The organism is Collinsella aerofaciens (assembly GCF_020709435.1).
Taxonomy (GTDB): domain Bacteria; phylum Actinomycetota; class Coriobacteriia; order Coriobacteriales; family Coriobacteriaceae; genus Collinsella; species Collinsella aerofaciens_AU.
Genome location: NZ_JAJFDP010000009.1, coordinates 1 through 56,759, shown reverse-complemented (window position 1 = coordinate 56,759; position 56,759 = coordinate 1). Strand labels below are relative to the sequence as shown.

The following is a 56,759-nucleotide window of genomic DNA, read 5'->3' as shown; positions in this document are numbered from 1 at the left end:
GCGTCCATCGAGGAAGTCTTCGCGCAGACGGTCGAGCGGGTTCGCGCCTACGGCCTCGACATTTCCCAGGACGCCGTCACCGCTGCGCTTGCCCAGGAGGCCGAGTAGCATGGCCCCCGCTCAGGCAAGTCTGCTGGCCAAGCTCGACACCCAAGAGCGCGTGCGCGACTTTTTGACCAATGCCGTCGCCAGCGGTCGCGCATCGCACGCCTACCTGTTTTTGGGCGCGCCCGGCGCGGGCAAGCTCGACGCCGCGTGGGCGCTCGCCCAGGCCTTCCTGTGCGAGCAGGACGGCTGCGGCGCATGCGACAGCTGCGTGCGCGTTGCGCGGCACACGCACCCCGACGTGCACTATTACACGCCCGAGAGCGCCACGGGTTACCTCATCGCCCAGACGCGCGAGCTACTCGACGACGTGCCCCTGGCGCCCATCCGTGCCAAGGCCAAGGTCTACATCATCGACCGTGCCGAGCAGCTGCGCGCCAACACCGCCAACGCGCTGCTCAAAACGCTCGAGGAGCCGCCCGAGGGCGTCATGTTCATCCTGCTGGGCACCTCGGCAGACGTGATGCTGCCCACCATCGTGAGCCGCTGCCAGTGTGTGCCGTTTCGGCTGGTGTCGCCCACCGCGGCCGCGCAGGCCGTGAGCCGCGCCACCGGTCAGGACATCGCGCGTTGTCGCATGGCCGTCGCCGTGGCGGGCAGCCCCACACGCGGTATCGAGTTCCTTAAGAGTGCCGAGCGCCAGGACGCCCGCCGTCAGATGGTTCGTGCCATCGACTCACTCATTGCCGCCGACGAGGCCGACGTGCTCAGCCGCGCCAAGTCGCTTATCGTCACCGTCAAGGCGCCGCTCGCCGAGGTCAAGTCCACGCAGGAAAAGGTGCTCGAGCAAAATGCCGACTACCTGTCGCGTGGAGCATTGAAGCAGCTTGAGGACCGCAACAAGCGCGAACTCAACGCGCGCGAGCGTTCGGGTATCATGGAAGTGCTGGCGAGCGCGCGGACGCTCATGCGCGACGTGCTGCTGACGCTTCAGGATGAGGCGGCCGACGTCGTGAACGAGGATGTGCGCGACACGATCGGTCGGCTTGCCGCCGCGACCAATGTTGCGGGTGCCACTCAGGCGCTCGAAGCGGTCGCGACCGCCGAGCGCAACATCGCCAGAAACGTTACTCCCCAGCTGGCCATCGAGGTCATGCTGTTCGATATCAGGAAGGCACTGAAATGCCGTTAGTCGTACCCGTTAAGTTTACCTACGCCTCGCGCGACCTGTGGTTCGACCCGCAGGATCTGGATATCCTCGAGGCCGATTATGCTATCTGCTCCACCGAGCGCGGAACCGAGATTGGCCTGGTCACGGCAGACCCCTTCGAGGTGCCGCAGGACGAGATCGGCCAGCCGCTCAAGCCCGTGCTGCGCGTGGCGAGCGACATCGACCTGCAGCTTGCCGATGATCTGGCCATCCAGGGTGACGAGGCCATGGTCGATTTCCGTCGCCTGGTCAAGGAGCTCGACCTCGAGATGAAGCCGGTCGGCGTCGAGTACCTGTTTGGCGGCGAGAAGGCCGTGTTCTATTTTGCGGCCGAGGAGCGCGTCGATTTTCGTCAGCTCGTCAAGGACCTTTCCTCGGCGCTGCACATTCGCGTCGACATGCGCCAGATCGGCGTGCGCGACGAGACCCGTTTGGTGGGCGGCTATGCCCAGTGCGGCCAGGAGCTCTGCTGCACGCGCTTTGGCGGACAGTTTGAGCCTGTCTCGATCCGCATGGCAAAAGAGCAGGACCTGCCGCTTAACTCGTCCAAGATCAGCGGTGTATGCGGCCGTCTGATGTGCTGCCTGCGCTACGAGTTCGAGGCGTATAAGGACTTTAAGAGCCGCGCGCCCAAAAAGAAGACGCTTATCGATACGCCGCTTGGCAAGGCGCGTATCCAAGAATATGACACGCCGCGCGAGCAGCTGGTGCTGCGCCTGGAGAACGGCAAGGTCTTTAAGGTCAACCTGGCCGATATGACCTGCTCGGAGGGCTGCAAAAAGAAGGCAGCCGAGCAGGGTTGCAACTGCCGTCCCGACTGCGTGACGCGCGACGTGCTCGAGCGCATCGAGTCGCCCGAGATGCGCCTGGCGCTCATGGAGCTCGACCGCGAGAACGGCGTCGACGTGGGCGATGGCCTGTCGAACGCCGATCGCCTGGCGGGCATATCGATGCCCAAGCGCCGTCGTCGCGATGCCGAATCCGATGCTCGCGCCGGTCAGGGCCAGGGCGAGGGCCGTGGCCGCGGAAAAGGCCGCGGTAAGGCCGAGACACCTGAGGCCGAGGGGGCGGCCGATGGCCGTCGCCGTCGCAAGCGCGCGGGCTCGGGCGATGCTACCGAGGTTGCAGCCGCGGGCAAGAGCGCCTCTCGCGAGCGCGAGGTTCAGCAGCCCCAGCAGCAGAATCGCGGCGGCGGCATGAACCCCACACGTCGCCGCCGCCGTCATCTGTCGAGCGAGGAGCGCGAGGACGCCTTCCGCGCCGCAGCTGCTCGCGAGGCCGGTGCCGCTTCCAAGGGCGCCTCGGCCTCCGATGCGCCTGTCGACAAGAGCGGCAAGTCACGTGGCGAGGAGGAGCGCGCGCCGCGTCCGCGCCGTCGCCATTCCTCGGGCGCGCAACAGAAGCCCTCAGTGCCCTCCGTGGCCGATCAGGTCTCGGATGGCGAGGTCAAGGTCACGCGCCGTCGTCCCGGGGATGGCGGGGGAGCGGCTGCCAAGGCTTCGCGTGGCGCCGCTCGCGACGAGCGCGAGCCGCGCGAGAATCGCGGTGGCGAGGGCTCGGCCGACCAGGGTCAAAAGCGCCGTCGCCGTCGTCGTTCCCGCAAGCCGCGCCAGGATGGTGGCGAGGGCTCGACCCCGTCTTCGTCCGCACCACAACCGCCCGCCGGCGAATAACGCCCGCGAGCGGATTTAACCCGCCTTGCCCCGAGCGCATCGGGGTATCATAGCGCCGAATCAACAACCCTCCCTGCGATCGAGCGTAGGGAGGGTTGTGTCTTGAAGAGCCATCTGAACATATTGAGCCGTCTGCAGAGTGCCGGTGCCCTACCGTTTGCGGACGAATTGCTACCGTTTGCCGAGCGCGCGACGTACGAGGCACTCGAGGCATTGTCGCCAACACGATGTACCGGCTGCGAGCGCGCCGGTGCGCTTATTTGCCAAGACTGCCTGGCCGCGCTCACGCTCATCGACCCACGTCATAGCTGCACCCGATGTGGCGCCCCGTTTGGGGATTTGCTGTGCACTGAGTGTTCGGTCGAGGGCACGTCTTCGGCAATGGCGGAGGCGCTCGACCGCTGCCTGGCGTGCGCCGTCTATGCGCATCCGCTGCCGCGCATCATTAAAGCGTACAAGGATGCGGGCGAGCGACGTCTGGCTCCGTATCTGGCGGAGCTGCTCTACGACACCGCCCTGCATGCCCAGGTCGTAGCTCCCGATCGCTACGGAGGCGTGCTTTCCGGTGCGGATGCGGTGGTGTTTGTGCCTGCGACGGCGGCAGCGTTTCGGCGGCGTGGTTTTGATCATATGGAGGCTATTGCGCGCCCATTTTGCGAGCTGTCGGGCGTTCCTCTGCTCGATGCTCTCGTCAAGTACGGGCATGGCGACCAGCGCGAACTCGGTCGTGAGGAGCGCCGCGAGCGTGCCCGAGGTATGTACGAGACGGTTGAGGACGTGCACGGCCGCCGCCTGCTGCTTATCGACGACGTTATCACCACGGGTGCGACGATGGCAGCGGCTTCGGCGGAACTCAAGCGCGCCGGTGCCACGGCCGTTGATGGCCTCGCTATCGCACGCGTTTGGTAGGGGTGGTTCAGATGGCAATAAAGATCGGGCAGCGTGGCAAGCCTGCAAGCGAGCAGCTGGCTGCTTCCGTAATTCTGACGGGCGCCTCGGCGCTACGCATGATGCGCGCCGAGCGCCGACAAATGGGTTACATCAGCTGGAGGGACCTCGATCCCGATGAAGAGTGCCGTGTGCTGCGCGCGTCGTCGCCCTCGATCGAGGACATCTATCTTCCCGACTTGGTGCGGATTGGGGCCGCAAGCGGCGAGGTGCAAGAAGATCTTTGCTTGCTGGTGGGATCTGCGGCGCAGCGCCGCCGCATGCCTGGCGTGGGCTGGTCCGTATGCTCTGGGTTGCCCGCCGGCTCGATTCTAGAGGTGGAACCAGGGGTGTACAGTCTATCTCCCGAGGCCCTTTGTGTTGCCGTCGCCCGCGAGGTCGGCTGTATCCAGGCATTTGCCCTGGCCCAGGAGCTGTGCTCTAAGATTTCGCTGAGTGACCGCGGGCAGTATCTACCTCCCTACACATCGCCTGTCGTGAACAAATTGGCAAAGGACAAAGACCAGCCGCCAGATGTCGGTTACTTTGAGGTCGAGTCCGTGCTGACACCCGATTGCCTGGTAGATTACCTCGCGGCATGCAAGGGGAATGTGGCCAAACAGCTGCTGCGCCTGTGTCCCTACCTGTCAGAAAATCTGCGCTCGCCCATGGAGTGCATCATGCTCGCTCTGTTTTCGCTTCCGTTTTCCTATGGCGGATTTGCCTGCGGTCCCTTTAAGACCGACTACAAGATCGAGTTCGATGACCGTGCGCAGGCAATCTCGGGGATGCCGCATGCAGTTTGCGATGCGTATCAGGAAGCAGCCCAGTTTGACCTGGAATACAACGGTGAGCTGGGCCATTCCTCCCGGAGGGGACGTATCCATGATGAAAAACGCAACACGGGCTTGATTACTATGGGAATCGAGGTCGCGACGGTTAACAACGAAATGCTCTGCGACATGGAAGCGATGGAAGCGCTCGCATGGCGCATCCACCAGCGCATGAGTAAGCGATATCGCAACCGTGTTGACGCTCGCAGAAAGAAACAAGAGGCGCTATTTAACACGTTGCGGGCGTGTTTTGGGCTTAAACCCGCCTAACAATGCTCTGAAACAGGGGGTTGGATATATGCTTTGGCCAAAATATAGCAAATATGAGTACTGCTACAAATTCAGTAACAGCAAAATCAGGGATTTTGGGACTGGAAGATGGCGTAAATTAGAAAATTATTAAACAAATGTGGAATATCCTGGCATCAATCTGACGTTATAGAGCGTGAAAACAGCTTGCAGAGCCAAAAACTCCTGCTACTAAATTGGTAACAGTACTCATATTTGCTATTTTTTGGCCACGGCGCCCTAAGACGGGTGTGTTGGGGCTTTCCATAGGGGAGCGACGGGCTTAATCAGAGCGCGTGCGGCCCGTCCTGACCTGCGAAATCTGTACTCGCGATGCGAATAACGCCCCTAACCTTAAACTTTAGCTTGAACTTAGCTATAATGCGCTTCGTTCCTACCAGGCTGTGGTTGCGGACGGACGAAATGCCCGTCCTAGTCCAAGACAGACGCGGTCAAAGGGATCCACGTAAGCGACCGCGTGCGCGCGGCGCGATCATGGCGCGTCCTAGATGTAAGCCGCACCGTCCGTTCTACTTTCTTTGGGGCAATACCGCCTCGCGGGCGAGCGGGTCAGTCGTGAAGGTGGCTGCGGCCTCCCGAGCAAACACCCCGGTGCGCAAGTGTGGGGTCAAATACCAGGTCAGCTGGTGGGAACAACCTGATATTCCGCGCAACGCACGGATTGTATACGACACAGAAGGCGGGGTAGTGGACATGGTGAGGGGCAGCTTGATGCACGCGGCTCGGTTGGGTGCTGGGACCGCAGCGGTCATTGCCGTTTTGGGCCTGAGCGGATGCGCGTTCAACCCGCTGTCTACGTTCACGACTCCCACGATCGACCAGATCGAGTACGAGACCGTCACGCCGGCGGTGTCGGACGATGCCTTGGTCACTCCCGGAACCCTGACGGTCGCCCTCGATACTTCCGATGCGCCGCAGGCCATGCAGGACGCCGACGGCGAGCTCACGGGGTATGCGGTTGACGCCGCCCGCGCTCTCGCAAGCCGCATGGGCCTTAAGGTCGCCTTTGTCGATGCGTCTTCGGCAGATTCCGCGCTCGGCGACAAAAAGGCCGATATCTTTATCGGCGAGATTAACTCCACGGACGGGGACATTAGCTCGCTCGGCACCTGCCTGTACGATGCCACTTCCGTGTTCGGTAAAACTAGCGATGGTGGGTCGCTAAGCGTTTCCACCGATACCCTTAACACGTCCACCCTGGGCGTTCAGACGTCCTCGGCCTCGCAGGAGGCGCTTGCTAAGCAGAGCATCACCGCCAACCAAAAGACCTACTCCAACATCAACGAGTGCTTTGAGGCGCTCGAGTCCGGCGAGGTCGACTATGTGATCTGCGACTCCACGGCCGGCGGCTACCTTGCACGCCTGATGAGCGAGGTCTCCTATGCCGGTGCGCTCGAGGCGCCCTCGACGCTTGGTGTTGCGGGCCTCTCGTCCAATGACGAACTGTGCCGTGCCGTGAGCGATGTCCTCGACGGTATTACGGCCGACGGCACGCTCGAGGCGGTTCACTCTGTCTGGTATGGCACGATGCCCTACGACCTCACCACTAAGACGGTTTCGGGCGCTAACGTGCAGCCGGGCGACTCTGAGTCCAGTGAGACCACGTCCTCCGGCAGCGAGTCCTCCGATTCCGACAATGAGACCGCATCCTCCGAGGACAAATCGTCCAGCCAGGAAGGCGCCATCACCGACGACGACATTAACAAACTCAATAGCTAGTTATTGCTAGGGGTGGTGTCTCCTATACGTTGGAAAGGACACCTCTTCACGGTTTCAACACGCACTGCCGGGTTTCCCCAATAGGGGAGCCCGGCTTTTTCATCCCTATAAAACCAGCAGGTCAAAGCCAATTTTCGAGACCAAATACAAATCTGTGGGCTCCCTCCTATAGCGCACTTTGCCATGGAAAAGTACGAGACTTCGGTATGCGGTATCAAGCAATCGTTATTCGGGTCTTTAGGAATCCGCGTGATTAAATGCACGGCAATGGGTACATAGCCAGTACAGTAAGTCCCCGAGGCAGATTGGAGCCACGTATGGATATCAAGGTTTCTGGACGCAAGACGACGGTAACCGATGCTCTGCGTGCGCATGTGGATGAGAAGATCGGCGAGGCGCTCAAGGTTTTCGATATCGAGCCCATGACGGTCGACGTTGTACTTCGCTATGAGAAGAACCCCTCGAACCCCAACCCGGCAATCGTCGAGGTTACGGTTCGTGCCCGCGGTTCGGTGATTCGCGTTGCCGAGCACGGTGCAGATATGTACGCCGCCATCGACCTCTCCGCCGATAAGGTCACCCGCCAGCTGCGCAAGTTCAAGACCAAGGTTGTGGACAACCGCCAGGGCGGTGCCAGCGCCGCGGATGTCGCACCGGTCGAGCGCGTTGAGGATCTGGCCGACCTGCTGCTGCCCGAGGAGGAGGACGACCTGCTCGTCCGTGAGAAGGTCATTGATGTCACCCCGATGACTGAGGAGCAGGCGCTGGTGCAGACCGATCTGCTCGGCCACGACTTCTACGTGTTCGAGAACGCGACGACTGGCCTCATCAATGTGGTGTATCACCGTAAGAATGGTGGATATGGCATCATCAAGCCCCGCATCGAAACACTTGACGAGTAAAATACGTTAACTTGCATGAGTTAACGGCCGGCGGTCATCCCATGCGGATGGCCGCCTTTTTTACGTAAGGAGTCGCTTTGATGGACAAGGCTGCATCTACCGGCCATTCTGACCGCTGCCGCATCGTCGTCGATACCTGCTGCGACTTTAGCCCCGAGGTCGCCGCGAACCTCGATGTCGATATCTTGGGCTTCCCCTTCATTATCGATGGCGAGGAGCGCACGGACGATATCTGGTCGAGCATGAGCCCTAAGGAGTTCTACGACCGCATGCGCGCCGGTGCCCGCGTGTCCACCTCGGCTGTGTCGCTCGGTCGCTATATCGAGTTCTTTACCGAGTGCGCCAAAGAAGGCACGCCCACGGTCTACCTGTGCTTTACCTCGGCGCTGTCGTCGAGCTACAACTCCGCGTGCCAGGCGGCAGATGCCGTGCGCGCCGAGTATCCCGATTTTGAGCTGTACGTGGTCGACAACGCTTTGCCTTGCGCGACCGGCGCGCTCTTGGCGCTCGAGGCTGTCCGTCAACGCTCGGCGGGACTCACCGCCAAGCAGCTGGTCGACTGGGCAAACGAGGCAAAGACCTACGTCCACGGCTACTTTACGCTCGAGAGCTTCGACGCACTGGCTGCCGGCGGCCGCATTCCGCCCGCGGCGGCACAGCTCACGGCAAAGCTCGATGTCAAACCCGAGCTGTCCTACGACCTGGCCGGCTCGCTGTCGCTGATCGGCGTCAACCGCGGCCGCAAGAAGGCGCTCAAGTCCATCCTCAAGTCGTTCCGCGAGAACTACGTGCCCGACCGCACCATGCCCATCGCCATCATGACGGCCGATGCCGAAAAGGACGGCGACTGGCTCGAGGCCGCCATCCGCAAGGAGGAAGGCTGCGCCGACGTCACGATTATTCGCAGCTCTGTGGGTCCCACCATTGGCTCGCACGTGGGCCCCGGCATGGTGGCCTGCGCGTTTTGGGGCAAGAATCGTGCCGAGAAAGCCTCGCTTTCCGACCGCATCGCGCGCCGTGTGCGAGGCGAGTAGGTAGGCGCTGCGGCTGCAAGTGCCCTCAACTCACAGCCCAAACGCTGGCACCGAGTATTTTAACCTGGTAACAACACCCAACCCAAAAGGAAAGGTTTCATGGCAAACAAGCTCTCCGTCGCATTCATCGGCACCGGAATCATGGGTGCCCCCATCGCCGGCCACATCTTGGACGCCGGCTATCCCGTCACGGTCAACAGCCGCACCAAGTCCAAGGCCGCAGCGCTTATCGGGCGCGGCGCCGTCTGGGCAGATACGCCGGCCGATGCCGCGGCGAACGCCGATGTCGTCTTTACCATGGTGGGCTATCCCTCCGAGGTCGAGGAGCTCTACCTGGCGGGCGACGGCCTGCTCGCGTGCACCAAGCCGGGCGCGGTCTTGATCGACCTCACCACGAGCTCGCCCGAGCTCGCCCGTGACATTGCCGAGGCCGCCCAGGTCTCCGGTCGCATGGCGTTTGACTGCCCCGTCACCGGCGGCGAGTCGGGTGCTATCGCCGGCACGCTCACGGCTATCGTGGGCGCTACCGAGAACGACATCGCCCCGGTCCGCGATATCCTTTCCACCTTTGCGGCAACCATCTGCTGCTTTGACGGCGCCGGCAAGGGCCAGGCTGCCAAGCTCGCCAACCAGGTGTCGCTGGGCGCCTGCATGGTTGGCATGGCAGACGCCATGGCATTTGCCGAGCTGAGCGGCCTTGACCTGGAGAAGACCCGCCAGATGATCCTGGGCGGCACCGGCAAGTCCGGCGCCATGGAGAGCCTGGCCCCCAAAGCGCTCGACGGCGACTACAAGCCCGGCTTTATGGTCGAGCACTTCATCAAGGACCTGCGCTTGGCGCTCGCCTATGCCGACGATCGCGAGCTTGCGCTGCCCGGCGCCGACGTGGCCTTTACGCTCTACGACATGCTCGACGCCATTGGCGGCGCCAAGCTGGGCACCCAGGCCATCACGGTACTCTACAAGGAGGAGGCCGACGCCATCGCCGCCGGTCTGGACTGGTCGCAGTATCGTCCCGAGGAGCACGGTGCTCACGAGGAAGGCTGCGGTTGCGGCGAGCACGGCGACGACCACGAGTGCGGTTGCGGCCACCATCACGGCGAGGACCACGAGTGCTGCGGCGGCCACGGCCATGACGACGGCCACGAGTGCTGCTGCGGCCACCATCACGAGGAGTAGCGACCATGAGCTGGACGTTCGTGGTGCTTGCGCTGGTGCTCTTTCTCTTTGCGATCTACATCGGCTTTTTGTGCGGCCAGTGGGCGTGCGAAAAGCGCGTCATCACCAAACGCGACTACTGGATCGCCAATTTTGTAGGCGCGGCGGCAGTCGTCCTGCTAACCTGGGTGTTTTCGCTGTTCCCGCTGGTGCAGTTTGCGCCGATCGGCTGGCTCGGCGGCTTTATCGCCGGCCTTAAGATGAGCTTTGGCGAGTCCGTCGGTCCGTGGCGCAAGCACGACGAGGTCTTTAACGTCAACAAGGCTCACCGCGCCGCCGCCGACGCGGGCGACGCCGAGGAACGCCGCCGTGCGCGTCGCAATGGCGCGGCCGACCGACAGCTCATCTCGGTCACCGATGACAGCAAGGGTGCTGGCAAGCACGCTAAGAAATAGTAAGAAGAGGTAACTATGGCAGAAAACAAGGAAGAACAGCTCACCGACGAGGAGCTGGCACAGCTTCAGCTGGCAGAGGAGAACGAGAACGCCGTCGACCGCCTGGTCAAGGAGCTCGGCTGCCCCACGCGCCGCATTCGTCAGTTTGCCGCCCGCGTGCTGCACCTGCTTGCCGAGCGCGATCCGCAGCGCGTCGTGCCCTGCGTGCCCGCGCTGATCGAGGCGCTCGACCGCCCCGAGGCTCAGACCCGCTGGGAGGCCCTCGATGCCCTGGCGGCGCTCGCCACCACCTGCCCCGAGCAGCTGGGCGATGCCTTTGAGGGCGCCGAGACCGCGCTGTTCGACGAGATTTCGTCCACGCTGCGCTATGCCGCCTTCCGCCTGCTGTGCGTGTGGGGTGCCACGAGCGTCGAGCGTTCGCGCGAGGCTTGGCCCATCCTGGACGAGGCCATCCAGTGCTATCACGGCGACCTCGAGTATCGCGACATGCTCGGTTGCCTGTACGAGTTTGGCCAGGGCGAGATCGACGCCGAGGTCGCCGAGAAGCTCGCGCTGCGCCTTAAGTTCGATGCCGAGAACGGCAAGGGCAGCTATCTCAAGGCCCGTTCGAGTGAGATTTGCGAAATGCTTGTTAAACGTTTTGGCCTGGATCTCTCCAAAAAGAAGAAGCGTGCTAGCGTTAAAAAATCTGACGACGCCGAAGACGAGGAGTAACAGATTATGGCGCACGATGTAGTCCTGATCCCCGGTGACGGTATCGGTCCCGAGATTACGCAGGCCATGCGCCGCGTGGTCGAGGCCACCGGTGTCCAGATCAACTGGAACGTCCAGGAGGCCGGTGCCGGCGTCATGGACGAGTTTGGCACGCCACTGCCCCAGCACGTGCTCGATGCGGTCGCCGAGACCAAGGTTGCCATCAAGGGCCCCATCACCACGCCGGTCGGTACGGGTTTCCGCAGCGTCAACGTGGCCCTGCGCAAGCACTTCGACCTGTATGCCTGCGTGCGCCCCTGCCTGTCGCAGCCGGGCGACGGCTCGCGCTTCCGCGACGTCGACCTGGTCATCGTGCGCGAGAACACCGAGGACCTCTACGCCGGCATCGAGTTCGATGAGGGCGCTGCCGAGGTCGAGGAGCTCTCGCAGCTCGTCGAGCGCTCGGGCCAGAGGACCTTCGCCGCGGATTCCGCCATCTCAATTAAGCCGATTTCCATCGCCAAGAGCCGCCGCATTGTGGAGTACGCCTTTGAGTACGCCCGCCGCTGCGGCCGCAAAAAGGTGACGGCCGTGCACAAGGCCAACATCATGAAGGCGACCGATGGCCTGTTCCTGCGCGTTGCGCGCGAGGTGGCCGCCAACTATCCCGATATCGAGTTCAACGATAAGATTGTCGACGCCACCTGCATGGGCCTGGTCCAGAACCCCAACGACTTCGATGTCCTGGTGCTGCCCAACCTGTACGGTGACATCGTGAGCGACCTGTGCGCCGGCCTGGTAGGTGGACTGGGTATGGCTCCGGGTTCCAACATCGGTGCCGACTGCGCCATCTTCGAGGCGACGCACGGCTCCGCGCCCGATATCGCTGGCCAGGATATCGCTAACCCCACGGCCGAGATTCTGTCTGCGGCCATGATGCTCGATCACCTGGGCGAGAACGACGCGGCCAATCGCATTCGCGCCGCCGTTTCTGCCACGCTCGACGAGGGTGAGCAGGTTACCGGCGACGTTCGTCGTGCCCAGACCGGCTCCGTTGAGGGCGCTGTGGGCACGCAGGCCTTTGCCGATGCCGTTATCGCGCACCTGGCCTAAGGTATGCACGCTGCAAACGCCTAAATAGTACTTAAGTGTTTGCGTATAACCTGAGAATCAATACGCCCGGCGCTCTGTCGGGCGTATTCTATTGCGGACTATGTTTCCTAACAAGGAGTAACTGATATGGGTCTGATTCAAAAGAAGGACGAGAAGGACGAGATCGACGGCATCCAGATCATCGAGCGCGGCGAAGGCCCCGACGGTGACGAGGACGAGAAGATCGATCTGGTCGCCGGTACGTCTGCCGAGCACATTGCTGCCGGTACGACGGCCGAGGAGGAGGACGCTCGCCTGGAGGCTCAGATTGCCGCAGATGCCGCCGACGAGAACCTCATGCCCGAGGAACAGGACGAGGACGACGACTCCGACGCGGACGACCATGCATCCAAGCACAAGAAGACGATGATTGCTGCCTTTGTGGTCGCTATCGTGATCGCTGCTGTGGTCGGCTTCTTTATCGGCAACGGTGGTTTTGGCGGCAAGGGTGTCGGCTCGGCGACCCTCACCGAGGACCAGCTCGATTCGACCGTGGCAAGCTACAGCTACAACGGCAAGAAGAGTGACATCACCGCGCGCGAGGCCATCGAGAGCCAGTACAGCCTCGATACCGTCAAGGATGGCGATGGCAACTACACCGCTCCCTCTGCCGACGTCATCCTGTCCTACGTGCGCAACAAGATCCTGCTGGACGCTGCCGAGGACGAGGGCATTACCGTCTCTTCCAAGGAAATGAAGCAGTATGCCGAGGATTCCATCGGCACCTCCGACTACAAGACCATGGCCACGCAGTACGGCGTGTCCAAGGACCAGGCCAAGCAGATCGTCCGCCAGTCCGCGACGCTGCAGAAGCTCTACAAGAAGAAGGTGGGCGATAGCTCCGCAAGCATGCCGACCGCCCCGACCGAGCCTGCTGACGGCAACGAGGAGACCGCGAGCAAGGACTACGCCGATTACATCATCAACCTTGCCGGTGACGAGTGGGATAGCGAGAAGGGCACCTGGAAGGATGCCGACAGCACCTATGCCAAGGCCTTCGCTGACGATGCCTTTACGGCCGATAGCGCTACCTATAAGCAAGCCATGACCGCCTATTACACCGCCTACCAGCAGTATTCCTCGCAGGCTTCGAGCGCCAGCTCCAAGTGGACCGAGTATGCGAACGGCCTCTACGCCAAGGCCAACATCAGCATCTACGGCCTGTTTGCGTAAGGTTTGCCTGCACTACTGCGCGCTAACCGATCTACCTGATTGAGCCCGCTAGAACGGACAACGTTCTAGCGGGCTTTTTGTTGCCGAAATCAATAGGATAGGCCTCGCGCCCGCACAAGCGCTCCATCGGGTTCCCCTAATTCATCTGGGAAAACAACTGCAAACGATTGCAAGTAACCGGTGAACGGTCGAAAACTACCGTTCACCGATAATCTCAAAACTGGTTCTAACTGGTATTAAGTCAAAAAGACCAATTCACATATCTTCACAATGACCTGCAATTTTTCTTCACGCTATTTTTAGCCGCCCTGCGTTGTTTAGACACAGGAAAAGATCCGATTTTTTGCCAAAGCATTTCGAAACGGTTTCAAAACCGCAGGTAGAAGTGTTAACGACCGGTAAACGGTCGATTTATCACCGTGAGCGGTGCAAAAACGTTTTACCGTATGAATCAACGAAAGCGACCTCTTCTGGGGTGATATAGTGACAACAACACGTCACGTGGTTACTACCAGTTTAGAAACCACTGGTCTTCAAAGAACGCTTTCTAAGAAGCTTTAAGGGCGAGCGCCCGCTGGCTTCCGAAAATCATCGGACTCAGATCGTACACACCTTCGGAAGGGAAATTTGAATGGTTGGCTTTATTCTTACCGGTCATGGACAGTTCGCACCCGGCCTTGCAAGCGCTATCGCTATGGTTGCCGGCGACCAGCCTGCTTTTACCGTCGTTCCTTTTGAGGGCGACCAGGCCGCATCCTACGGTGAAGATCTCCGCGCCGCTATTACCGCCATGCGCGAGGAGTGCGATGGCGTGCTCGTCTTTACCGACTTGCTCGGTGGTACCCCGTTCAACCAGTCGATGATGATTGCCCAGGATGTCGACAACGTCGAGGTTCTGACTGGCACCAACCTTCCCATGGTTATTGAGCTTCTGTTCCTCCGCGGCAATGCCACGCTCGCCGAGCTTGGCGAGCAGGCCGTGACCGTTGGCCAGACGGGCATCACCGCCCAGACGGTCGCATCCGTTGCCGGCTCCGAGGAAGAGGATATCTTCGGCGACGAGGACGGCATCTAATGGCCGATTTCGGAGCCAACGTCCTGAGCTCCTCAGTCGCCCTTTTAGGCCTGCTTGTCATCATGGGCTTGATTTACACCATCTGGTCGCAAATCAACATGAAGAAGAAGCAGAAGTACTTCAAGGAGCTGCACACCGAGCTCAAGCCGGGTCAGGAGGTTCTTTTCGCCGGCGGTATCTACGGAACCGTCAAAGGCATCGAAGGCGAGAAGGTCCAGATCAAAGTCCGATCCGGAGCCGTCGTAGATGTTTCGCGTTACGCGATTCAGGAGATCAAGTAACTGTCGTCAGCAAATATCGAAAGGAAGCTGATCAACATGGCAGAACCCAACATTCTTCTTACCCGCATCGATAACCGACTGGTTCATGGTCAGGTTGCCACCCAGTGGAACTCCACTCTGGGCTCCAACCTCATCCTCGTCGCCAACGACGACGTGGCGTCCAACACCATGCGCCAGAACCTCATGAAGATGGCCGCTCCCGCCGGCGTCGCTACGCGTTTCTTCTCCCTGCAGAAGACCATCGACGTCATTGGCAAGGCGAGCCCGCGCCAGAAGATCTTCATCGTGGCCGAAACACCGGAAGACGTGCTTACGCTCGTCAAGGGCGGTGTGCCTATAAAGAAGGTAAACATCGGCAACATGCACATGTCGGAAGGAAAGCGCCAAGTCGCCACCTCCGTCGCAGTTAACGACGAGGATGTCGCTGCGTTTAAAGAGCTGCAGGAATTGGGGGTGGAGTTGGAGATCAGGCGCGTTCCGAGCACGCCTGTTGAGGACACGAGCAAGCTCTTCTCGTAATCCTCGTGATCCACGTTGTCAGGAGTGAAACCCTGACGTTCTGTACGTGATATCCAAAGTGCGTACATACATTTTGAAAGGAGGAGCAAGATGGAATACTCGATCATCCAGATCGCTCTGGTCTTCGTTGTTACGTTCATCGCGGCAATCGACCAGTTTGACTTCCTCGAGTCTCTCTATCAGCCCATCGTCACCGGCGCCGTCATCGGTCTTATCCTTGGCGACCTCAACACCGGTCTTCTCGTGGGTGGTACCTATCAGCTCATGACGATCGGCAACATGCCGATCGGAGGCGCTCAGCCGCCTAACGCCGTCATCGGCGGCATCATGGCAGCCATTCTCGCTATCGCCACGGGCCTCGAGCCCAACGCGGCAGTCGGCCTCGCCATTCCGTTCGCTCTGCTTGGCCAGCTTGGCGTTACCCTGGTCTTCACGCTTATGTCCCCGCTTATGTCCACGGCCGATAACATGGCTCACAACGCGGACACCAAGGGCATCGAGCGCCTGAACTACTTCGCCATGGCTCTGCTCGGCCTGATCTTCGCTGTCGTCGTCACCCTGTTCTTCATCGCTGGCGCTACCATCGGTCAGACCATCGCTTCCGCCATCCCGACTTGGCTGCAGACCGGTCTGTCCGCTGCAGGCGGCATGATGCGCTTCGTCGGCTTCGCCGTCCTGCTCAAGGTAATGATGAACCGCGATATGTGGGGCTTCTTCCTCATGGGCTTTGGCCTCGCGCTCATCACCGTTGCCAACGATTCGCTGGCAACCCCTGCTCTGCTCATCCTCGCTCTCATCGGCTTCGGCATCGCTTTCTGGGACTTCCAGCAGCAGACCGAGCTGAAGGGTGCAGCTGTTTCTGACGGAGGTGACTTCGAAGATGGCATCTAATGAGTATGTGATCCCGGAGCACTACGAGGATCTCACTCCTGCTCCGCAGCTCGACCAGAAGACCCTCAACAAGATGGCTTGGCGCTCCTGCTTCCTGCAGGCATCGTTCAACTACGAGCGCATGCAGGCCGCTGGCTGGCTTTACTCCATCATCCCCGGTCTGGAGAAGATCCACACCAACAAGAACGACCTCGCGGCTTCCATGAGCCATAACCTGGAGTTCTTCAACACCCATCCGTTCCTCGTCACCTTTGTTATGGGCATCGTGCTTTCGCTCGAGCAGAACAAGGTTGACATCCCCACGATCCGCGCCGTCCGCGTCGCCGCAATGGGCCCGCTCGGTGGTATCGGTGACGCCCTGTTCTGGCTGACGCTCGTGCCTATCACGGCCGGCATCACCTCCAACATGGCCATCAACGGCAACGCCGCTGCGCCGATCATCTTCCTGGTGATCTTCAACGCCGTCCAGTTCGCTCTGCGCTTCTGGCTCATGAACTGGTCCTACAAGCTTGGCACCAGCGCTATTGACGCTCTGACCGCCAACATGCAGGCCTTCACGCGTGCCGCTTCCATCATGGGCGTCTTCGTCGTCGGTTGCCTGGTCGTCACCATGGGTGGCACCCAGATCAACCTCCAGATCCCCAACGGCACCACCCGTGGCCTCTCCGCCACTACCGTGATCGTCTCCGAGAAGGAGGCCGAGAACTTCACCGGTATGGAGGGCATCGATACCGAGACCGCTGAGGCCGGTACCATCGCCATGACCGATGAGGACGGCAACGCCCTCACCGCTTCCGATGCCGACGGCAACGCTGTCGAGTGCGGCGTCACCGATCTGGGCAACGGCATGGAGTCCGTTACCTACGGCACCGTTACCGAGGATCCGGTCAACTTCTCTGTTGCCGACACCCTCAACACCATCGTCCCGAAGCTCGTCCCGCTTATGCTTACGCTTCTGCTTTACTACATGTTCGCTAAGCACAGCTGGACCCCGACCAAGGGCATTCTGCTGCTCTTCGTCCTCGGCATCCTGGGCGCTGGCCCGCTTGGTCTCTGGCCGAGCATCTGGTAAGGCTCTAGCTTGAGGGGTGTGTCCCTACGCGGCTCACACCCCGACCCCTTAAGCCATGTGTATGTTAAAAGCCGCGTGCTCGAAAGAGCGCGCGGCTTTTGTTTTCTTGTTGATTCGGGTGTGGCAGACAGATAATGCTAAACACCCAAGGTAGTAGCCGAGTTTGAGAAAATGGGAGGATAGGATGGCGATCGGAGCGCGTAAGCAACCGCTGTACGATCAGCTGGTCGATATTCTGACCGAAAAGATCGACCATGAATATCGCGCCGGTGACATGATTCCTTCCGAGCGCGAACTATCGGAGCGCTATGGTCTCTCGCGCACTACGGTACGCCTGGCTCTGCAGGAACTGGAGCGTTTAGGATTGGTGGTTCGGCAGCACGGTCGCGGTACCTTTGTGACCGACCGTTCGGCAAAGGCAACCAATCTTATGCAGTCCTACAGCTTTACCGAGCAGATGCGCGCGATGGGTCGCGACCCCGAGACCACGATTCTCGAGTTTTGCGAGATGGAGGCCGATAAGAATCTGGCCGAGCATATGGGATTGCGTATCGGCGATCGCATTTTTAAGCTCAAGCGCCTTCGTTCTGCCGACAACATGCCCATGATGGTCGAACGCAGCTATCTACCAGTTCGTCAATTTTTGTCCCTAAAGCGACCGCTGCTGGAGCGTAAGCCGCTTTACGATGTGATTGAGCAAGACTTTCAGCAAAAGATACGCGTGGCCGAAGAGGAGTTCTATGCGAGCATAGCCCGTCCCACCGACGCTCACCTTTTGGGAATTGTCGAGGGCTCGCCTGTGCTCGATTTGGTCAGGACTACGTATAACGAGTCAAACGAGGTTGTGGAGTATACACTCTCGGTTGCTCGTGCCGATCAGTTTAAATACAAGGTTTACCACCAGCGTAGCGACTAGTGTTCGCATCGTTTCCATATGATGATTCTTTGCATTTAACTGGTTACTACCAGATAACCAACTGAAGTGTATAATTGCACGTCAGAGGATTACTTCTAGAGAGAGGTATTAGAAATGTTCGAGAAGAGTGTCGAGGAGCTCACCGAGCTCGGCGCCCAGATCACCACGGCCGAGATTGCTCAGCAGCCCGAGCTTTGGCGTGATACGCTCAACATCTATCGCGAGAACAAGGAGGCCATCGAGGCCTTCCTGGCCGAGGCTCGCGCTATGGGCGAGGGCCGTCTGTCCGTTGTCTTCACTGGTGCCGGTACGTCCGACTACGTTGGCGATACCTGCGCCCCGTACCTGCGTCACGCTGGCAACACTGATCTCTACGACTTTAAGCCCATCGCCACGACCGACATCGTGAGCGCCCCGCGCGACTTCCTACGCGCCGAGGATCCCACGCTCGTGGTTTCCTTTGCCCGCTCTGGCAACAGCCCCGAGAGCCTTGCCGCCGTTGCCGTTGCCAAGGAGCTCGTCCACAACGTCAAGTTCCTCAACATCACTTGCGCTCCCGAGGGCAAGCTCGCCGTCGAGTCTGCCGATGATCCCAACGCGCTGACGCTGCTCATTCCGCGCGCCAACGACAAGGGCTTCGCCATGACCGGTTCTTATTCCTGCATGACCCTGCTCTCCACCCTTATTTTCGACACTGCCTCTGACGAGCAGAAGGCCGAGTGGGTCGAGACCATCGCCAAGATGGGCGAGGAGGTTATCGCTCGTGAGCCCGAGATCGCCGATTACCTGGCTGGCGACTTCAACCGCGTGACCTACTTGGGTTCTGGCTCCTTCGGTGGCCTTGCCCAGGAGAGCCAGCTCAAGATCCTCGAGCTCGCTCACGGTCTGGTCGCTACTTCCTACGACACTTCCATGGGCTATCGTCACGGACCCAAGTCCTTCGTCGACGATAAGACGCTCGTCTTCGTGTTCGTCAATAACGACGCCTACACCCGTCAGTACGACATCGACATCCTTAACGAGATCGGTGGCGACGATATTGCACGGCACACCGTCGCCGTTCAGCAGGAAGGTGCCACCGTCTATGAGGGTGAGTCCTTCACCTTTAAGGGCTACGAGGCGCTTCCCGAGGGCTACCTTGCTCTGCCGTTCGTGATGTTTGCCCAGGCCATCAGCCTGCTCAACTCCGTGCGCGTGGGCAACACGCCCGATACGCCGAGCCCCACCGGCACGGTCAACCGCGTGGTCAAGGGCGTGACGATTCACCCCTTCACCGCTTAATCGCGTCCCCCTGTAAGGGCGCCCGTCCGCTCATAACGGCGGGCGGGCGCTTTTTGTTTTACGTGAGCTGGGTATAAGCATCACCACAGTCAACTGCTTTAGAAGCAAGGAGTGCATATGAGCACGTACGCAATTAAGGCTGACAAGTTCTTCTTGCCGGCAGGCCCGCAGCTGGGCGGCTATCTCATGGTCGAGGATGGCGTTTTTGGCGCCTGGCAGGCCGACGAGCCCTCTTGCGAGATTAAGGACTACACGGGATCGTGGATCGCACCGGGTATGGTCGATACTCACATCCATGGCTTCTATAACCACTCAACTACCGATAACGATCCCGAGGGAATCGATATCAGCTCGACCGAGCTCGCCCGTCGCGGTACCACCAGCTGGTTGCCCACGACGTTCACCGATGGCGTCGAGCAGATCAAGGACGCCTGCGCCGCTATCGCTCAGGCGGACGAGGGTCGCGGCCCCGACTTCTGCGGCGCTCGCATTCAGGGTATCTACCTGGAGGGTCCCTTCTTTACCATGAAGCACGTGGGCGCGCAGAACCCCGCTTATCTGATCGATCCCTCCGAGGAGGTCTTCGACCAGTGGCAGGAGGCTGCGGGTGGTCGCATCGTCAAGAGCGCCATGGCGGCCGAGCGCGACGGTGCCGCTGCTTATGCAGCTGCTCTGAACGCCAAGGGTGTGGTGACCAGCATCGGTCACTCCGACGCCACCTACGATGAGTGCATCGCCGCCATCAACGCCGGTGCCAGCTGCTTTACGCATACCTATAACGGACAGCGCGGGCTGCATCACCGTGAGCCTGGTGTCGTGGGTGCCGCCATGTCCACGCCCGAGACCTACGCCGAGATCATCTGTGACGGTAAGCACGTGAACCCTGCCGCCATCAAGGCGCTGCTGCAGGCAAAGGGTTGGCAGCACACTGTGCTCATCACCGACTGCCTGGGTTGCGGCGGCATGCCCGAGGGCAGCTACACCAGCGGCGGCATGGACGTCATCATGAAGGACAACCTGTGCTGGCTCGCCGACGGCAAGAGCATTGCCGGCTCGGTGCTCACGCTTGCCCAGGGCGTCAAGAACATTGTCGATTGGGGCATCGCCAGCGCCGATATCGCCATTCGCATGGCAACCGAGGTGCCGGCTCGCTCTGCACACATCGAGGATAAGTGCGGCAGCATCATGCCGGGTCGCGACGCCGACTTTGTCGTGTTCGACCATGAGCTCACCCTCGTCGAGACGTATGTTGGCGGCCAGAGCGTCGGCAACGCCTTTACCGAGTAACGATAGAAAAAGACGGCGGGCCCGAATCTGCTCGGACCCGCCGTATGGGTTAAACGCTCAAAAGCACCTTCACAGTTACAGCTTGTTAGCGATCTTCTTTGCCGTGCGCTTGACGCCGGCCACCAGGCCTCCCGCAGGATGCTCCTTCTCGTATGCTAGACGCTTCTCGCGCTTGGCGTACTCTTCGACGATGATGTCGCCATACTCGTCTTCGATCTTGTCGAAGAAGTCGACGGCGCCCTTAATTTCCTCAGCGGTCGGGTGTCCCTTTTGGACACCGCCGGTGAGCTTGAACGGCCCCCACGTATCAAAGCCGGGGCAGCCGTAGACGCCCATAAAGATGGCCTGCCTCATGCGGCAGATGCCATCGATATCCTTGCCGTACCACTTGTTTTTGCCACCGTAGGTCATAAGGCCAAACACCTTGTCCTGCGGCTGCAGCACGTTCGTGAGCACGCGTGCCATGTCCTTGTCGATCTCGGAGTAATAGATGCCCGTGGCGACACCGATCAGATGATATTCGTGCAGGTCGGGGTACTCATTTTTGCCGAGTGACTTCACGTCGAGGGTGTCAATCTCGGGGTGTGCCTCGACGATGGCGTCCACGAGCTTTTTCGTGTTGCCGTGGTGGCGCGAGGCGTAGAGGATGATGGTTCGCATAAGAAGGCCTTTCAGCTGTAATTGCATCAATGTCTGTATGGTACCCCGTTACATGGCTGGGATACCGGACGCATCGATGAACGTGCGGGTTTGTCCTTTGGTTAGGGCCGAGACGGGTACTTGCGAGCAAAAAGCAGTTGTTCGAAAGGATGGGCAATGGAATACGCTCTCTCCAACGATTCGATTTCTATTAAGGTGTCCACGGCTGGTGGTTCGTTTACCTCGATTGAGGCCGGAGGTCGCGAGTATCTGTGGCAGGGCGATCCCGCCGTGTGGTCCGGCCAGGCACCGATTTGCTTCCCGATTTGCGGAGGCTTGCGCGATAACAACGCCATGACGTTTGCCGGGCATCATGTAAAGCTCGCTCGCCATGGGTTTGCGCGCAAACAGGAGTGGAAGCTGCTGAGCCAGAGCGAGAGCGAGCTGGCGATGTGCCTGGCTTCGGAGGATAACGCCGCGCTGCTGAGCGATTATCCGTATCCGTTTAAGCTTGTCGCCCGCTATACGCTCGAGGACGCTGCCGTGCGCGTTTCCTACGAGGTCACCAACGAGGGCACCGAGGACATGCCGTTCTTTATCGGCGGTCATCCCGGCTTTAGGTGTCCGCTCGATGAGGGCGAGGCCTATACGGACTACGAGTTGCGCTTTGAGAAAGACGAGGCTGCGGAGCTCTGCACCGCCGTTCCCTCGACTGGATTGATTGACGTGGCAAACCGCTCCAAGAACCCCATGGTGGGAAAGACGCTGCCCCTGTCGCACGAGCTCTTCGATTTTGCGGAGACCATCTTTGACGTGCTCGAGAGCCGTCAGGTCACGCTTTCCAAAAAGGGCGAGGACAAGGGCGTCCGCCTGAGCTTTGAGGGCTTCCCATATCTCATTGTGTGGAGCAAGCCCGAGGGCGATTTTGTGGCGGTTGAGCCTTGGGGCGGTCTCTCGACCTGCTCCGATGAGGACGACGTGCTTGAGCATAAGCGCGGCTGCCTTGTCGCCAAGCTCAAGGAGACCGTCGTTCGCTCGTTCACGATTGAGATTCTGTAATTCCGTTTTGTCGACTCGTATCGCGAGGCACAAGGAGCCTGCGAGATAAGGAGCTAAAAATGATCCTCACCGTTACGATGAACCCGTCTGTCGATACGCGCTATCAGCTCGATGAGCTCATTATCGACGACGTCAACCGTGTGACGCCCGAAAAGACCGCCGGCGGCAAGGGCCTCAACGTGGCCCGCGTGCTGGGTCAGCTGGGCGACGACGTTGTGGCAACCGGTCTGCTCGGCGGCCACATGGGCGCCTACATGGCTGAGCTCATGGACGCCAACGGTATTAACAACGACTTTGTGCCCATCAAGGGCGAGACTCGAATTTGCCTCAACATTCTCCACGCCGGCAACCAGACCGAGCTGCTCGAGAGCGGCCCGACAATTGCCCCCGAGGAGCTCGATGCCTTTACCGCCAAGTTTACCGAGCTTGCAGGTAAGGCCGACGTCGTCACCATCTCGGGTTCGCTGCCCCGCGGCGTCGAGGCGGACTACTACGCCAAGATCACGGGCATTGCCGAGAACGCCGGAGCCAAGGTGCTGCTCGATACCTCGGGTGCCTCGCTCGAGGCCGCCCTTAAGTCCGAAATTAAGCCCGAGCTGGTCAAGCCCAACCTGACCGAGATCAACGGCCTTCTGGGCACGAGCTTTACCACCGACGATGTGGACGAGCTCCGCGCCGCGCTCGCCTCTGATGCCCGCTTCTCCGATATCCCCTGGGTCGTCGTGTCCATGGGTGCTGCCGGCTCCGTTGGCTTCCACAACGGCCGTGCATTCCGCGCAAAGACGCCCGATATCCCTGCCGTTAACGCCACGGGCTCTGGTGACTCCACTATCGCAGGCTTCGCGCATGCCATTGCTGCTGGCGCAGACGACGAGACGGTGCTGCGTACCGCCAACACCTGCGGCAAGCTCAACGCCATGGATCCCATGACTGGCCACTTGGTTATGGATCGTTGGGACGAGGTCTACAACGGCGTTGTCGTGACCGAGCTGTAAGGGCTTGGGCGTCGGCCCCGGCATCGATTGCTAGCTCATGTCGACGACAAGTGCGATAGCATTATGTCGGGGCGCGACGCCGACGTTGTCGTGTTCAATCCCGACCTTACCCTGGTCGAGACGTATGTGGGTGGCAACAGCGTCGGTAACGCGTTTGCCGAGTAGCCGCCAAAGAAGCGATCCGAGAGGGGATTTAGATGATTTACGGTGCATTGGGCGATATCGAGGAGTACCGCGGAATGCTCAAGGGCCTCGACGTGTTGATCGATTGGCTCGAGGAGAACGATCCGGCGCAGCTCGAGGTCGGCAGCCATCCGATTCTGGGCGACAAGGTCTTTGCGAACGTCATGGCTCCCACGACGCGTCCCGAGGCCGAGGCTCACTATGAGACGCATCAGCGTTATCACGACCTGCAGATCGACATTGAGGGTCGCGAGGCCTTTAAGGTCGCTACGGGCAGCTTGACGCTGGTCCAGGAGTTTGACGAGAAGGACGACTACGATCTGGTCGATTCCGACGCCTCGATCGCCGGCGATCTGGCCGACGACAAGTTCGCCCTGTTCGTTGCCGGCGAGCCTCACATGCCCACGCTCGAGTTCCCGGGCGATGGCGCACAGCCGGTCAAGAAGATCTGCTTTAAGCTGCTTGCAGATGCTTACTGGGAAGAGTAACGCGCTGCTCGGCTGAGCTGTTCGTCTGATGGCGTGATTCCCCTAGGGATATCACGCTAGGACCCCGCCAAACGTGTTTCCCTAGGGGAATCACGTTTGGCGGGGTTTTCTGTTTTTGAATAGGGAAGCTGTTTATTTGCGAAGAACATCGGCTAGCCGCAGGATTGAAATCATCGACCGATAAGTGAGTTCCACTTTTTCGCCCGCAAGCAGTCGTTTCGAGCCAATCTCATCTAGCCCCACAAGCCGAGAAAACAGCGAGCCGCTCATCGTGCCCTCGTCAATTGATTCCCTTATGATCTTCAAAACGTCCGTATCATGAAGCGATGCCGAGCTGTAGGGGGCAACACGAGCGGAACTCTCAATTAACGACGAGACAAAAGGATGGAGATGCTTTGGACATAGTCCATCAAACACCACATCCCCATTGTCGTTCGAGCCGACCAGGCGCCAAGCATAATGATCGACCCAGTCATCTCCGTCATATATGGCGTCCATGAGCAACTTCCCGTCTAGAGAGAGAAACCTATCTGGACATCGGGGCGCAAGACCGCAATCCATATCGGGCCTGCAGCAGCTCCGACCCAACGCACCACATAGGTTCCCTTTCGTACATGTGTATCAATCTGCCCCGAAATGCCGGTGAATGCAATTCCAGACCCGTTTGTCGGATAGCAATCGACGTATTTTTGTTTTCCGCTCACAACCTTGTATAGATATATCGTTCCAGCAAAAGAGAAGGGATCGTTCGCAATTTTGTCCGGAAGAACTTGCCACCTCAAAATCCCGCTACCAATATGGTCAAGCTTGACCGTTCCGCCGTCCCCCTCAAAAGTGGCAAGGGGATTTACTCCAGACTGAGAGTCGGCATCGCCCTCCTTAGCGCTTATGAGCAGGCTGCCCGTATAAGACTGCTGAAGTTCACCTTCAGGACAGGCAGCCTCGGCCCAAGAAGGACCACTCAGGCAGAACAGTCCGAGCAACATCATTGCCAATAGAAGAAAACCCTTAGATCTATTCATCTCTATCCCCAACGTCTCTCGACATTTTTATATTGTGACTATTCTAGATCTATATGGCCAATTTGGCCCTCACCATGGCAACTGTTGCAGCCAGGTTTCTTTTCATTAAATTGTCACCTTGGTAAAACGTCGACCCCTAAGCATCAAACCCGAAGTCCACCGAGTGGGCTAAAGTAAAAGAGGGTCGAACCAGAAGCAGTTCCCGGACAATTGGCGTTCGGCCAGACACTTCGGTTCGACCCTTTTTCATGCGCAAAGCACATGTCAAGCCAGACTAATTCTGTGGGTATAGGGTGGCATTTCACTGAAGTCGGAAACTCCCGCAACCATTGATTAATTTCGATATGTCCGAAATTAATATTACGCGCATGGGTAACAAGCGTATATGGGAGCTCTCAAGTAACCGAAGTAACCGAGCCGGGGCAAAAATTGGCAAGAAGGACCCCGGTGAGAAGTTTGGAGGCGAAGATGAGTACAATGGAAAACCTGTTTATTACTCGCAGGTCAATCCTGACGGCAGCCGCATTGGGCGGACTGTCGCTAATCACCCCAAATGGTGCATTTGCTGATGGTTACGATTCTGAAACCGTAGAATTCCTAGCTTTCCCGGATCTGAGTGAATCTGATGTCGAGGCGATTGTGCGTCAACGTGCAGAGCAAGAAGCGGCCCTTATCATAGAAGAGGCGCTGTCATCTGATGATGTTGAGCCCTATGCGACACGCGGGCGCCCAAGCTACAGCACCGTATACGGGAGCGTGCAAACGAAAGCCAGCGGATGGCACGACGTTGCTGGGCAGCCCCCGGGAGGCGTTCACATCGACGGGGGCGGTTCCATAAACGTCCAGCCGTCTGGCGGCGGTTCGGTGAGTGTATCGGTGCCGCTCCCGAATGGTCTCGGAAGCATAGGCGTATCGATACCGCTGGCAAAGCGCAATCTGTCGGCGACTGGGTATTCCATTCACATCGACGGTGCCGGCTTTTGGAAAGCGACGGCGAACGTCGAGCACAAGGTTCAGCCGTTTGTTGTTTACGAGACCGTCAACGGCGTCAAGAAGGTGTACAAAAAAGCAGCGACGAATAACTTCTTCCGTCTTTCCTTAGGCAAGCGAAAAGTAGGATGACATGACGGGCAAGAGCTATGCAAAGATAGCGATTGCTGGCTTTGCACTTTGTCTTGCAATGGTGCTATGTGCATCATTTGCGAGGTATAGGTCCGAGCAATCGTTTATCGATGGCGCTGAAAACGGGTTTGGCATAGACGGGATGTATGTCAGCGATGGCGCGACCAGGCCGTCTATGGCGATTCTTGCGGGCGAAGATATGGAATGGCAAATCTGTAATGCCGATGGCTCTTGCATGAATGGTCGTTTGGCCGCAACGAGCGATCCGAATTCGTTCGATCTTCTCGACAATGATGGAGCGGATTGCGGTTCTGTTCACCTTTCATATGCATCGCGAGACGGGATGGACGGCATTCTCTACGTCTCCCACGAAAATGGCGATTTCAAGATGCGCAGAACTAACCGGGTGCCGGCCTTTATCGAGGAGTGAGAGTTCCCGGCGGCCTGCCGATCAGGCCGCCGGGGTATGAGCCCCGCATTCATCCGTACACACGCGGATGAATGCGGGGAGCGTCCGTATGAAGTTGATAATCGAGGAAACAAAGCCGTCCCAGGCAGGACGGCTTTGGTCTTTAAAGGCCAAGTTTTACCCTAGCCCAAAATGGCCAGAATGGACACCGGAGGAAGAGCGACGATCGTAAGACGGAACTCGGACATAGCGACCACCTCCCCGAAAACTCGGGCAGGGCTTCAGCGCGCCGCCGCGCTGAAGCAATCCTAGCAGAGTCGTCAATCACCACCGGTCAGCTCGTACCCCGCCTCGCGCCAGGGCAGGGCCAAGCTAGCGAGGCGGGGTACGAGCTGACCGCTTTCTGTTTAATGACTGTCAATCTCTTCTGCTATCTCCTTTCACTTTTACTCAGTAGTTATAGCTGAACGTTCTCAGATACATAAAATCATTCCTTCCATTTTCCGAAAGCCGTTTTATGAAATATCAGAAATAGCTAAACGAGTAATTGCACTCACTTCTGAATCTTATCCAATTGCGCTCCGACTTAAAGATTTCTGTTGTCAGGTTCATCTGCCAGATAATCATGTGGAACATAATCGACGTGATAACGCTTTTCAAGCTCCTCGATAAACCGGTCGACCTTTCGAGCGTTTTGGTAAACCTTTTCGAGTGTGCGGAAAACAGCTTTCTCGTTGTACGCGGGAAGCCCCTGGGCGTTCACAAAGTACATCAGCTGATTGAGGTTTGTTCCTTCCTTCAATAACTCATGATGGAGTTTTTCAACTTCCGCGATGTCAAAATTGAATGATTCGATCTTTCCGTAAATTGCGCTGCGGCGAACCAGTTCGCTTGCAGAAATACCGAGCGCCGCCGCACGCTGCTCAATTGCCTTTTTTTTCTGGAGCAGTGAGCATTACTTGGAACGGAACACTTCTTTTTTCAGAAATCGGCTCGCCACGTTCATCGGTTTCGCGCGAAGCCCGTGCTCTCCTGTAATCCTCCTGTTGCTTATGGAGGGCCTTTTTCTTCCGATCGAGAACTTGCATTTCATCATCGAGATCATCAAGTGAGATTTCCCGATGAATCAGCACAGATCGAATCAACTCAGCTTCCGTACAACCGGCTTGTTCGCAAAGTTGTTGATAGATCTCTTTCTCTTCAGGAGAAACACGAGCCTTTACGAATTCATTTCGTGCCATTTTCCTACTTTCTCCGGAGTGGCCTCCGGAAAAGTAAGCAAGAAATTGAGGATTGGCATCCGTCACCTCTTGCTATGATTGCCTAATTTTTTAGAAATAGTGAAACCAACACGCAAAAAGCGTGCTGCAGTTCGCTCTTTCCCTTTTCTCCGTGACAGGAGAAAAGCAAGATTCGTAAATCATGATAACAGGGACTACGGGCCCGGTTATCATGATTTACGTACATCTTGCAATCTCCGGAACGGTGATTGGGCGAAACGCAGTGTAGACGTGGAATGAGAGGCCTCATTCCAAGCGAGAGGCCTCGCGGCGTTGTAACTGCGTGAAGACCGTGAGCGGAAGCGAATTTTTAACGCGAAGGATGCTGAGTGTTAGAAATTCGCTGCAGCGAGAGCGGAGCGGTAATGCGAATGCGAGGGATGCCGAGTATTTGCAATATCGCGCAGCGGGTTTGCGGCGCTTGCGACGCAAACATTCGGATTTGCCGAATCGTTTCTCGTAACGCCAGCGAAAAAGTTGAGGCAGCTTTCGACATTTCAATGACGCGAAGAGTCTTTAGTGAGACTCGAAGCGTTGTTGGATTGTCGAAAGGTGACGCGATTCGCTTTGCAGTCCGAATTAACGATTCGATTTTCATGCGGCGGACAAGCCGCCTATGATCGCTCCCTCCGGTCGCTATCGATTTTCAAAACTACCGTTTTGTTTTGAATCGATTCGAAATCCGAAATGAAAAACGAGGCGAAAAAACGAAACGCCCGCGCGAGTCGTTTTGACTTTTGCGCGGGCGCGATTCGAATCAAATGAAAACCAAGGCGATGAGATTTTGAGTTTCGCGTTTTAGATCTCAGAAACCAGGTCTAAGAACTGCGGCGTTGATTTCACTTCGCCCACAGCATTACGGCGCGAGCACATCCAACGGAACAACTTGGACGCCGCGGTCGGTAACATAGGCTTGTGCACCAAATCCAATGATTGCAACTTTCGAAACCGGCGGGTTGTTTCCGGCGGCAACCATGCGCTTCTCGACAGCAACAAGGCTGTCAGACGCCTCTTCGATTTGAGCAGAGCTGAGTTTAACTTCGACCGGAATCCACGTTCCGCCGGGAGCCGCAATGACTGCATCGACTTCTAGATCACGAGAATCGTGATAGTGATAGAGGCTCATTCCGTTTGCTCGCGCATAAACCCACAAATCATGAAGCGCCAACGATTCAAAAAGTAGTCCAAGCGTCTTGAAATCTAACAGCAAGGTCTCCGGAGTCGCCCCGAGTGCGGCGGCCGCTAGCGACGGGTCAGCAAGATGATGCTTCTTTGCTTCTCTTAGGTGCACAGGAGATCTCATTGCTGGATTCCACGCGGGAATATCGCGAACGAAGCTGACCCGTGCGAGAAGAGATATATACGATGCCGCCGTTTGTCTCGACACCTCTCCACCAAGGTCGGCCACAAGCGTCTTGAGTGTCGCCAGAGTGGATTCATTACGCGCAAGCGATTCGATAACAGCTTTGACCTTTTCAGGGTCGCGGCGAGAGCCGTCGACACGGGACAAATCTTCTTCGGCGACTATGCCGATATAACGTTTTGCCATCGCCGATGCAGCCAGCACATCGCGCCCGACCGCCGCGGGCCATCCGCCGCGAACAACGCACTCGGCAATCGAGGCAGAATCCAACGATCCGAAAGCGCCATTGAACTTTTCGCCAGAAATAATGCTCGATAGCTTAACCGCACCGCTAGATTTCCCAAGTTCGAAAAGCGTCATGGTGTCCATGCGCAATTTAGCGAACCTTCCAGCGCCACTGTGCATCGGCCGTTCATTGTCTCGCGGCGTCGCCGACCCCGTAAATATGAACTGGCCAGGCTCGCCGCCGCGGTTGTCGCACTCAAACCGTGCCGCGTCCCAAAGTTTCGGGACCTCCTGCCATTCGTCGATCAGCCGCGGCACCTCACCGGAAACGGCAAGCGCCGGGTCCGTCTCGGCACGCAGACGATTCTCGAAGTTGCGCGACGGGTCCATGAGAAGGAGCCTGGACGCCGCACGGGTCCCGGCTGTGGTTGTCTTTCCACACCATTTCGGTCCTTCAATGAGAACGGCACCGAATATCCCTAGCATCTGGTCGAGCTCAGTTTCGATAATTCTAGTGTAGTACTTTTTTGGCATATTTTTCACCATTGTTTACCAGCGCGTTTAACTAAATTTACTGTTTTCATTTAACCAAATTTTGCTTTTTCGATTAACCAGATTTTCATATTTCAGTTAACGAAACAGATTAAACATGACGAGTCAAGCCACAACAGGCTCGCGTCGTACTGCGGCCTGGCGCCGTGCAACCGCCAGGCGGGGACCTCGATCTCCTCGGTGACGGCATCATCATGTGTGGGCATCTGGGCAGACGCGGGTCCTTGTGCCCTTTTATTGCTAGCGCTCCATCTGCAGCACTGCCGCATGATGGTCTCTCCCATGTCGGCCCAGATCGCGTCTATATGAAACCTCCTCGTTCAGTCGACCGCATGGCGGCGCGAGTGCAACGGGGTGCCTGGAGATGCATTTAATAGCGGTGCCTGACGGCAATATTCGGTCGGGAAGACAGCGGTGCTGATTCGCAATACAGGTGGTGTCGAAAGGGCCTAGGACTCATGTGATTGCATAAGCCGCAACAGTGCTGAAAAGGCTAACTGCTTTTGTTCGTGCGTTGGCATCATATTCATAAAAACAACTGATCCCGACGTTGAATCTAAAATCATCGTTTAGCATTGAGCCTGGCTGTTTCCGGAAAGCCACTAGTCTTTTTGTTAACTCGTACATGAAAAGGAGGTGACGAAAATGGAGAAGGAGGAAATCGAGCAGACCAGCAATAAATCGGCTTCCGACATCGAGATCACTGTTGAAGAACTTCTGGACTTCGGCATTGATGTTGATCAGGTTATACAGCGCCGCTGCTAAGGTCTGAGAACACAATCGCCTCCGTTTAATGTGACGGAGGCGATTCCTATTCGCCCGAAAGAAAGGGACTCAAGTTGAAGGTTGATTTCACTCTGATCAATCCGGTGAATCACTACAGGAAGACCCTTGTTGACAATCTGGCTATCTTGAATCTAAGGGCCGTTTCTGAAGCAGCGGGATTTTCAACTCACGTTATTGACTTTCAACGCAAGTTCCTCGAAGAGGAAAAGACTTTTTCAAAAGAAATCTATCGGTGGTTCTCCGACGAAATAAAAGCAATCGAATCCCCTGTTTTTGGTGTTTCGATCATGAACGCCTCTTATATCTGGGGCATCATGATAGCGAAGATCATTAAACGGGTGCACCCCGAATCGGTTATTATTTTTGGTGGTCCCCAGATCACTTCACTTCGAGAAATGGTTTTTCAGGATTGTCCCGAGGTTGACTTTCTATTGATCTTTGATGGGGAAGAAACCCTCCCGCTTCTACTCGAATATATTGCTTGCGGCGCTCAGGGCGATTTACCTAAAAATTCGATTTCTAAAACCGGGGATTCTGGATTATGCGAGTTGGTTGAATACGACATTAACAACCTTCCGGAACTCGACTACTCCAATTCATACGGCATGAACGTGGTCAACATTGAGGCAGGTAGAGGTTGCCCGTTTAATTGCTACTATTGCTCATCCCGAGTGCTTCTCGGTCAGAAAGCGCGATTTCTTAATGTCGACAAACTGCTCGAAACCTCGCAGCATGTCTACGATTGCATGGCAAAAACCGGCACTCTTTCTTCAATTAACTATAATCATGATAACTTTTTAGCATCGCACAAGTACTTCTTTGAATTTGCAGTCAAAAAATATGCAATGGATTATGATTTCAAATACAACTGTGAGGGACGAATCGATACGATAACTCCCGAGATCATTGGCCTACTTAAGGCAACCGGATGTATCTCCGTATTTGTTGGCTTGGAAACTGGCTCGCAAAGAATGCAGCGAATCTGCCGGAAGAACTTGAATCTTAAAAAAGTAGTTCCTACGGTAAAATCCATCATTTCTTCTGGCTTGAGATTCGAAACCAATTTTATCATCGGTTTTCCAGAAGAAACATATTCCGAAGTACTCGATACCCTTGCCCTTGCTCAAGAAGTCGCGTCGACCAGTTTTATGTCAAACGTTGACTTTTCCTATATGAGCCCAGAGCCTCTTACTGATGTTGCTCAAGGGTTGAATGAGGATGATTATATCATCGTAAAAGAATCTCAGTATTACTTAGATTTACTTGCTGCCGGAATTGACCCGAACAGCCTGTCACCTCTTCATTTCAATCATCTATACACAGTCAGGAATGAAAATTACGACATTCTTGACGTGCTCGCGCGTGCTGATACGTATTTTGATTTGATAAACCATTTCAAATTCGCAACCTACCTTATGATTCATCGAGATGGTAAAAGCATTGAAGATATTTTTGAAATGTGTCGCGATCGTGATGCATTTGCCGTTGCAGAAAGCTATACGGCAACTCTAGATCAAGCTGGGGTGTATTATGCGGTTTCTTGTTTCGAAATCGACCGGCTGGCAATAGTTCGTCGAGAAGAAAGAGCGCAGGATGTCCTATTCTATCGATACCCTGTTCAAAAGCTTTATCAGCTCTTCATTGAGACTATGAATATTTCAGGCTTCGAATCAGTGGCGAGCACCCCGACAAAAATAGTCGTTAGGAGTGCCAAATGAATAAGGATGCCACTGCGCAGCTGCACATCTATTCCGCCTTTTTCGTTCTCGCGGGATTTGTTTTAAATCGGGGAGTGTTTCTACTTTTCCTTGCGGAGAAAGGAATGTCTGTCACGGAAATCGCGCTTTATCAAGCCCTGTTCAACATCGCAACGGTCGTCCTCGAGCTACCAACAGGGCTGGTAGGCGATTTCTTTGGAAAGAAGTTTTCGATTCAAGTGGGCGTGCTGCTGCTTTTCTTCCATACAGCTGGCATGCTGTTGCTTTCAGGCCCTTTTCTCGTCGTGCTTTCCCTTGTTGAGGCACTCGCCTACTCCCTTCAATCGGGATCAGAACAAGCACTTTTATATGAAATTGTCCGAAACTCCGGTCAAGAAGAGCGCTTTCTCACCATCAATGCTCGGCTGCTTGCCGCGCAATCAATCGCGACGGGAGCGGCAATCGTACTCGGATCTTTCATTGCCCAAGTATCTTGGAGTGCCCTCTACGTATGCGTCTCCGTTTTCTATCTTCTGCAGCTTTCCCTTCTGTATCCCATTGAGAGGACGGAAACGACCCGTTCTGAAAGCTCTGGGGAGGAAAGGTTTGACGTAGCCAAGATCTTCAGACGTGAAACCTGGTGCGTTGGAGAATCCGCTTTTGCTATATTGCTTCTCCTAATCGGCACAAGCATGCTCGACGGATTCTACGGGAGTTATTACAACTTGAATCAGTTGGTATTCGATGCGTTTCATGCTCCCGTCTCCATAATAGGAATCTTTTTCGGTGCATCCTATGCAGTAAATGCAACGGCCTACATTGCAGCAGATTTCTTCTCATCGCGTTTCGGGAAAAGAAATACCATGCTCGGCTCGATGCTAATCGAGGCTGGCCTTTTCTTGATTCTTCCGTGGCTCGCTTCAAATCCTCTGTGCTTGTTTGGCCTTAGCATGGTGCTTTGTTTCCTCCCAGAAGTGGTGTACATCACTTCGGAAAACTTAATCCAAGACGCGATAGCGGACGATCTCCGCGCGACGATCCTTTCCGTCGCGTCTCTGGTAAGGGCTCTCTTTTCTGCAATGTTTTTCTCCATATTTGGATATGTGTTGGGGTTATATCCCATTCAGATAGCGCTCGGTGTTATTGGCGCAATCGCGATAGCAATTACCGCCGTTGTTTCTTTAAAAATGGTAGGAATACATGTCTCCAAGAATTGATATATCGATTGACGAGCTGCCCGAAGCGTCGAGCCTTCTTGATGGACATGACTATTCGTCACAAATCATTCAGCGTATCGCCGGGGTTCCAGTAATACTCGATGCATCGGGATGCCCTCATTCCCCTTTTTTCGAAGTTGAATATGATGACAGGACGATTAGGTTTACAAGTCGACATGATAATGAGCATATTGTCGAGTTGGGGAGGAAGCTTGACTACGTCCATCACAATTGCAGCGGCTTTCTAAAGACTTTCTTTTTGAGAATAGATGTAATTGATGGTCACTGCTATTCGCTAAGCAATCATGCAAAGTCGCTGTCCATTGCATTCCGGACCGGAGGAAGGGTGGGACCATTTTTACATCTCCTCTCTTCTCACTATTTTTGTGTCAATGATTTTTCTGTTACGCGAATCGGAAGGCAGGAAGTCAAACTGAGCAGCGCTGCGTGCACTCAGACTATGACGATAAAGCGCATCGAGAATAGATGGATTGACGTCTTGTGTTTTCTTCTCGGAAGAACCATGGCAAGCTGTAATACAAACATGCCCTTATTAATTGAGCGCTATTGCAAGAGCGCGCGGCTGCACCATGGATTATCTGGCATAGAGGCTTTTATCGTTTTTTCAAACAAGCACTCTCCCTATTTCGCTGACGAAGAAGGACGTAGGAACATCCTCTCTCTCATTGACACAGAGGCAATCAGAAGACTTCTGTCGCCGAAACTGAAAGACCCTTCCTTCGATTACGGCGTGAATAAATCCGATGAACAAAGAGAGATGGCTGCGAAATTTTCAATTTCATGCGACAAATACTACCCCAATAAAAAGATTGTAAAACTTATAGCGCTTCAATTATCATCGTCAGGCAGGTATTATCCAAAGCTCATGTCGAGTGATTATTTCTCTCCTCAATCGGATCGGGCGGATGTGCACCTGCTTTTAATTCCGAATACTTTCAATGACCCTATTTTTATCTACTATCAACTCGCACTACTGACGGGCTTGGGCAACCGAATGCGTCTCCAAAAGTATTTATCGGTTTTGAGCAGGTATTTTTCTGGCATGATTTCGCGCCAGGCGTTTAACGAGAGAGCCGTCGAACTGTTTGGCGAGGCTGCGTGTTTTCTGCCGATCGGACGACTCTCCAGCGCCTTCTTCATGCGAAACACTTTTCCAGAAGAAGGCTTGAGGGAAAGGATATTAAATGTTCTATTGGAACGATAGTGCTTATATCAGGAGAGATTCCAACGAACTTATATTGCAAGGATTAAAATCGCGAGTGAGGGTCAAAATCTCTGATTTGAGTACGAATCTTTTTGAACAGCTCGCCAAACAAAATATGATAGATGAGACGAACCTTGAAGCTCGCGAGCAACGATTCTTGCTAAGGCTCAACGAACTTGGTTTTCTAGAAACTGAAGAATACGAGCTAGAATCACCCCGCTCGAGGACAGCTCGCTTTTTGTCTTATTATTCCGACGCTCCGCTGACATTACTTAAGCAAATCGGTGCCGTTCATCTTGCCATCGTTGGTATGGGCGGCATAGGGCAGGTGGTGGTGGAGCATTTGGCTGCTGCTGGAGTTCGGCATTTTACATTAATCGACGGGGATCGAGTTGAGAGGTCAAACGTAAATCGTCAGTTTCTTGTTGGTCCCGACGAAATAGGAGAAGCAAAAGTAGAGGCAGTTTCCAAAACACTTGTCAATCGCTATCCGGATCTTTCGCTTAATCCAGTTGCGTCTTACGTCCGCTCTGCCGAAGATCTCATGCGTTGCGTTCCTTCGAGGACTTCAATGCTTGTTTGCGCAGCAGACTGTGGGGAAGGGGTCAATCCCAGATCAATAGTTCTTGAAGCATGTATAGAAAAGGACATTCCCTGTGCATTTTGTGCTGTTGGAGTAGCTGATGGAGAAATTGGGCCTATTCTCGAAAAGAAGAACGATATGAAATCCTATCTCTCTTTCCTCCAGCAAGCCGAAGAAAACATAGTCCACATGCCCGTGCCAAAGGGTTCAATTTGTTTTACGAACACTCTCGTGGGAACTGCGCTGGCAATGGAGATATACCGATATCTTTGTATAGGATCGAGCCCCATGCATCAACATACATGCTTCTGCTCCTTCATGAACTTTAAGGGCTTGATGTACAAGAGGGTAGGCAGCGAGAATGATACGAATTCTGTAAAAAATCCCTGTGAAGCATTGGCTTGAAAAAACCTTGTTCTTCGCCCGTAGGAATGGCAGAAGGCTCGAAAATATGGAAAGCAACAGATAAAGAAAGGGATTAAACGTTGGGGCTCTATAACAAAAAGGGGCGCTGTTTTTCTACCTTGGTGTCGGTTTTGAGTACTGAACATAGTTAGTACTGTCGTTCTACAAGAACGGTACTGCCTCTCCGCGCAAGGCGGTCCCGGCTTTCCACTACACGGATGCCGACGCCAGCTCCAGCGCGATCGCGTCGAAAATGTTGGTGTAATGGTGGCACCCTAACGTCCGTTTAACGAAGAACCAGGCGATGAGATTTTGAGCTTCAGGCTTTAGATCTCAGAATAGCGATGCGCTGTTTTTAGACACCAAGCGTATCGACCGGAGCGATAACGATGCCTTCGCTAGTTACGTGAGCCGGCATACCAAACCCGATGACGATGAGTTTCGCCGCAGGCGGCCTCTCCCCGCGATCGACCAGCTTTCGCTCAAGTCGAAGCAGATTTTCCACTGCCTCTGGGACTTGGGGGCTCCCGAGCTTAACCTCAACGGCAACCCACGAGCCGTCACGACGATGGACAATCGCGTCGACCTCTAGGTCGTCAGCGTCGTGGTAGTGAGATACGGTCGCATCGCTGGCCGCCGCGTAAACCTTGAGATCGTGCAGCACAAGGGATTCGAAGAGCAAGCCAAGGGTCTTCGGATCGGATGACAACGACTCCGGATCCGCACCGATGAGGGCGACGGCGAGCGATGAGTCCGCAAGGTGCCGCTTCGCGCCCTGCCGCAACTTCACCGGCGACCTGAGAGCCGGATGCCACGCGGGGACATCGTCGACGATATTGATACGGCGCAGCGCGTCCATGTAGCCGGTAATCGTATTCTTTGAGACGTCAACGCCCAAATCCCTTTCGATGGACCTCATGCCGGCAAGAGTCGATTCATTGCGTGCAAGCGACGAGAGCAAGGCCCTTACCTTAACCGGGTCACGTTTCACTCCATCCGCCCTCGAAACGTCAGACTCGCAAACACCGTCAATATAGGCGGCGGCTATCCGCATTGCGTCGGCAGTTGTCTTACCGACCGCTTGGGGCCAACCGCCGCGGCAGAGCAAATCCGCGATACCGGCGATACCGGCGATGGATCCGAGTGACGCCGCAACGGAATCGCCATCGAGCAGCGCACCAAGCGAGACCGCTCCCGACGAAATACCGAGCTCGAAAAGCGTCATGGTATCCATCCGCAAACGGGCGATTCGACCCACACCGCTGTGCATCGGCTGGTTCTCGGCTCGCGGCGTCGCAGATCCGGTGAGAATGAACTGTCCTGGCTCCCCTCCCCTGACATCGCATTCGAATCGCACGGCATCCCATAGCTTCGGTTCTTCCTGCCATTCGTCGACAAGCCTCGGGGTCGGTCCGACAATTGCTTGGGCCGGATCGAGACGAGCGAGCTGGAGGGCCGCAAAACCGCCAGATGGGTCGGAGAGAGATAACGATGACTCGGCAAATCTCTGAGCTGTCGTTGTCTTTCCACACCATTTCGGCCCCTGAATGAGCACTGCACCAAAAATGCCAAGGTCGCGCTCGACCAAGCAGTCAACACAACGTCCTATATACCTATCCATCGGCTTTCCCTCCAATCATTCATTTGAAATTATAGCGTCTATCTGCGTCGTTGGGACAAATAACGATTACTTATTGGGACGATTGACGGTAATTTATTGGGACGATTGACGATAGTTCGTTGGGACGATTTCCATTTTCTTAAGGCACTAATCAACGAGACCCACTGTGAACTATGAGACGGATAAATTTAGCTGACGCCTCTCATGAGTTCAGCAATGCTGATTTGAAATCCGTCGGCAATCTTCTTGAGATTTGAGAGGCTGACATTACGCCGCCCGACTTCAATGCTCGCGTAGTAGGATCGATCCATTTCAATCAAATTGGCGAACTGCTCCTGGCTGCACCCGAGTCCAGCGCGGAGCTCTTTGCATCTCATGCCGAATGATTTCTGAAGCGTCTTCGTATCCATGACAAAAAGAGTCATGGATTGTTGTATTTATGCCAACGGACTATATACAATAATCCCAGTTAAGGCGCATAATTATCTCTATTGGAAAGAGCTCTGATGCCTAGTCGGATATGGCACGGAAAAGGAATGGAATAGCAATGACTCAGGGAAAGCACTTCGCTGCCGGTGGAGATCACTTCGCCGCACTGCCAAGCAAAAAGATTCACACTCCGAAGGGGATCGCGCGTCTGACCGTCACCGCGGCGACCATGGCCGCCATGACCGGATCGAGCCTCATCTCACCGTTCACGGCATTCGCCCAGACCGGTGACGGGGGCACGCAGCACCCCGCCGTGATGTCGCCGATCGCCGCCCACGCCGGCGCGGCATCCGGTACCGGCGCGAAATCCGCCGCACAGACCATCGCGGACCTGCAGAAGGCAGTCGACGAGGCGAAGGCGAAGGAGGACGCCGCCAAGGCATCCTACGATGAGGCCGCCGGCCCCTACAACGAGGCGGCTTCCGCCCGCGACCAGGCCAAGGCATCCTACGATTCGGCAGTCAGCGCCGGCGCGGCAGCCGACCGAGCGGCAATGGACGAGTACGCCCGTCAGGTCGCGGAGGGCAAGGACGCCGCCGATGCCGCCGGCAAGGACCTCGAGCAGGCGAAGGCAGGTCTCGCAGACGCCAAGGCGGATGCATCCGAGAAGGACGAAGCGTACCAGTCCGCCCTCAAGGCGGCCCAAGATGCCAAGGACGCCCTCGATAAAGCCAAGGCCGATGCCGTAGGCGCCACCCCGGAGGCAATCAGTGCCGCCGAACAGGCCGTGCGCGACGCCCAGGCTGCCGTGGAAAGGGCACAGGCCGGCCTCGCCAACGCCAACGCGACGCTTGCCGATGCCCAGTCCAAGCTGGTTGCGGCCCAGTCTGCAAAGGATTCCGCCGATGCCGTCCTCGCCGCAGCCCAGCAGAACAAGGACGCGGCGGATGCGAAGGCCGCAGCCGCCAGCGCCGCCTACGAGAAGGCGAAAGCAGACCTCGCCGCAGCGGAGGCAGGCGCGAGCGGCCCGGAGTACGATGCGGCAAAACAGAAGGTCGCGGACGCAGAGGCAGCCCTCGCTGCCGCACAAGCGACACAGTCCCAGTGCGAGTCCGAGCTCGAGCAGGCGCAGTCCGCTGCAGCAACGGCACAGACCGAACTGAATGATGCCCAGGCGTCCCTCTCCGCGAAGCAGCAGGCCGCGACCGATGCCGAATCCGGCGTGAACGCCGCCCAGTCCGCACTCGATGCCGCGAACGCCGACCTCGATGCCGCCAAGCAGGCGAACGTCGACGCCGTCGCCAAGCTGGATGCAGCGAAGCAGGCTGTCAAGGACGCTGAGTCCGCCAAGGCAGCCGCCGACGTAGAGCTCGCGAACGCCAAGACCGCAAAGGATACCGCTGACGCCGCCGTGACCGCCGCGCAGCAGAAGGTCGACGAGGCCCAGGCGAAACTCGATTCCGCCGACGCGCAGCTCAAGCAGGGAGCCATCGGCTTCTTCCGTGCCATGGGTGCCGATTCAGCCATCGAGATCATCCAGAACTGCACGTACAAAGACTACACCGAGATCGGAAACAGTCTCGACGCAACGGGCCTTGAAAACATGCTTTCGTCCATCACGGTCATGAAGAACGTGAACGCCTACCGTAAGTCCGTCGGTCTTTCCGAGCTTGAGGTAAGCTATAAGCTCATTGCGGCAGCGATTGCAGATGCAAACTATTCGACGAAAAATGTAGAGCATGCCCAGCAGTTCGATGTCGGTGAAAACCTTGCCTGGAGCTATCGCGACCCCTGCAAGGCCTGGATCTATCAGGAAAAGGATCTGTTTGACAAGACTGCAGCATCCCTTGGTGCGACGAATCTTTCCGGAAAGGACGCCTACGACTTCTGGTACGCCAACCAGGACAAGTTCGATTACTACCGTATCGGTCATTACATGAACATCATCAACCCTGACTATGCTGTCATGGGATGCGGTCTGAACGATGACACCCGTTTGACGTTCTCGCTCACGCTGCAATACGGCGGTTGGGCCGGTTCGGGCTGGAATACCGGAGCTATCTCCGTCGACGAGTACGAGCAGAAGCTGACCTCCTACATCAACGGCCTGAAGAACGCCAAGAGCGCACTCGACGCAGCCAAGGCCGATCTCGCAGCCAAGCAGCAGGCAGCCGCCGGCGCCGCAGCAACCGTCCAGCAGAAGCAGGATGCCTTCGATGCCGCACAGACAGGTGTCGATGCCGCGAAGCAGGATGTCACCGATGCCCAGCGTGCCGTCGATGTAGCCAAGGCTGATGTCGCCGCCAAGCAGCAGGGCGTCACGGATGCCCAGATCGAGCTTGATGCGGCGAAATCGGACCTCGATGCCGCCAACGCGGCAGTCGATACGGCAAAGTCGACCGTCCAGCAGAAGCAGGTCGCCTTTGATGCCGCCAACGCAGCCGTAACGACCGCACAGTCCAAGCTGGACTCCGCCAAGGCGGACACCGCATCCAAGCAGCAGGGCGTGGACGATGCGAACGCCGATCTCGCGAAGTTCTTCCAAGACGTCGCCGACGCCAAGAAGGCACTCGATACAGCAAAGAGCGTCCATGACGCGGCGACAGCCGATCAGGTCGAGAAGGCGACCGTCCTCGCCGCCGCCGAGCAAAAGGCGGACGCCACCGCACGCGCCCTCGCGGATGCACAGCGTGCCGTCGATGCCGCAAAGGTCGACACCGGCGTTGCCGCCGACAAGCTTACCGACTCCCAGACCGATCTCGATGACGCACAGTCGAACCTCGACATCCTCACCGGTCTTGCCGCGAAGCTCGCAGAGGCACAGCAGCGCGAGCAGGATGCAGTAAAGGCCGTCAATGACACCAAGGCCGCCCTCGATGCCGCGAAGGCGGATACCATCGCCGCCGAGTCCCTGGTCTCCGCCGCCGAACAGGCGAAGGCGCAGGCAGACGCCAAACTGTCGAAGCTGAACTCCATCGATGCCGGTGCGGCGATCGCTTCCGGCCATGATGTGAACGCGGATGACGCCCTCAACGCGCTTTTCGCCGCAGCAGTCGAGGCACGCGCCAAGGTCGCGCCCGCCAAGGCCATCTTGGACGAGAAGCAGGCCGCGGTGGACGAGCTCCAGCCCGGCTACGATGCGGCACTCGCCGCCTACGAGCAGGCGAAGTCCGACCGCATCGCGGCGGAGCAGAAGCTTTCCGATGAGATCGCACGACAGGAGGCAGAGGAGGCGGCAAAGCAGCAGGCGGCATACGCCCCGAAGCACCTCGCCGGCACGGATACCGCCCAGCCCGGTAGCCTCGCCCAGACCGGTGACCGCGCGGGACTCATCGGCGAGACGTTCGCCATCGGCGGTACCGTCCTCGTGGCAGCCGGCGTCTTCCTCGATCAAAAGAAGCGCCGCGAGCAGGTCTAAGGGCAAATCGCATAACGACTCGGAAAGGGGAATCCCGCAAAAGGGATTCCCCTTTTTTTCCTTTCGTCAGTCACGGTTCGTTGAGGCGGCTTCAGCTTAAGGGCCACAGATTAAACCGATCTACAACTGTGACCATATGACTGTACGCACATGTTAGCATAGTCATATGGTCACCTATTTACAGCTGCGATTATGCTGCGACAACTCAACCGTTAGCGCTTATTAAACAGCCAATCAAATCCTGGTTTGCCCAGTGTTTGGCGCATCTGCCCCACCTGAATCTCCGTCTCCACGCCATCCTTGCCGAAGACGTTGCTCATATTCTTAGCAGTCGGGATGACCGTCTTCACCTCACCCGTCGTTAGGTCGAAGCGCTGGCATCCGACCTGGTCCTCAAGATGGATCTGACCATCGGATCCAAAGACATTCTGGTACATGTCTGCCTCCTCGCAAGAAACTGTCGATCCCAAGATAACAGACGGGCGAATCCGGCGCAGCAGACGCTCGATAATACATGGCCATGTTAATGTAGTCATATGCTCACGTATTACAAGCTGGGACCTTATGTATTAGAGCTCGAATCGCCTCACCGCGTCACCATGAACACCGACGGCGAGAACATCGACTACTTCAAGGCGGAGGCCGCCCGCACGGACGTCTCCTATCAGGTCATCATCAACATGTACCTGACGGAGTCCCGCATGCAGAAGAGGCACCTCGCGGTCGCGTAATACAAATAGGTAAGATCCCACGCGCGTCACGCCTCGGCGCAATCGGAGCGCCGTCTGCGGCGCGGGGCGGAATACGACCGGGCGACCCGGGCAATCTGGTCCCGGCTCTCCCGGTCGTATTCCTACGATATCGCCCCTAAATCACCAATGTGTCAGATAAAGAATGAGGCAATGGCTATGACCACGCATACGGCAGATGCGGCGACTGCGCCTTTTTTCCTCTCCTTTAGTCCGACGAATAGGGTTGCCGTAAAGTAAAGGGCGGAAATGCAGGATATGGCAAGCGAAACGAGTTCCTTGGGCGGTTTCAGCAAAAGGTCGCTAGCAAAGAGTAATGCAAGCAGGGCAAAGCCGATTGTGGCCAAGTATCTCGATTGATTTTGCGACAGCATGGCAACTGCCTTTTAGAACATGTAAGTGAAAAGTCGGTACGATGTCATTGCGGTTGCAAACAAGCCGCTGCCAGGACCGGTTGTCACGAGACCGGCGATAACGCATTTTCTCGGTTTCCAGCTCATGACAGACCCCTCTCTCATGGTGAAACGCATACATTATGAGATATGCACATTATCTCGCTAATTAATTTCAATATCCATCATCTAACACTAAAGGATACTGACTCACTGGTTCAGCGCGATGCATTTTTACCCTTGTGTTCCCACTCGCGTAACCGCCTCGCCGCGTCGGCGGTCGGAAGGGTCTCCGTCTCGCAATCAGCGACCTTGTAACCGTATCTGTCGAGCCAGGCAGCAAGTGCATCCCAATCGACGCGCTTCCAGTCGCCGCCCGGCGCGTGCTGCATCACGAGGCCTCCGGCGACCACGAGCCCGTGGATATGCTCTCCTTGCAGGCCTGCGATGATTCCGCCGGTGCATACGATGCTAGGTCGCTGTGCCGGCACTGCGCAAACGTATTGGCCTTTGTGCCCCTTTTGGCAACTTTAGCATGACTATAGGTTAAACCAACCCACAGTCATGAGCACGGTAGCGTAGTACTATACTAATTGCTTAACATGCTCATATATTTTTACCTGCGATTTATAATCGCTTAATATAGTCACATGTTAATGTGATAATATATGACTATGCTATTTCAGAAAGGGGAGGACATGGCGACGAACATCCTGCTAGTCAATCAGAAGGGCGGCGTCGGCAAGACGACGTTCGCCGACGAGATCGCCTGGGGTCTCGAGCGCCGCGGCCACAAAGTCGGATTCGGCAATCTCGACCCTCAGGGCGGCGCGAACCACGAGAAGAACCTGCTCGACGACGAGAACGCCGTAAACGTCATCGACACGCCGGGTTTCCTGAGTGACGAGACGGCCACGTACGCGAAAAACGCCGACATCGCGATCATCCCGGTCCAGCCAGGCACCCTCGGCCTAAAGCCGATGAAACGCACGATCAAGGTCATCACCGAGGCCAATCCCGATTTGTCCTTCGCAATCATCGTCAACAACTTCGCGGCAAACCAGACGGTCGACCGCCAGTTCCTCGAACTACTCGAAGCCGATGACTTGCCCGTGCTGGGCACCGTTCCGACCGCAGCGGCCTTCAAGCAGGGCGCGGCCCTGGGCAAGCCCGTGTACGAAATCGCGAAGAGCGGCAAGGCAGCCCTGGCAATCGAAAACATCCTGGACGAGATCGAGGGGGTCCTGTAATGGCCGGAAAGTTCAAGAAATCGACCTCCTACTTCGACGTCGCCGCGGAGAAGGCCGAGGAGAGGCAGCAGAAAATCGTTGAGAGCGCATCTGAGTCCCAGAAACCCGCTCCGCAGGTACGGAAAGCCGGGCGCCCCAAAAAAGGCGCTGAAGGGGCATCTGAGAGGCTTGTACAGCTGTCTGTCTACGTTCCCGAGAGCTATCGCAAGCGCTTGAAGCAGGCCGCACTCGAGGAGGACAAGTCCGTTTCCGACATCGCACGTGAGCTGTTCGACGAGTACCTTGCCGAAAACGGGTTTTAACGAAGAGAACGACGTAACGTTCTTAACGTTGTGACAAAATGGAAGCCCAAGAGGATCAGGACAGGGGTATCGAAAGGTGCTCCTGTCTCTTTTTAGGACACTGAGAGCCGATTTAAGACCTCGTTTTATATAGCAATGAGAAAACGGTCAAACCCCACCAATAAGGCGTCCTATTTTCAATTCTGTGACCTTCTAGCGGTATTCTGTGCAAGGTTGACTGAATACCGGTATCACGATCGACCGGGAATCGGATTCGGCATTCATTGCCGAATTGGACGGGTTGCGACTGAGTGCGATAGGTCGCCCGGGGAGCCGAAGGCGACGCCGGCGCCGGGGATTGGCAAGAACGTGGGTGGGGAGTTGGGGCGGAGCCCCCACACTTTTGGCCGAAGGCCATGCCAAGGAGCCGCAGGCGACGCGGAGCGTGCGCAAGCGCGCGGAGGGCAAGGAGGCGCAGCCGACGCGCAGGGAGCCGAAGGCGACCGGAGTGCGAGCGTAGCGAGCGCCAAGGAGCCACAGGCGACGCGGAGTGAGGCGTAGCCGAACGGAGGGCAAGGACGAAGGATCTCCTTGTTTGTATATCGTTCGATCATTAAATGCTTTCTGGTAGATTTCTCCGTTTCTCCCTTGAGCTCAGACTAAGTGAATCTTATTCACTCTAGTCAGACTTGGTGGGTTGTATGAACCCATAGTTGTGGTTATTTCAACCCATAGTTGTGGTTATTTCAACCCATAGTGCATGGGTTAACTGAACCCATAGTTGGCATGGGTTATTTCAACCCATAGTCTCATGAGACAACCCATAGTTGATAAGTTGGCCCCGGTTAACACAGGCTCAAACTATGGGTTGAAATAACTATTCCGGTACTTTTTGGCATTTTTCGATCGCTTTCTATGGGTTGGATTAACCCATAGCAGAAAAGTGGCTTAAATTGTCTATGGGTTCTTTCAACCCATAGCTATACCGTCACGGAAAAGCGTCCGCGATCTCTGTCAGCAAGACTATGGGTTGTCCTAACCAATAGTCTTGCTGAAGAACCGTTATTTAACCCCCTATCAATAAAATGATTTTTCGCCAAACTATGGGTTAAAACAACCCATAGCTATACTGTAGGTTCTTTCAACCCATAGTTTGTAAGAAAAAGAAATAGGGCTATGGGTTCATACAACCCATAGCCCTTCAAACTAGGCAGAATGCTTTGCGTCCCACTGAGCTTTGCGTTTCGCCGAATTCTCGGCGCGTTGCTTTTTCCTATCCTCCTCGACTTCGAGCCTGCGCTTAGCGATCGCCGTCATATCGAGCCGGTACTCAACAGATTTGTTATTACCACGCGGCGACTTAATCAAAAGACCGAGTTCGACGAGCTTATCGATTCTCTTCTTGACGTTCGACCGATCCGAGTTGACGTCCGCCGCCATGGTGGCAAGGCTGATGTAGCAGGTGGATTTGTAAACGTCCTTGCGCTGGAACGACCAAATCCGCCCCATGATATCGGTGTCAAGTCTAGGCAAACCGAGCTCGAGCATCCACGGCGGCTTGATGATCGCGACCTTCTCGCTGACCATATCCTGCACCATGTGGGCGACACGGGACGATTCATCCGATGCCCGGCGAAGTGCTTCGCGGTGACTCTCACTATTGGGCATGGCGGCATCTGTGACGGCCTGATTCGCGAAATCGGACGCCGCCCCCATTCCAGACGGGCTTGCGGGGCCGGACGGGTGGCTATCCGTGTCCCACGGATAGCCACCGCCCGCGTCCGGTTTTAAATTTCTGGTATCCATAAACTAGCCTCTCATTGAGGCTATCTAGCCATCAGTCGAAGTGATGCCATAGTATTTTGGTAGTACTTCAACATAGGGACCCAAATCGAAGCATACGTGTGCTAGGATTGCAGGTAACAGGCCAGAAAGCCACATTTGAACATGGAAAAAGCCCTTCTTACTTGGCGGTAGGGGGCTTTTTTCATATCTATTTTTGCTCTTTAACACGCTCCAAAAACTCGGCGATAGCGATCGCCGCCATAGACGACTTAGCTACACCGCGGCTCTTCGCGTAGTCATCGAGATCACGCCAAATTTCGAGAGGCAGAGTAACCTGGATTCTTTTCTTCTCCTCGGCCACTGCCATAGACAATTACCTCCTTCGTTGAACAAACGAAATCGTACCACTACTGATTGAAACAAAGCGTATCACAAATACTGTCTAAAATACAAACTAACACAGAGTGGTACACCTAAATTCGCTAAATCTTTTCGTCGGCCAGATAGGCACTCGAGTTTCCAAAAGGGATACAGGAAATTGCCGAAAAGGGCACAGGGGCGGCGAGTGATTCACCAAGAGTGAAGGTGGGCCCTCTTACCCAAGCGTTACTCGTTGCTTTGAATGGCAACGCACTAGGGCGACGGGAGTACTCGGGAGACCTGCCTGTATATTATGCAGCTGATTGAATGGCAACAGGGCCGGCGACGCAGACGACCCTGTAGCTGTCCACGCGGGACAGGCCGCGCATGTTGAGTTCAACGCGTCTCGTGACTGTTCAGATTCTGTGCACCGGGCGATTTGTTTTGGTCGTTTAGCTGGGCTAATGGTGGTTATTGGCTGCTGGGCTGGAGGATTTGGACTAATAGTTGCTAATAGTGGCCGGATGAAGAGCTGTTCAAGCTATTAGAAGCAATAGCGAGTACGGTCTTGGCTGGAAAACAGGTCGCGAGCAGGGGAGGGCCGAGCATGTACGGACCGGTGAGCAAGAACGGGCCGGCGTTGGAATTTGGGGAGATCGGCGAGGAAGTTAAGGATGAGGTTCGGCGGCAAGCGACTGGCGAGGCCGTCGAGAGAGCCAGGGGCAAGCTCAAGGCCCGTGACGAGCGCGAAGACGATCCGTTTTGGGGTCGCGGGAATCAAGAACACCTTCGTCGAGCTGCGGAAAGACTGGATTCCGGCGAGGGAGTGGAGCACGGATTGATCGAAGAAGAATGACGCTCTGCTAGAATCAGCAGCGCTGTCGGCAGTCCTCGTGCCGGGCAGAGCCCTCCATCCGATGGGAGGTGATGCCCATGACCGATTTCACCGAGTTCGTGAAGCTCCTGACCGCCCTGGTCTCGCTCCTCACGGCCCTCGTCGGCCTTTCCAAGGCACTCAAGCAGGGTTCGAAGCCCAAAAAGAAAGGTCACCGTCGCTAAGGCGGTGACCTAACTCTTCAAAGCAACGGCTCTGCCCAGCTTCCTACGACTTGGGCTGCCGTCGGCACCATTCTACCCGCTTGACATTGCTGTTGTCGATGCGCCGTATCAAGAATCCACGGCAGCGCTCGTGGTTGCAAAACGGCCTAACAAATAGCGGCTATTAGTCAGTTCGGCTGTCTAAAAGGCCTAATAGTTGCCAATAGTGGCTAGTTGGCAACGGATTTGGGCTATTAGTTCTAACAGTGCCTATACTATGACCCTACAAACGGGACACGGTTTTCTGCCCGCACGAGGTTTTAAAGTTTTAGCTGGAACAATCCGGCAGATTGGAGCACAGAACATGAGGTTCGAACGCCTCATGTCGCTCAAAATACGTCTCCTCAATTGCGCAAAGGAGAACGGTATTTAGCGACAAGGAGACAATGGAATGATCTGGTTCACCAGTGACACGCACTTCGGGCACGAGAACGTCCTGAAGTTCACGGACCGGCCGTGGGAGACGATTTGGCAGATGAACGATGCCATCGTCGACAACATCAACGGCAGGGTCGCCGTGGATGACGAGCTCTACATCCTGGGGGATTTCTCATTCAAGATGACCGCCCAGGACGCATACGGGCTGCGTAAGCGGATCGCCTGCAGGCGCATCCACCTCGTCCCGGGAAACCATGACAAGGACTGGACCCAGCCGGCGGTCGCGGGCGCGTTCACCGTGGAACCGCCGATCTGCGTGCTCAAGATCGACGGGCAGAAGATCGTCCTGTGCCATTACCCCATGGCCGACTGGCAGGGCATGAGCCATGGATCGTGGCACCTCCACGGGCACATCCACAGCAGCGGCGGCGCGTACAACGAGTTCAACCGCAAGCAGGGGCTCCTGCGCTACGACGTGGGCTGCGACGCCAACGGGCACTCCCCGGTGAGCCTCGACGGGCTGAGGGAATGGTTCGCCGGGGTCGACGAGCCGTGCGGCCGGGTGAAATGGCCCTGGTGGGTCAACGAGACCGGTGACAGGCAGGTCGAACGCGAGCTGGCGGCTTACAAGCGGAAAGAGGCGATCCGATGACGGTCTATGTGACAGGCGACATCCACGGTGGGCTCGACATGCAAAAGCTCCGCGACTGGGAGCTTGGGGATAGCCTTGGCAGCGACGACTATCTGATCATCGCCGGCGACTTTGGCTTTCCGTGGGACTTCTCTGCCGAGGAATGCGCCGATATCGCCTGGATGGAGTCGCGCCCCTACACGGTTCTCTTCGTCGACGGCAACCACGAGCGCTTCGACCACTGGGCGGAGCGCCCCATGGAGCCGTGGCACGGCGGGCTGACGCAGCGCCTGTCGGATACTTCGTCCATCCGCCGCCTCATGCGCGGGGAGGTCTTCGAGCTCGACGGGAAGACGGTCTTCACCATGGGCGGGGCGACGAGCGTCGACAGGGCGTACCGCATCCCGTACAGCTCGTGGTGGCCGCAGGAGCTCCCGGACGAGCGCGATTTCGATGCCGCACGGGCGAGGCTCGACGAGGTCGGCTGGAAGGTCGACTGCGTCATCACCCATACCTGCTCGACGCGCATGCTCTCGCCGACGCTCTACCCGGGCCCAGGCTGGGAGCGTCCTGATGTGGACCGGCTGACCGGATTCCTCGACGAGCTCGAGGATCGCCTGGACTACAAGCGCTGGTATTACGGCCATTTTCACCGAGACGGCAACCCGGACGAACGTCATACCGTGCTGTACGACCGGATCGTGAGGCTCGGGGATAAACTCCTGCCGTGGGGTGCGTACTGATGGCTATCTATGTGACAGGAGACGTGCACGGCAGGGCCGAGTACGGGGCCAGCAGGTTCGCCTTCAGGTCTTGGCCGCTGGGCCGGACTCTGACGCGCGATGACGTGGTGATCGTGGCCGGCGACTTCGGCTTTGTCTGGGTTGGATCCAACGCCGAGAAATACTGGCTTGACTGGTTCGAGTCGAAGCCGTGGACCACGTGTTTCGTGGACGGCAATCATGAGAACTACCACGCCCTGGCTGAGCTGCCGGTGCGGGAGTGGAACGGTGGGCTCGTCCATGAGGCGCGACCGCACGTGCTGCACCTGATGCGCGGAGAGGTGTTCGATATCGACGGGCTCACAGTCCTTGCCATGGGCGGCGCCACGAGCAACGACAGGCAGTATCGCAAGGAGGGGAGGAGCTGGTGGCCCGAGGAGATGCCGAGCGAGGAAGAGATGTGGCAATGCCGCACCTCGCTCGACCGCGTGGGCTGGAAGGTCGACTACGTGGTGACTCACGAGGCTCCTGCCGACCTGGCAGAGAAGCTGTGCCGGGAGCGCGAACGCGAGTATCTGGACGACCAGCTGCAACGATTCCTTGCCGAGCTCGACGGGCAGCTCGGCTACCGCGCCTGGTTCTTCGGCCACTACCACGGCGACGAATGGCGCGACGACAGGCACCGCCTTATCTACCGAGACATCGTGCCGATCGAAGACGCTATGCCCAGTTCTCAGTTCTAGAACTGAGATGCTATGCGGTCTACTCCAATTCAAAGGTCTGGTCGAGAGAGTTCGATCCAGCCCCGACCCCGTCGATCTTCACTTCAATGGGGAACATGTCTTTAAGCTCGAAGACCGATATACCGTCGCATTCGCCTCCCGGCGCAAGCCCTTGCGAAGAGAAGTGGTCTTCCTGCAAATCGGCGGCAAAACCGCGAGAAAGCATCTGCTTATTCTGATAGGCCGTAATGTAGCTTCCATCGGCAAAGGAATCTGCAGTTCGATTGTTGGTGGCACGCCATCGAACAACGGCGACCTTCCCGCCATCGCCAAACGAGGAATCATGCACCTCGACGGCAGTGACCGAATACTCCATCTTGCCGTAAACTGCGCCGTCTTCCTGCGAGCTATCGGAATTGGAAACCTGGCCTTCCGACTGGCGATTGTCTGTACGAATGCATCCAGAGGTCGTAACCAGGGCAACCGCCAAAAGACCGGCGACGCCGAGAGTTCGAGCCAGGCTGATGCTATTTTTGCTAACGCGCTTTTTCATGATTTGCTCCAAACTGAATACTTGATTGAGCTATTGCTTTTGTTCGTTGAACACGTATGCCGTCAGCCCATCTGGGTCATGACCTCGACCTTGGCCTCGGCCTCGGCCGCCCGCTGTTCGGCTACAGCAAGGCGGTCCTTGAGGGCGGCGACCTCGGCCATCAGGTCGCGCTGAGCCAGGAATGTGTCGGCTTGGGCTTTCAGTGCGGCGTCACGCTCGCCGCGCAGCCGCTCGATCTCATCGACCATGGCCTCAGCCTCGGCATGGAGTTGGACAATCTGTCTGCCGAGGCCCTTAGCACGGGAGAGGTACCTGACGCTCGCGGCGTGGAGCTCGTTGTTCTCAAGTTCGAGTCTCGCGGTATCGAGTTCGAACTTCTCCTCTATAAAGGCAATCCGCTCATTGCAGTCAGCCTCAATCTTTTCATTCCGATCCGTCGCCTCGACGAGCTTACGGTTGAATTCGTCAAGCTGGGCACTGAGCAGTGCATTCTCGGTCCTGAGGTCGGCCGTCTCGCGCAGTAGCTTCTCCCGCCACGTCGCCTCGGCCCGTTCGGCGGCCTCCTCGTGGACGGACTTTACGCCGTAGATCTCCCTGATTTTTCTCTCGTCTGTCATCGTGCGACACTCCAATCAACAATGGGCATGGCTCCGCCACGCCGTACGGCTGGGAACAAATACGCGGCCGCTGTTGAGTTGTGTTCGTCCTGCGATCGGTGAGTTCTAAAAGGCGTCTCAAGTCATGCGTTCACGCAGGTTTTCGGTTAGAGAAATACCGCACTCTTATATAGTAACGCCGCCGCACTCGGGCCTATTAGGCAAATCGCGAAACGACAGACGGACTTATTTCCTGACGCCCACCAATCCACGTTCACGAAGGATGCGGTACAGCGTTGATTTGGAGACGCCAGTCGCAGCGCAAATATCGGGAATAGGAGTCTCTCCTCCAAGATAGAGCCTTACTGCGGCATCGGCTTTGACGCCGGCTGTGCGAGGCCTGCCACCCACGTTGCCGCCGTGGCTCCGTTTGACGGCGATACCCTCGGCCTGGCGTTGCCTGATCAGATCTCGCTCAAGTTCCGCGGTGCAAGCATGGGTGCCAAGCACGAAGCGCCCGAATGCGGTATCTAGATCCACGGGCTGTTTCAGGGACGTGAGCTTCACGCCGAGGTTTCGAAACATAAGGTCATAGTTGAGCAGCTGCCTGGTCGATCTGGTCAAGCGCTCCCAGGATTCGACCACCACCTCGTCGCCCGCCCGCATCTTCTTGAACAGGCGCTTCTGCTGCGTCCGGTCGCCGTCCTGGGCACCCGTGACCTTGTCCTTGTAGATATGGCCATAGGCCACGCCAGCGTTCACCAGAGCCTCGATCTGGCGGTCCAACCTCTGGTCTTTCGTGCTCACGCGAGCATATCCGTAACGTGTCATTTCATCCTCCTGCCTCGTATTTGATTTTCCCATGGGAATTGACGCGGAGGTTTCGACACTGGGTTTTGGCACTCGACGTTCACGGCATCGAGGGTTCGATTTTCGAGTGCCCAGAGGCATACCTTTTGAGACGTCAGGGCCTTGAATATGAGCAATAAGATGCGTATCAGTTCGCGATGGTTCGATGATGGGACCGGCCATACCGGTTTTTCGATATGGCTATGGCAGTTTTTATATATCGAGTGAGCACGAAGGGCCAGAAACTCGACTCGCGGAGGGGCGGCGGCAACCCGCTGGTGAAGGGAGTTAAGTTGGCGGGTTCGATCTCCCGGTTCAAAAAATACTCAGCATACTGAGTGATTTTACTCAGTATACTGAGTATTTAAGAAACAAGGAGGTAGATTGACATGTTTGAGCGCCATCAAGTTGCCGTGATAGCCCAGAGGATGCGGGAAACGAATAATCCGTTGATGCAATTTATAATCGGGCCCCGCCAAACGGGAAAGTCGACCATGTTCGTGCAGGCGTTGCACCATGTAGACATGCCCTGTCACGTGGTCAATGCGGACGATGTTGTGAATCCCGATGCCAGCTGGCTGCAAATCGAGTGGCAACAGGCAAGAAACCTCACGTCTGGAGGTAAGGCCCCGGCCGTTTTCGTTGTTGATGAGATTCAAAAGGTGCAGAGTTGGTCCACGGTCGTCAAGGGATTGTACGACCGGGATCGCCGGGAGGGGACGCCGCTCAAGGTCATGTTGACCGGATCGTCGTCGCTGCTGCTGCATAAGGGCTTGGAAGAATCCCTTATGGGCCGTTACGAGCTCATTCGGTCGCCGCATTGGTCCTATCGCGAGTGCAGCGAGGCCTTTGACTTTTCTTTTGAAGACTATCTCTATCACGGCGGATATCCGGGTGCGGCGCCGCTGGTTTCCGATGACGCCCGTTGGCGAAACTATATCCGAGATGCGATCGTCGAGCCGGCGATCTCGCGCGATGTTCTCTCGTTGGAGAATATCCGCAAACCGGCGCTGATGCGCGCGCTCTTTTGGCTCGCGGCGAGCTATTCGGGACAGGAGCTTTCGTATTCAAAAATGGTAGGCCAGCTGCAGGATGCCGGTAACACGGTCACGGTCGCCGGGTATTTGGACCTGCTGGGCAAGGCCGGTTTGGTTACGGCGATCCCCAAGTTCAGTGACAAGGAGCTCGCAAAGCGCCGAAGCACCCCGCGGCTCATGGTTTATGACACGGCGTTTATGACGGCGCTCGGCGATAAGGGCCGTGCAGAATGGCTGGAGGATTCGGCGCGGCGGGGTCATTTGGTGGAATCGGCAGTGGGTGCACGACTGCTTGCGCGCGCGCCGGAAGAGGGTTTTGAGGTTATGTGGTGGCGTGAAGGCGTCAAAGAGGTCGACTTTGTGCTGCGAAGGGATGATGCACTGAGCGCCATCGAGGTCAAAAGCGGTGGAGAGTCCGGCCAGAGCGGCATGTCGACGCTCCTAAAAAAGTATCCGCGAGCCAAGCGGATCGTCGTGGGAGGAGCGGCGGCCGGGGCGTGCACCGTGGAGGATTTTCTGCTCGATAAGGTGCCGCTGTTTAACTAGCCTGAGCAAATTGAGAAAATACTCAGTATAGTGAGTGAAATCACTCAGTGTACTGAGTATTTTGACTTGGGCGTTGGATGGGTGCTCGGTCACCGCGTGTGATGGTGAAAACCGGGCCAGGCCTTACCAGCGGATATGCATACAGGAGGGGCTTCCATTTTCCATGTCCCGCTCATATCGTCTGCCAGAAACCTGGCGAATGACCTGTCCCCCTGTCATGCCCTTGTCACAAAATCTATTAACGGGACCGTCAAATTTCCTCCTGCATTTTCTGACGGTACCGCGGTTCCCGCATACGTTTTGAGACCGGCAAGCTGATGCCGGCTCGAGGACAGCGGCCCGGTGCACCGGGCCGATCGATAGCTGTCTCAGGTTCACAGCGCAGTTTCTCAGGGCTCGCATATATAGGAAGACTTGATTGGCAATCGATTTTAATGAAGTCGGCAGCGCATGTCAGAGTTTTCAACAAACCGCAGGTAAATCCATGTACCAATTATTGGTACATGGATTTACCTGCGATGTTCATGCTTGGTCAAAAGTCCATCAAGCGATATATCCATGATTTTAATGCGCGCGCCTGAGCTTTTGGCTTCAGTGGCAGTCCGACCGCCGGCAGGCGGCTACGCTATGTCCAAAGGCCACGCCTACTCCCAGTACCCGGCCACGTCGACGACCCAGTGCTGCCCGTCGAGTTCCTGCCACAGGACCACATCAGGGACGTCTTATTGGGGGACGACCACATGGAACCCCGGGAGATCAAGCTGTACGGCTGATCCATCCGTCAACAACATGTCAAAGCCCCAAAACCCAACAGAATCGCGAACGAGGGGATGAATTGACCGCCCGGGTATTTGCGCCCGGGCGGTCAATTTTATCAACCATGGGTGCGATTCTGTGAGGCCATTTTTCTGGCATCCGCCGTTTGCTCCGGTCTCAACGCACCCATCGACCGTTCAGCAATCTTTGCGAACGCGACCACGTGCGCATTTGTCGAACAATCAAATGTCCGACAATGTCTGACGGAGCTGTCAGACATTCACGCACGAACAGGCGAGCTTCGCGAGCGATCGTAGGCAACTAGTAGCCCCATCTGCGTCTTTGACGCAGGTTCGACGTCTGACATCTTGAATGTCTGACGTCGAACGAAGCTGGCGTGCAAAATGGCCTCACAAGGCCATTTTGCACCGTCTCAGGGGCGCGATTCAGGGTTTGCCGCTGCGTCCGTTATCGTAATAATCTCCCGCAGGCACCACCGCGCACGCCGCCGTACCTGTGTCTTTTATCGTAATAATTTGAAAACTGGCTCCTTTTCGCCCTTGTCCGTTATCGTAATAACAAGGCGCGCGAGTGTCTTCCCCCGGTCCAAGGGCGGAGCCCTGGCAAGCGCCGAACCGCCCGGGTCGGCGGCAGACTTGTACACACATTTACGATGGGGGGTACAAGTATGCGTCTCTTGCGGGATTTCTCGTTTATCGGCAGAAAATCGAGGTCAAAAGATGTATGAGTTCTTGAGCATTGAAGATCTGCGGTGGGAGTTCGGCGCGTCGCGAGCATGGACGTACAAGTATCTGGCGCCGCATATCAAGTCAATCACCGTGAAGTGCTCGACCGACGACGGCGAGCGCCTGTGCAAGCGTTATAGCCTCGATGATGCACGGCGCGTGGTCGCTGAAAAGGCTCGAGCCGAGGTCTATTCCGTGCCCGTTAAAGCGGACCCCGGGAAAAGCAGCTATGCTCCGTACCGCCGCCCGCGGCGCGTGCGAATCAAGACGAGCGCGTACATCGCCGAATATATCGTCGGCTTCGGCCATCTCTGGCAGATCGACGAGATTGCAGAGGAATACTGCGGTAAGCGCTCAAGAGAGGCGGCATATCAATTCATCTACCGTAACGCCTGGATCGCAATCGTGTTCGGCAACAAAACTTTCTATATCCCGAGGCGCACCACACCGCAATTCGTGGCGGCAGCAGTCGAGGTGTTCGGAGACGCCGCCCACACCGTCGAATACGCACGCGGTGGGCATAAAAGTGACGCCACGGAATAGCGGCACTATGTAACAAATGAATGAGTGAACGGCGTAAAAAGTGAAAAACCGAACTACGTGATAACGACAAAGCGGAATAGCCGCACTATGTAACTACGTAATAACAGAACTATTGAACATCGGACTATTCGGTCCTGAAATCTGTCCGCAAGAGTCGTACGCTGCCGTACAAAATGCCTGGCAGCGTACCGCCGCAAGCGGCGCACGCTAGGGCTCTGCCCTAGTACCCGGCACTCGCGACGTTAGCTCATTGTTCTGCAATTCAACAGTTACGTTTTTCAGTTTTGTCGTTATCACGTAGTTCGGTAATTACACAGTTGCGTAGTGTCGTAATTGCTTTTTTCGGTTGTGTCGCAGTTCAGATATGAACAACCGCCGCAGGCGCCGGGTACTAGGGCAGAGCCTTGGCAGTACGCGGACGACCGAAACGCAGTTTTGTACGGCAGCGTACGACACTTGCGGGCGAGTTCCGGCTATGTCATTGCTGAATTACGACAAAACGCAGCAATAGAGCCGTGTAACCGCGGCATAACTGATTTACAGACGATACGAAGAACGTAATGAATGAACTAGTGAACTGCGACACAACCGAAAAAGCGAACAGTTATAAACCCAAAAAACGCATTGAAACAGGCGAGATGTTCTAAATCTCAGCCCACAAATCGAGAACAGTAGCGTCCCGACGAACCGTGGCAAAATAGTCGCAGTAGTCATAGGCATCATCGGGACTGCGCATCACGGCAACAAGATCTCCGTTGTGCGCATCAACAACTGCATGTCGAAATCCCATCGTCTGACGCATCATCCGGTTGCGCTGCCGCTCGATCTCGATCGCATCCAGCAGGAGGTGGCCATCTGTATGGCCATGAAGGGCGAGTAGCCGTTTGCGGGGCCAAGCTGACCGCTCGCGTTGAGCGGCGGCAACACCCGTTGGAGCGATAGTTCCGCAATTTGTTTCACGAATTACCGTCGAAATGTTTCACGCGCTGGTAGATGCAAGCACTGCTTAAGGGCACATCCAAAGCACCCAAAAGTGCCGCCACGCAGGTCAAGGCCGAAAAATCAACCTCACCAGATGCGTTTTAAGACACGGAAAAGGGGTGTCACGAACATCCAAACCATCCCAGGTTCAATCGCCCCGTAAATCGAATCCTGTTGAACCGTCTACCTGCGACTTTGTGATATTTGCTGCCGCCGTGTCGTGAGCGAGAATCGTGTCCGCACGGGGCGATATATTAGGTAAAGCACCCGAGGGAACGATAGGCAACCGGACACACATTCTGTCCGAGTCGTTAAAAGCGGGCACGGAATTTAAACGGCTGAAAAAGGGGCATCGACCTGCGCCGATGCCCCTAAAGTAGACACACATTTTGTCCTATAAGCCTCATTTATTTGCGAAGAACATCGGCTAGCCGCAGGATTGAAATCATCGACCGATAAGT

Annotated in this window: 55 protein-coding genes (1 of these 55 running past the window's edge); 41 read left to right on the top strand and 14 right to left on the bottom strand. The window is 56.5% G+C overall.

The features are described 5' to 3' along the window. The 21 genes from tmk to nagA form a co-directional block, all read left to right on the top strand. Window positions 1-108, top strand: partial view of a dTMP kinase gene (tmk, locus tag LK493_RS06850; protein ID WP_215693301.1) — the 3' end only. It extends 576 nt beyond the left edge of the window; the window shows 108 of its 684 coding nt (coding positions 577-684); its start codon lies beyond the left edge, outside the window; it ends in the stop codon at window positions 106-108. 1 nt (window position 109) lies between these two features. Further along, window positions 110-1,237: a DNA polymerase III subunit gene (locus LK493_RS06845; RefSeq protein WP_227790542.1), complete on the top strand. Its 1,128-nt coding sequence runs from the start codon at window positions 110-112 to the stop codon at window positions 1,235-1,237. Beyond that, window positions 1,228-2,928 (top strand): PSP1 domain-containing protein, encoded by a 1,701-nt coding sequence (locus tag LK493_RS06840; RefSeq protein ID WP_227790541.1) that lies wholly within the window; start codon window positions 1,228-1,230, stop codon window positions 2,926-2,928. Before LK493_RS06845 ends, LK493_RS06840 begins: the two co-directional genes overlap by 10 nt. A gap of 102 nt (window positions 2,929-3,030) precedes the next feature. After that, on the top strand, window positions 3,031-3,837 hold the full coding sequence (locus LK493_RS06835; protein WP_227790540.1) for a ComF family protein: 807 nt from the start codon (window positions 3,031-3,033) through the stop codon (window positions 3,835-3,837). Between the two features lie 11 nt (window positions 3,838-3,848). After that, window positions 3,849-4,958 (top strand): hypothetical protein, encoded by a 1,110-nt coding sequence (locus LK493_RS06830; RefSeq protein ID WP_227790539.1) that lies wholly within the window; start codon window positions 3,849-3,851, stop codon window positions 4,956-4,958. Between the two features lie 732 nt (window positions 4,959-5,690). After that, window positions 5,691-6,716, top strand: coding sequence for a substrate-binding periplasmic protein (locus LK493_RS06825; protein ID WP_227790560.1), 1,026 nt, complete (start codon window positions 5,691-5,693; stop codon window positions 6,714-6,716). Window positions 6,717-7,033: 317 nt separating this feature from the next. Then, window positions 7,034-7,618: a ribosome hibernation-promoting factor, HPF/YfiA family gene (hpf, locus tag LK493_RS06820; protein WP_035137685.1), complete on the top strand. Its 585-nt coding sequence runs from the start codon at window positions 7,034-7,036 to the stop codon at window positions 7,616-7,618. An 80-nt stretch (window positions 7,619-7,698) separates the two neighbouring features. Further along, on the top strand, window positions 7,699-8,652 hold the full coding sequence (locus tag LK493_RS06815) for a DegV family protein (RefSeq protein WP_055310423.1): 954 nt from the start codon (window positions 7,699-7,701) through the stop codon (window positions 8,650-8,652). Window positions 8,653-8,751: 99 nt separating this feature from the next. Beyond that, a complete protein-coding gene (locus LK493_RS06810) occupies window positions 8,752-9,831 on the top strand; it encodes an NAD(P)-dependent oxidoreductase (protein WP_227790538.1) in 1,080 nt (359 codons plus the stop codon). Between the two features lie 5 nt (window positions 9,832-9,836). Beyond that, complete coding sequence (locus LK493_RS06805; protein WP_227790537.1) at window positions 9,837-10,265, top strand: hypothetical protein; 429 nt, start codon at window positions 9,837-9,839, stop codon at window positions 10,263-10,265. 15 nt (window positions 10,266-10,280) lie between these two features. Beyond that, a complete protein-coding gene (locus LK493_RS06800) occupies window positions 10,281-10,979 on the top strand; it encodes a hypothetical protein (protein ID WP_006236252.1) in 699 nt (232 codons plus the stop codon). A 6-nt stretch (window positions 10,980-10,985) separates the two neighbouring features. Then, the gene (locus LK493_RS06795) at window positions 10,986-12,071 is read left to right on the top strand and encodes an isocitrate/isopropylmalate dehydrogenase family protein (RefSeq protein ID WP_227790536.1); all 1,086 of its coding nucleotides are present in this window, start codon (window positions 10,986-10,988) and stop codon (window positions 12,069-12,071) included. Window positions 12,072-12,197: 126 nt separating this feature from the next. After that, a complete protein-coding gene (locus tag LK493_RS06790) occupies window positions 12,198-13,283 on the top strand; it encodes a hypothetical protein (RefSeq protein ID WP_227790535.1) in 1,086 nt (361 codons plus the stop codon). Window positions 13,284-13,914: 631 nt separating this feature from the next. Continuing rightward, window positions 13,915-14,358, top strand: coding sequence for a PTS sugar transporter subunit IIA domain-containing protein (locus tag LK493_RS06785; protein ID WP_055310428.1), 444 nt, complete (start codon window positions 13,915-13,917; stop codon window positions 14,356-14,358). Beyond that, complete coding sequence (gene yajC / locus LK493_RS06780; RefSeq protein ID WP_022094612.1) at window positions 14,358-14,639, top strand: preprotein translocase subunit YajC; 282 nt, start codon at window positions 14,358-14,360, stop codon at window positions 14,637-14,639. Before LK493_RS06785 ends, yajC begins: the two co-directional genes overlap by 1 nt. 36 nt (window positions 14,640-14,675) lie before the next feature. Next, window positions 14,676-15,158 carry a PTS N-acetylgalactosamine transporter subunit IIB gene (gene agaV / locus LK493_RS06775; protein WP_022094611.1) on the top strand — a complete coding sequence of 161 codons (483 nt, stop codon included), beginning with the start codon at window positions 14,676-14,678 and terminating at the stop codon, window positions 15,156-15,158. Between the two features lie 90 nt (window positions 15,159-15,248). Further along, complete coding sequence (locus LK493_RS06770; protein WP_022094610.1) at window positions 15,249-16,049, top strand: PTS mannose/fructose/sorbose/N-acetylgalactosamine transporter subunit IIC; 801 nt, start codon at window positions 15,249-15,251, stop codon at window positions 16,047-16,049. Next, window positions 16,039-17,121: a PTS system mannose/fructose/sorbose family transporter subunit IID gene (locus tag LK493_RS06765; RefSeq protein WP_227790534.1), complete on the top strand. Its 1,083-nt coding sequence runs from the start codon at window positions 16,039-16,041 to the stop codon at window positions 17,119-17,121. Before LK493_RS06770 ends, LK493_RS06765 begins: the two co-directional genes overlap by 11 nt. A gap of 184 nt (window positions 17,122-17,305) precedes the next feature. After that, window positions 17,306-18,037: a GntR family transcriptional regulator gene (locus tag LK493_RS06760; RefSeq protein ID WP_055310430.1), complete on the top strand. Its 732-nt coding sequence runs from the start codon at window positions 17,306-17,308 to the stop codon at window positions 18,035-18,037. Between the two features lie 114 nt (window positions 18,038-18,151). Then, a complete protein-coding gene (gene agaS, locus LK493_RS06755) occupies window positions 18,152-19,318 on the top strand; it encodes an SIS domain-containing protein (RefSeq protein ID WP_227790533.1) in 1,167 nt (388 codons plus the stop codon). A 117-nt stretch (window positions 19,319-19,435) separates the two neighbouring features. Beyond that, a complete protein-coding gene (nagA, locus tag LK493_RS06750) occupies window positions 19,436-20,605 on the top strand; it encodes an N-acetylglucosamine-6-phosphate deacetylase (RefSeq protein ID WP_022094606.1) in 1,170 nt (389 codons plus the stop codon). A gap of 75 nt (window positions 20,606-20,680) precedes the next feature. Here the strand turns inward: nagA and LK493_RS06745 are convergent, their stop codons facing one another. Further along, entirely contained in the window at window positions 20,681-21,265 is a 585-nt protein-coding gene (locus tag LK493_RS06745; RefSeq protein ID WP_118372965.1) for a flavodoxin domain-containing protein, read from the bottom strand. 156 nt (window positions 21,266-21,421) lie between these two features. Between LK493_RS06745 and LK493_RS06740 the strand changes: the two genes are divergently transcribed. From LK493_RS06740 to LK493_RS06730, 3 genes are all read left to right on the top strand, one after another. Then, the gene (locus LK493_RS06740) at window positions 21,422-22,303 is read left to right on the top strand and encodes an aldose 1-epimerase family protein (RefSeq protein WP_227790532.1); all 882 of its coding nucleotides are present in this window, start codon (window positions 21,422-21,424) and stop codon (window positions 22,301-22,303) included. Between the two features lie 59 nt (window positions 22,304-22,362). Beyond that, window positions 22,363-23,298, top strand: coding sequence for a hexose kinase (locus LK493_RS06735; RefSeq protein WP_022093844.1), 936 nt, complete (start codon window positions 22,363-22,365; stop codon window positions 23,296-23,298). Between the two features lie 197 nt (window positions 23,299-23,495). Beyond that, window positions 23,496-23,969, top strand: coding sequence for a YhcH/YjgK/YiaL family protein (locus tag LK493_RS06730; RefSeq protein WP_117746073.1), 474 nt, complete (start codon window positions 23,496-23,498; stop codon window positions 23,967-23,969). Between the two features lie 132 nt (window positions 23,970-24,101). On the opposite strand, the gene LK493_RS06725 is transcribed toward LK493_RS06730, so the two are convergent. Further along, window positions 24,102-24,467 carry a hypothetical protein gene (locus LK493_RS06725; protein ID WP_227790531.1) on the bottom strand — a complete coding sequence of 122 codons (366 nt, stop codon included), beginning with the start codon at window positions 24,465-24,467 and terminating at the stop codon, window positions 24,102-24,104. A 14-nt stretch (window positions 24,468-24,481) separates the two neighbouring features. Then, window positions 24,482-24,991: a hypothetical protein gene (locus LK493_RS06720; protein WP_195246856.1), complete on the bottom strand. Its 510-nt coding sequence runs from the start codon at window positions 24,989-24,991 to the stop codon at window positions 24,482-24,484. A gap of 477 nt (window positions 24,992-25,468) precedes the next feature. On the opposite strand from LK493_RS06720, the gene LK493_RS06715 reads away from it, so the two are divergent. Further along, entirely contained in the window at window positions 25,469-26,113 is a 645-nt protein-coding gene (locus tag LK493_RS06715) for a hypothetical protein (RefSeq protein ID WP_195246858.1), read from the top strand. Between the two features lies 1 nt (window position 26,114). Continuing rightward, complete coding sequence (locus tag LK493_RS06710) at window positions 26,115-26,543, top strand: hypothetical protein (protein ID WP_195246860.1); 429 nt, start codon at window positions 26,115-26,117, stop codon at window positions 26,541-26,543. Between the two features lie 565 nt (window positions 26,544-27,108). On the opposite strand, the gene LK493_RS10375 is transcribed toward LK493_RS06710, so the two are convergent. The 3 genes from LK493_RS10375 to LK493_RS06700 form a co-directional block, all read right to left on the bottom strand. After that, on the bottom strand, window positions 27,109-27,408 hold the full coding sequence (locus LK493_RS10375) for a hypothetical protein (protein WP_408583399.1): 300 nt from the start codon (window positions 27,406-27,408) through the stop codon (window positions 27,109-27,111). Window positions 27,409-27,445: 37 nt separating this feature from the next. Continuing rightward, entirely contained in the window at window positions 27,446-27,763 is a 318-nt protein-coding gene (locus LK493_RS06705; protein ID WP_227790530.1) for a plasmid mobilization protein, read from the bottom strand. An 895-nt stretch (window positions 27,764-28,658) separates the two neighbouring features. After that, window positions 28,659-29,924: an ATP-binding protein gene (locus tag LK493_RS06700; RefSeq protein ID WP_227790529.1), complete on the bottom strand. Its 1,266-nt coding sequence runs from the start codon at window positions 29,922-29,924 to the stop codon at window positions 28,659-28,661. Window positions 29,925-30,781: 857 nt separating this feature from the next. On the opposite strand from LK493_RS06700, the gene LK493_RS06695 reads away from it, so the two are divergent. From LK493_RS06695 to LK493_RS06680, 4 genes are read left to right on the top strand one after another with little or no spacing between them, the layout of a single operon-like run. Then, entirely contained in the window at window positions 30,782-32,446 is a 1,665-nt protein-coding gene (locus LK493_RS06695; RefSeq protein WP_195246866.1) for a B12-binding domain-containing radical SAM protein, read from the top strand. Then, a complete protein-coding gene (locus tag LK493_RS06690) occupies window positions 32,443-33,642 on the top strand; it encodes an MFS transporter (protein ID WP_227790528.1) in 1,200 nt (399 codons plus the stop codon). The genes LK493_RS06695 and LK493_RS06690 overlap by 4 nt, the downstream gene beginning before the upstream one ends. Further along, window positions 33,626-34,867, top strand: coding sequence for a hypothetical protein (locus LK493_RS06685; protein WP_227790527.1), 1,242 nt, complete (start codon window positions 33,626-33,628; stop codon window positions 34,865-34,867). Before LK493_RS06690 ends, LK493_RS06685 begins: the two co-directional genes overlap by 17 nt. Further along, window positions 34,848-35,855 (top strand): ThiF family adenylyltransferase, encoded by a 1,008-nt coding sequence (locus LK493_RS06680; RefSeq protein ID WP_195246872.1) that lies wholly within the window; start codon window positions 34,848-34,850, stop codon window positions 35,853-35,855. Before LK493_RS06685 ends, LK493_RS06680 begins: the two co-directional genes overlap by 20 nt. A 355-nt stretch (window positions 35,856-36,210) precedes the next feature. Here LK493_RS06680 and LK493_RS06675 read toward each other — a convergent pair whose 3' ends face one another. Together LK493_RS06675 and LK493_RS06670 are read right to left on the bottom strand one after the other, a co-directional pair. Then, window positions 36,211-37,476, bottom strand: coding sequence for an ATP-binding protein (locus tag LK493_RS06675; protein ID WP_227790526.1), 1,266 nt, complete (start codon window positions 37,474-37,476; stop codon window positions 36,211-36,213). A 188-nt stretch (window positions 37,477-37,664) separates the two neighbouring features. Then, window positions 37,665-37,886 carry a helix-turn-helix domain-containing protein gene (locus tag LK493_RS06670; protein WP_205215037.1) on the bottom strand — a complete coding sequence of 74 codons (222 nt, stop codon included), beginning with the start codon at window positions 37,884-37,886 and terminating at the stop codon, window positions 37,665-37,667. A 137-nt stretch (window positions 37,887-38,023) separates the two neighbouring features. On the opposite strand from LK493_RS06670, the gene LK493_RS06665 reads away from it, so the two are divergent. Continuing rightward, complete coding sequence (locus LK493_RS06665; RefSeq protein ID WP_227790525.1) at window positions 38,024-41,323, top strand: CAP domain-containing protein; 3,300 nt, start codon at window positions 38,024-38,026, stop codon at window positions 41,321-41,323. 212 nt (window positions 41,324-41,535) lie between these two features. Here LK493_RS06665 and LK493_RS06660 read toward each other — a convergent pair whose 3' ends face one another. Continuing rightward, entirely contained in the window at window positions 41,536-41,760 is a 225-nt protein-coding gene (locus tag LK493_RS06660) for a hypothetical protein (protein ID WP_227790524.1), read from the bottom strand. Between the two features lie 99 nt (window positions 41,761-41,859). On the opposite strand from LK493_RS06660, the gene LK493_RS06655 reads away from it, so the two are divergent. The 3 genes from LK493_RS06655 to LK493_RS06645 all read left to right on the top strand — a co-directional run bounded on the left by LK493_RS06655 (window position 41,860) and on the right by LK493_RS06645 (window position 44,016). Next, the gene (locus LK493_RS06655) at window positions 41,860-42,054 is read left to right on the top strand and encodes a hypothetical protein (protein WP_227790523.1); all 195 of its coding nucleotides are present in this window, start codon (window positions 41,860-41,862) and stop codon (window positions 42,052-42,054) included. Between the two features lie 1,108 nt (window positions 42,055-43,162). Then, window positions 43,163-43,714, top strand: coding sequence for a ParA family protein (locus LK493_RS06650; RefSeq protein ID WP_195246877.1), 552 nt, complete (start codon window positions 43,163-43,165; stop codon window positions 43,712-43,714). Beyond that, window positions 43,714-44,016 (top strand): ribbon-helix-helix protein, CopG family, encoded by a 303-nt coding sequence (locus LK493_RS06645; protein ID WP_155086615.1) that lies wholly within the window; start codon window positions 43,714-43,716, stop codon window positions 44,014-44,016. The genes LK493_RS06650 and LK493_RS06645 overlap by 1 nt, the downstream gene beginning before the upstream one ends. A gap of 1,185 nt (window positions 44,017-45,201) precedes the next feature. Here LK493_RS06645 and LK493_RS06640 read toward each other — a convergent pair. Together LK493_RS06640 and LK493_RS06635 are read right to left on the bottom strand one after the other, a co-directional pair. Continuing rightward, window positions 45,202-45,801 carry a helix-turn-helix domain-containing protein gene (locus tag LK493_RS06640; RefSeq protein ID WP_195246845.1) on the bottom strand — a complete coding sequence of 200 codons (600 nt, stop codon included), beginning with the start codon at window positions 45,799-45,801 and terminating at the stop codon, window positions 45,202-45,204. A 187-nt stretch (window positions 45,802-45,988) separates the two neighbouring features. Beyond that, window positions 45,989-46,147: a ribbon-helix-helix domain-containing protein gene (locus LK493_RS06635; protein WP_082421961.1), complete on the bottom strand. Its 159-nt coding sequence runs from the start codon at window positions 46,145-46,147 to the stop codon at window positions 45,989-45,991. A 600-nt stretch (window positions 46,148-46,747) separates the two neighbouring features. Between LK493_RS06635 and LK493_RS06630 the strand changes: the two genes are divergently transcribed. The 5 genes from LK493_RS06630 to LK493_RS06615 all read left to right on the top strand — a co-directional run bounded on the left by LK493_RS06630 (window position 46,748) and on the right by LK493_RS06615 (window position 49,712). After that, the gene (locus LK493_RS06630) at window positions 46,748-46,996 is read left to right on the top strand and encodes a hypothetical protein (RefSeq protein ID WP_155086624.1); all 249 of its coding nucleotides are present in this window, start codon (window positions 46,748-46,750) and stop codon (window positions 46,994-46,996) included. Window positions 46,997-47,073: 77 nt separating this feature from the next. Beyond that, window positions 47,074-47,199 carry a hypothetical protein gene (locus LK493_RS10235; RefSeq protein ID WP_256637919.1) on the top strand — a complete coding sequence of 42 codons (126 nt, stop codon included), beginning with the start codon at window positions 47,074-47,076 and terminating at the stop codon, window positions 47,197-47,199. Between the two features lie 430 nt (window positions 47,200-47,629). Then, window positions 47,630-48,268, top strand: a complete 639-nt coding sequence (locus LK493_RS06625; protein ID WP_152068154.1) for a hypothetical protein — start codon at window positions 47,630-47,632, stop codon at window positions 48,266-48,268. After that, complete coding sequence (locus LK493_RS06620) at window positions 48,265-48,990, top strand: metallophosphoesterase family protein (protein ID WP_195246847.1); 726 nt, start codon at window positions 48,265-48,267, stop codon at window positions 48,988-48,990. Before LK493_RS06625 ends, LK493_RS06620 begins: the two co-directional genes overlap by 4 nt. Then, window positions 48,990-49,712 (top strand): metallophosphoesterase family protein, encoded by a 723-nt coding sequence (locus LK493_RS06615; protein WP_227790522.1) that lies wholly within the window; start codon window positions 48,990-48,992, stop codon window positions 49,710-49,712. The genes LK493_RS06620 and LK493_RS06615 overlap by 1 nt, the downstream gene beginning before the upstream one ends. 19 nt (window positions 49,713-49,731) lie before the next feature. Here the strand turns inward: LK493_RS06615 and LK493_RS06610 are convergent, their stop codons facing one another. The 3 genes from LK493_RS06610 to LK493_RS06600 all read right to left on the bottom strand — a co-directional run bounded on the left by LK493_RS06610 (window position 49,732) and on the right by LK493_RS06600 (window position 51,671). Continuing rightward, the gene (locus LK493_RS06610) at window positions 49,732-50,244 is read right to left on the bottom strand and encodes a DUF5067 domain-containing protein (protein WP_195246848.1); all 513 of its coding nucleotides are present in this window, start codon (window positions 50,242-50,244) and stop codon (window positions 49,732-49,734) included. Between the two features lie 62 nt (window positions 50,245-50,306). Next, a complete protein-coding gene (locus LK493_RS06605) occupies window positions 50,307-50,861 on the bottom strand; it encodes a hypothetical protein (RefSeq protein ID WP_195246851.1) in 555 nt (184 codons plus the stop codon). A 225-nt stretch (window positions 50,862-51,086) separates the two neighbouring features. Continuing rightward, window positions 51,087-51,671 carry a recombinase family protein gene (locus tag LK493_RS06600; protein ID WP_055287572.1) on the bottom strand — a complete coding sequence of 195 codons (585 nt, stop codon included), beginning with the start codon at window positions 51,669-51,671 and terminating at the stop codon, window positions 51,087-51,089. A gap of 407 nt (window positions 51,672-52,078) precedes the next feature. On the opposite strand from LK493_RS06600, the gene LK493_RS06595 reads away from it, so the two are divergent. After that, on the top strand, window positions 52,079-53,272 hold the full coding sequence (locus LK493_RS06595; RefSeq protein ID WP_227790521.1) for an ATP-binding protein: 1,194 nt from the start codon (window positions 52,079-52,081) through the stop codon (window positions 53,270-53,272). A 1,496-nt stretch (window positions 53,273-54,768) separates the two neighbouring features. Beyond that, complete coding sequence (locus LK493_RS06590) at window positions 54,769-55,317, top strand: hypothetical protein (RefSeq protein WP_227790520.1); 549 nt, start codon at window positions 54,769-54,771, stop codon at window positions 55,315-55,317. Window positions 55,318-56,759 lie beyond the last annotated feature (1,442 nt).

Excerpts from the sequence above, each read along its gene's own strand:
- LK493_RS06620 (WP_195246847.1), top strand. The coding sequence starts at position 48,265 with ATGACGGTCTATGTGACAGGCGACATCCACGGTGGGCTCGACATGCAA.
- LK493_RS06680 (WP_195246872.1), top strand. The coding sequence starts at position 34,848 with ATGTTCTATTGGAACGATAGTGCTTATATCAGGAGAGATTCCAACGAA.
- LK493_RS06685 (WP_227790527.1), top strand. The coding sequence starts at position 33,626 with ATGTCTCCAAGAATTGATATATCGATTGACGAGCTGCCCGAAGCGTCG.
- LK493_RS06675 (WP_227790526.1), bottom strand. The coding sequence starts at position 37,476 with ATGGATAGGTATATAGGACGTTGTGTTGACTGCTTGGTCGAGCGCGAC.
- LK493_RS06600 (WP_055287572.1), bottom strand. The coding sequence starts at position 51,671 with ATGACACGTTACGGATATGCTCGCGTGAGCACGAAAGACCAGAGGTTG.
- LK493_RS06760 (WP_055310430.1), top strand. The coding sequence starts at position 17,306 with ATGGCGATCGGAGCGCGTAAGCAACCGCTGTACGATCAGCTGGTCGAT.
- LK493_RS06790 (WP_227790535.1), top strand. The coding sequence starts at position 12,198 with ATGGGTCTGATTCAAAAGAAGGACGAGAAGGACGAGATCGACGGCATC.
- LK493_RS06810 (WP_227790538.1), top strand. The coding sequence starts at position 8,752 with ATGGCAAACAAGCTCTCCGTCGCATTCATCGGCACCGGAATCATGGGT.
- LK493_RS06650 (WP_195246877.1), top strand. The coding sequence starts at position 43,163 with ATGGCGACGAACATCCTGCTAGTCAATCAGAAGGGCGGCGTCGGCAAG.
- LK493_RS06845 (WP_227790542.1), top strand. The coding sequence starts at position 110 with ATGGCCCCCGCTCAGGCAAGTCTGCTGGCCAAGCTCGACACCCAAGAG.
- LK493_RS06785 (WP_055310428.1), top strand. The coding sequence starts at position 13,915 with ATGGTTGGCTTTATTCTTACCGGTCATGGACAGTTCGCACCCGGCCTT.
- LK493_RS06705 (WP_227790530.1), bottom strand. The coding sequence starts at position 27,763 with ATGGCACGAAATGAATTCGTAAAGGCTCGTGTTTCTCCTGAAGAGAAA.
- LK493_RS06655 (WP_227790523.1), top strand. The coding sequence starts at position 41,860 with ATGCTCACGTATTACAAGCTGGGACCTTATGTATTAGAGCTCGAATCG.
- LK493_RS06700 (WP_227790529.1), bottom strand. The coding sequence starts at position 29,924 with ATGCCAAAAAAGTACTACACTAGAATTATCGAAACTGAGCTCGACCAG.
- LK493_RS06710 (WP_195246860.1), top strand. The coding sequence starts at position 26,115 with ATGACGGGCAAGAGCTATGCAAAGATAGCGATTGCTGGCTTTGCACTT.
- LK493_RS06635 (WP_082421961.1), bottom strand. The coding sequence starts at position 46,147 with ATGGCAGTGGCCGAGGAGAAGAAAAGAATCCAGGTTACTCTGCCTCTC.
- LK493_RS06640 (WP_195246845.1), bottom strand. The coding sequence starts at position 45,801 with ATGGATACCAGAAATTTAAAACCGGACGCGGGCGGTGGCTATCCGTGG.
- LK493_RS06605 (WP_195246851.1), bottom strand. The coding sequence starts at position 50,861 with ATGACAGACGAGAGAAAAATCAGGGAGATCTACGGCGTAAAGTCCGTC.
- LK493_RS06615 (WP_227790522.1), top strand. The coding sequence starts at position 48,990 with ATGGCTATCTATGTGACAGGAGACGTGCACGGCAGGGCCGAGTACGGG.
- agaV (WP_022094611.1), top strand. The coding sequence starts at position 14,676 with ATGGCAGAACCCAACATTCTTCTTACCCGCATCGATAACCGACTGGTT.
- LK493_RS06800 (WP_006236252.1), top strand. The coding sequence starts at position 10,281 with ATGGCAGAAAACAAGGAAGAACAGCTCACCGACGAGGAGCTGGCACAG.
- nagA (WP_022094606.1), top strand. The coding sequence starts at position 19,436 with ATGAGCACGTACGCAATTAAGGCTGACAAGTTCTTCTTGCCGGCAGGC.
- LK493_RS06610 (WP_195246848.1), bottom strand. The coding sequence starts at position 50,244 with ATGAAAAAGCGCGTTAGCAAAAATAGCATCAGCCTGGCTCGAACTCTC.
- LK493_RS06670 (WP_205215037.1), bottom strand. The coding sequence starts at position 37,886 with ATGGATACGAAGACGCTTCAGAAATCATTCGGCATGAGATGCAAAGAG.
- LK493_RS06825 (WP_227790560.1), top strand. The coding sequence starts at position 5,691 with ATGGTGAGGGGCAGCTTGATGCACGCGGCTCGGTTGGGTGCTGGGACC.
- LK493_RS06805 (WP_227790537.1), top strand. The coding sequence starts at position 9,837 with ATGAGCTGGACGTTCGTGGTGCTTGCGCTGGTGCTCTTTCTCTTTGCG.
- yajC (WP_022094612.1), top strand. The coding sequence starts at position 14,358 with ATGGCCGATTTCGGAGCCAACGTCCTGAGCTCCTCAGTCGCCCTTTTA.
- LK493_RS06660 (WP_227790524.1), bottom strand. The coding sequence starts at position 41,760 with ATGTACCAGAATGTCTTTGGATCCGATGGTCAGATCCATCTTGAGGAC.
- LK493_RS06595 (WP_227790521.1), top strand. The coding sequence starts at position 52,079 with ATGTTTGAGCGCCATCAAGTTGCCGTGATAGCCCAGAGGATGCGGGAA.
- LK493_RS06745 (WP_118372965.1), bottom strand. The coding sequence starts at position 21,265 with ATGCGAACCATCATCCTCTACGCCTCGCGCCACCACGGCAACACGAAA.
- LK493_RS06630 (WP_155086624.1), top strand. The coding sequence starts at position 46,748 with ATGTACGGACCGGTGAGCAAGAACGGGCCGGCGTTGGAATTTGGGGAG.
- LK493_RS06840 (WP_227790541.1), top strand. The coding sequence starts at position 1,228 with ATGCCGTTAGTCGTACCCGTTAAGTTTACCTACGCCTCGCGCGACCTG.
- LK493_RS06765 (WP_227790534.1), top strand. The coding sequence starts at position 16,039 with ATGGCATCTAATGAGTATGTGATCCCGGAGCACTACGAGGATCTCACT.
- hpf (WP_035137685.1), top strand. The coding sequence starts at position 7,034 with ATGGATATCAAGGTTTCTGGACGCAAGACGACGGTAACCGATGCTCTG.
- LK493_RS06690 (WP_227790528.1), top strand. The coding sequence starts at position 32,443 with ATGAATAAGGATGCCACTGCGCAGCTGCACATCTATTCCGCCTTTTTC.
- LK493_RS06740 (WP_227790532.1), top strand. The coding sequence starts at position 21,422 with ATGGAATACGCTCTCTCCAACGATTCGATTTCTATTAAGGTGTCCACG.
- LK493_RS06730 (WP_117746073.1), top strand. The coding sequence starts at position 23,496 with ATGATTTACGGTGCATTGGGCGATATCGAGGAGTACCGCGGAATGCTC.
- LK493_RS06625 (WP_152068154.1), top strand. The coding sequence starts at position 47,630 with ATGATCTGGTTCACCAGTGACACGCACTTCGGGCACGAGAACGTCCTG.
- LK493_RS06830 (WP_227790539.1), top strand. The coding sequence starts at position 3,849 with ATGGCAATAAAGATCGGGCAGCGTGGCAAGCCTGCAAGCGAGCAGCTG.
- LK493_RS06735 (WP_022093844.1), top strand. The coding sequence starts at position 22,363 with ATGATCCTCACCGTTACGATGAACCCGTCTGTCGATACGCGCTATCAG.
- LK493_RS06815 (WP_055310423.1), top strand. The coding sequence starts at position 7,699 with ATGGACAAGGCTGCATCTACCGGCCATTCTGACCGCTGCCGCATCGTC.
- LK493_RS06665 (WP_227790525.1), top strand. The coding sequence starts at position 38,024 with ATGACTCAGGGAAAGCACTTCGCTGCCGGTGGAGATCACTTCGCCGCA.
- LK493_RS06770 (WP_022094610.1), top strand. The coding sequence starts at position 15,249 with ATGGAATACTCGATCATCCAGATCGCTCTGGTCTTCGTTGTTACGTTC.
- agaS (WP_227790533.1), top strand. The coding sequence starts at position 18,152 with ATGTTCGAGAAGAGTGTCGAGGAGCTCACCGAGCTCGGCGCCCAGATC.
- LK493_RS10235 (WP_256637919.1), top strand. The coding sequence starts at position 47,074 with ATGACCGATTTCACCGAGTTCGTGAAGCTCCTGACCGCCCTGGTCTCG.
- LK493_RS06715 (WP_195246858.1), top strand. The coding sequence starts at position 25,469 with ATGGAAAACCTGTTTATTACTCGCAGGTCAATCCTGACGGCAGCCGCA.
- LK493_RS06590 (WP_227790520.1), top strand. The coding sequence starts at position 54,769 with ATGTATGAGTTCTTGAGCATTGAAGATCTGCGGTGGGAGTTCGGCGCG.
- LK493_RS06645 (WP_155086615.1), top strand. The coding sequence starts at position 43,714 with ATGGCCGGAAAGTTCAAGAAATCGACCTCCTACTTCGACGTCGCCGCG.
- LK493_RS06720 (WP_195246856.1), bottom strand. The coding sequence starts at position 24,991 with ATGAATAGATCTAAGGGTTTTCTTCTATTGGCAATGATGTTGCTCGGA.
- LK493_RS06725 (WP_227790531.1), bottom strand. The coding sequence starts at position 24,467 with ATGGACGCCATATATGACGGAGATGACTGGGTCGATCATTATGCTTGG.
- LK493_RS06795 (WP_227790536.1), top strand. The coding sequence starts at position 10,986 with ATGGCGCACGATGTAGTCCTGATCCCCGGTGACGGTATCGGTCCCGAG.